General features: G+C 60.4%; 65 protein-coding genes (2 of these 65 running past the window's edge). 50 read left to right on the top strand and 15 right to left on the bottom strand.

From position 1 onward, the window contains the following. Both metB and AB5Y48_RS18250 read left to right on the top strand, forming a co-directional pair. A protein-coding gene (metB, locus tag AB5Y48_RS18255; protein ID WP_368165390.1) for a cystathionine gamma-synthase crosses the window boundary here: on the top strand, positions 1-996 show its 3' portion. 168 nt of this gene lie to the left of the window's left edge; 996 of the gene's 1,164 nt are visible here — the last part of the coding sequence; its start codon lies off the left edge, out of view; it ends in the stop codon at positions 994-996. After that, entirely contained in the window at positions 997-3,450 is a 2,454-nt protein-coding gene (locus AB5Y48_RS18250; RefSeq protein WP_060583344.1) for a bifunctional aspartate kinase/homoserine dehydrogenase II, read from the top strand. It begins immediately after the preceding gene. A 31-nt stretch (positions 3,451-3,481) separates the two neighbouring features. Here the strand turns inward: AB5Y48_RS18250 and AB5Y48_RS18245 are convergent, their stop codons facing one another. The 3 genes from AB5Y48_RS18245 to ybaK all read right to left on the bottom strand — a co-directional run bounded on the left by AB5Y48_RS18245 (position 3,482) and on the right by ybaK (position 7,027). Continuing rightward, positions 3,482-4,432 carry a hypothetical protein gene (locus tag AB5Y48_RS18245; protein WP_368165388.1) on the bottom strand — a complete coding sequence of 317 codons (951 nt, stop codon included), beginning with the start codon at positions 4,430-4,432 and terminating at the stop codon, positions 3,482-3,484. Further along, positions 4,429-6,486, bottom strand: coding sequence for a cache domain-containing protein (locus AB5Y48_RS18240; protein ID WP_368165386.1), 2,058 nt, complete (start codon positions 6,484-6,486; stop codon positions 4,429-4,431). Before AB5Y48_RS18240 ends, AB5Y48_RS18245 begins: the two co-directional genes overlap by 4 nt. 79 nt (positions 6,487-6,565) lie before the next feature. After that, positions 6,566-7,027, bottom strand: coding sequence for a Cys-tRNA(Pro) deacylase (gene ybaK, locus AB5Y48_RS18235; RefSeq protein WP_368165385.1), 462 nt, complete (start codon positions 7,025-7,027; stop codon positions 6,566-6,568). 122 nt (positions 7,028-7,149) lie between these two features. Between ybaK and AB5Y48_RS18230 the strand changes: the two genes are divergently transcribed. After that, complete coding sequence (locus AB5Y48_RS18230; protein ID WP_050666329.1) at positions 7,150-7,872, top strand: substrate-binding domain-containing protein; 723 nt, start codon at positions 7,150-7,152, stop codon at positions 7,870-7,872. 78 nt (positions 7,873-7,950) lie between these two features. Here the strand turns inward: AB5Y48_RS18230 and ppc are convergent, their stop codons facing one another. Together ppc and argE are read right to left on the bottom strand one after the other, a co-directional pair. Then, positions 7,951-10,584, bottom strand: a complete 2,634-nt coding sequence (gene ppc, locus AB5Y48_RS18225) for a phosphoenolpyruvate carboxylase (RefSeq protein ID WP_050666330.1) — start codon at positions 10,582-10,584, stop codon at positions 7,951-7,953. 197 nt (positions 10,585-10,781) lie between these two features. Continuing rightward, positions 10,782-11,927, bottom strand: coding sequence for an acetylornithine deacetylase (gene argE, locus AB5Y48_RS18220; RefSeq protein ID WP_368165382.1), 1,146 nt, complete (start codon positions 11,925-11,927; stop codon positions 10,782-10,784). A 248-nt stretch (positions 11,928-12,175) separates the two neighbouring features. On the opposite strand from argE, the gene argC reads away from it, so the two are divergent. The 6 genes from argC to argH are packed head-to-tail and all read left to right on the top strand — an operon-like array spanning position 12,176 to position 17,950. Continuing rightward, positions 12,176-13,198, top strand: a complete 1,023-nt coding sequence (gene argC, locus AB5Y48_RS18215; protein WP_368165380.1) for an N-acetyl-gamma-glutamyl-phosphate reductase — start codon at positions 12,176-12,178, stop codon at positions 13,196-13,198. A gap of 5 nt (positions 13,199-13,203) precedes the next feature. Then, positions 13,204-13,983: an acetylglutamate kinase gene (argB, locus tag AB5Y48_RS18210; RefSeq protein WP_136614512.1), complete on the top strand. Its 780-nt coding sequence runs from the start codon at positions 13,204-13,206 to the stop codon at positions 13,981-13,983. A 13-nt stretch (positions 13,984-13,996) separates the two neighbouring features. Further along, positions 13,997-14,911 carry an ornithine carbamoyltransferase gene (locus tag AB5Y48_RS18205; RefSeq protein ID WP_368165378.1) on the top strand — a complete coding sequence of 305 codons (915 nt, stop codon included), beginning with the start codon at positions 13,997-13,999 and terminating at the stop codon, positions 14,909-14,911. A gap of 24 nt (positions 14,912-14,935) precedes the next feature. Beyond that, positions 14,936-16,171 carry an argininosuccinate synthase gene (locus tag AB5Y48_RS18200; protein ID WP_368165376.1) on the top strand — a complete coding sequence of 412 codons (1,236 nt, stop codon included), beginning with the start codon at positions 14,936-14,938 and terminating at the stop codon, positions 16,169-16,171. A 55-nt stretch (positions 16,172-16,226) separates the two neighbouring features. Beyond that, complete coding sequence (locus AB5Y48_RS18195; RefSeq protein WP_153006777.1) at positions 16,227-16,514, top strand: hypothetical protein; 288 nt, start codon at positions 16,227-16,229, stop codon at positions 16,512-16,514. Between the two features lie 50 nt (positions 16,515-16,564). Beyond that, complete coding sequence (gene argH, locus AB5Y48_RS18190; RefSeq protein ID WP_060583359.1) at positions 16,565-17,950, top strand: argininosuccinate lyase; 1,386 nt, start codon at positions 16,565-16,567, stop codon at positions 17,948-17,950. Between the two features lie 79 nt (positions 17,951-18,029). On the opposite strand, the gene AB5Y48_RS18185 is transcribed toward argH, so the two are convergent. From AB5Y48_RS18185 to AB5Y48_RS18175, 3 genes are all read right to left on the bottom strand, one after another. After that, the gene (locus AB5Y48_RS18185; protein WP_050666337.1) at positions 18,030-18,485 is read right to left on the bottom strand and encodes a hypothetical protein; all 456 of its coding nucleotides are present in this window, start codon (positions 18,483-18,485) and stop codon (positions 18,030-18,032) included. Positions 18,486-18,591: 106 nt separating this feature from the next. Next, a complete protein-coding gene (locus AB5Y48_RS18180) occupies positions 18,592-20,193 on the bottom strand; it encodes a VRR-NUC domain-containing protein (protein ID WP_368165373.1) in 1,602 nt (533 codons plus the stop codon). Continuing rightward, positions 20,177-21,103: a DMT family transporter gene (locus AB5Y48_RS18175; RefSeq protein ID WP_050666339.1), complete on the bottom strand. Its 927-nt coding sequence runs from the start codon at positions 21,101-21,103 to the stop codon at positions 20,177-20,179. Before AB5Y48_RS18175 ends, AB5Y48_RS18180 begins: the two co-directional genes overlap by 17 nt. A 296-nt stretch (positions 21,104-21,399) precedes the next feature. Between AB5Y48_RS18175 and rpsJ the strand changes: the two genes are divergently transcribed. From rpsJ to rplQ, 28 genes are all read left to right on the top strand, one after another. Beyond that, positions 21,400-21,711, top strand: coding sequence for a 30S ribosomal protein S10 (gene rpsJ, locus AB5Y48_RS18170; RefSeq protein ID WP_005307944.1), 312 nt, complete (start codon positions 21,400-21,402; stop codon positions 21,709-21,711). A 22-nt stretch (positions 21,712-21,733) separates the two neighbouring features. Continuing rightward, positions 21,734-22,366 (top strand): 50S ribosomal protein L3, encoded by a 633-nt coding sequence (gene rplC / locus AB5Y48_RS18165; RefSeq protein ID WP_060583369.1) that lies wholly within the window; start codon positions 21,734-21,736, stop codon positions 22,364-22,366. Between the two features lie 17 nt (positions 22,367-22,383). Then, a complete protein-coding gene (gene rplD, locus AB5Y48_RS18160; protein ID WP_005350167.1) occupies positions 22,384-22,989 on the top strand; it encodes a 50S ribosomal protein L4 in 606 nt (201 codons plus the stop codon). Further along, positions 22,989-23,288 carry a 50S ribosomal protein L23 gene (rplW, locus tag AB5Y48_RS18155; protein WP_367317260.1) on the top strand — a complete coding sequence of 100 codons (300 nt, stop codon included), beginning with the start codon at positions 22,989-22,991 and terminating at the stop codon, positions 23,286-23,288. The genes rplD and rplW overlap by 1 nt, the downstream gene beginning before the upstream one ends. A gap of 15 nt (positions 23,289-23,303) precedes the next feature. Further along, a complete protein-coding gene (gene rplB, locus AB5Y48_RS18150) occupies positions 23,304-24,125 on the top strand; it encodes a 50S ribosomal protein L2 (protein WP_050666341.1) in 822 nt (273 codons plus the stop codon). 22 nt (positions 24,126-24,147) lie between these two features. Beyond that, positions 24,148-24,426 carry a 30S ribosomal protein S19 gene (rpsS, locus tag AB5Y48_RS18145; protein WP_005307960.1) on the top strand — a complete coding sequence of 93 codons (279 nt, stop codon included), beginning with the start codon at positions 24,148-24,150 and terminating at the stop codon, positions 24,424-24,426. A 10-nt stretch (positions 24,427-24,436) separates the two neighbouring features. Then, positions 24,437-24,781 (top strand): 50S ribosomal protein L22, encoded by a 345-nt coding sequence (rplV, locus tag AB5Y48_RS18140; RefSeq protein ID WP_005350163.1) that lies wholly within the window; start codon positions 24,437-24,439, stop codon positions 24,779-24,781. A 3-nt stretch (positions 24,782-24,784) separates the two neighbouring features. After that, positions 24,785-25,495, top strand: coding sequence for a 30S ribosomal protein S3 (rpsC, locus tag AB5Y48_RS18135; RefSeq protein WP_050666342.1), 711 nt, complete (start codon positions 24,785-24,787; stop codon positions 25,493-25,495). A gap of 13 nt (positions 25,496-25,508) precedes the next feature. Beyond that, positions 25,509-25,922, top strand: a complete 414-nt coding sequence (gene rplP, locus AB5Y48_RS18130; RefSeq protein WP_005350161.1) for a 50S ribosomal protein L16 — start codon at positions 25,509-25,511, stop codon at positions 25,920-25,922. Further along, on the top strand, positions 25,922-26,113 hold the full coding sequence (rpmC, locus tag AB5Y48_RS18125; protein ID WP_005350160.1) for a 50S ribosomal protein L29: 192 nt from the start codon (positions 25,922-25,924) through the stop codon (positions 26,111-26,113). The genes rplP and rpmC overlap by 1 nt, the downstream gene beginning before the upstream one ends. Beyond that, positions 26,113-26,361 carry a 30S ribosomal protein S17 gene (gene rpsQ / locus AB5Y48_RS18120; protein WP_042046225.1) on the top strand — a complete coding sequence of 83 codons (249 nt, stop codon included), beginning with the start codon at positions 26,113-26,115 and terminating at the stop codon, positions 26,359-26,361. Before rpmC ends, rpsQ begins: the two co-directional genes overlap by 1 nt. Before the next feature lie 148 nt (positions 26,362-26,509). Then, complete coding sequence (gene rplN, locus AB5Y48_RS18115) at positions 26,510-26,878, top strand: 50S ribosomal protein L14 (protein WP_005350158.1); 369 nt, start codon at positions 26,510-26,512, stop codon at positions 26,876-26,878. An 11-nt stretch (positions 26,879-26,889) separates the two neighbouring features. Next, entirely contained in the window at positions 26,890-27,207 is a 318-nt protein-coding gene (rplX, locus tag AB5Y48_RS18110) for a 50S ribosomal protein L24 (RefSeq protein WP_005350157.1), read from the top strand. 13 nt (positions 27,208-27,220) lie between these two features. Then, positions 27,221-27,760: a 50S ribosomal protein L5 gene (rplE, locus tag AB5Y48_RS18105; protein ID WP_005350156.1), complete on the top strand. Its 540-nt coding sequence runs from the start codon at positions 27,221-27,223 to the stop codon at positions 27,758-27,760. 11 nt (positions 27,761-27,771) lie between these two features. Beyond that, the gene (rpsN, locus tag AB5Y48_RS18100) at positions 27,772-28,077 is read left to right on the top strand and encodes a 30S ribosomal protein S14 (protein ID WP_050666343.1); all 306 of its coding nucleotides are present in this window, start codon (positions 27,772-27,774) and stop codon (positions 28,075-28,077) included. A gap of 19 nt (positions 28,078-28,096) precedes the next feature. After that, a complete protein-coding gene (rpsH, locus tag AB5Y48_RS18095; protein WP_050666344.1) occupies positions 28,097-28,489 on the top strand; it encodes a 30S ribosomal protein S8 in 393 nt (130 codons plus the stop codon). Positions 28,490-28,500: 11 nt separating this feature from the next. Beyond that, positions 28,501-29,034 (top strand): 50S ribosomal protein L6, encoded by a 534-nt coding sequence (gene rplF / locus AB5Y48_RS18090; protein WP_050666345.1) that lies wholly within the window; start codon positions 28,501-28,503, stop codon positions 29,032-29,034. Positions 29,035-29,043: 9 nt separating this feature from the next. Next, on the top strand, positions 29,044-29,397 hold the full coding sequence (rplR, locus tag AB5Y48_RS18085; protein WP_005350139.1) for a 50S ribosomal protein L18: 354 nt from the start codon (positions 29,044-29,046) through the stop codon (positions 29,395-29,397). 14 nt (positions 29,398-29,411) lie between these two features. Next, positions 29,412-29,912, top strand: coding sequence for a 30S ribosomal protein S5 (gene rpsE, locus AB5Y48_RS18080; RefSeq protein WP_050666346.1), 501 nt, complete (start codon positions 29,412-29,414; stop codon positions 29,910-29,912). Positions 29,913-29,918: 6 nt separating this feature from the next. Further along, positions 29,919-30,101 (top strand): 50S ribosomal protein L30, encoded by a 183-nt coding sequence (gene rpmD, locus AB5Y48_RS18075; protein WP_005350132.1) that lies wholly within the window; start codon positions 29,919-29,921, stop codon positions 30,099-30,101. Between the two features lie 2 nt (positions 30,102-30,103). Beyond that, positions 30,104-30,541: a 50S ribosomal protein L15 gene (gene rplO / locus AB5Y48_RS18070; protein WP_005350129.1), complete on the top strand. Its 438-nt coding sequence runs from the start codon at positions 30,104-30,106 to the stop codon at positions 30,539-30,541. Positions 30,542-30,549: 8 nt separating this feature from the next. Further along, positions 30,550-31,878: a preprotein translocase subunit SecY gene (secY, locus tag AB5Y48_RS18065; RefSeq protein ID WP_050666347.1), complete on the top strand. Its 1,329-nt coding sequence runs from the start codon at positions 30,550-30,552 to the stop codon at positions 31,876-31,878. 26 nt (positions 31,879-31,904) lie between these two features. Next, the gene (gene rpmJ, locus AB5Y48_RS18060) at positions 31,905-32,018 is read left to right on the top strand and encodes a 50S ribosomal protein L36 (protein WP_005319705.1); all 114 of its coding nucleotides are present in this window, start codon (positions 31,905-31,907) and stop codon (positions 32,016-32,018) included. A gap of 140 nt (positions 32,019-32,158) precedes the next feature. Continuing rightward, on the top strand, positions 32,159-32,515 hold the full coding sequence (gene rpsM / locus AB5Y48_RS18055; RefSeq protein WP_005350121.1) for a 30S ribosomal protein S13: 357 nt from the start codon (positions 32,159-32,161) through the stop codon (positions 32,513-32,515). Positions 32,516-32,529: 14 nt separating this feature from the next. Beyond that, positions 32,530-32,919: a 30S ribosomal protein S11 gene (rpsK, locus tag AB5Y48_RS18050; protein WP_005350118.1), complete on the top strand. Its 390-nt coding sequence runs from the start codon at positions 32,530-32,532 to the stop codon at positions 32,917-32,919. 40 nt (positions 32,920-32,959) lie between these two features. Next, positions 32,960-33,580 (top strand): 30S ribosomal protein S4, encoded by a 621-nt coding sequence (gene rpsD, locus AB5Y48_RS18045; RefSeq protein WP_050666348.1) that lies wholly within the window; start codon positions 32,960-32,962, stop codon positions 33,578-33,580. Positions 33,581-33,605: 25 nt separating this feature from the next. Then, on the top strand, positions 33,606-34,595 hold the full coding sequence (gene rpoA, locus AB5Y48_RS18040) for a DNA-directed RNA polymerase subunit alpha (protein ID WP_005350114.1): 990 nt from the start codon (positions 33,606-33,608) through the stop codon (positions 34,593-34,595). Positions 34,596-34,638: 43 nt separating this feature from the next. Beyond that, positions 34,639-35,022 carry a 50S ribosomal protein L17 gene (gene rplQ / locus AB5Y48_RS18035; RefSeq protein ID WP_005350112.1) on the top strand — a complete coding sequence of 128 codons (384 nt, stop codon included), beginning with the start codon at positions 34,639-34,641 and terminating at the stop codon, positions 35,020-35,022. 797 nt (positions 35,023-35,819) lie between these two features. On the opposite strand, the gene AB5Y48_RS18030 is transcribed toward rplQ, so the two are convergent. Both AB5Y48_RS18030 and AB5Y48_RS18025 read right to left on the bottom strand, forming a co-directional pair. Beyond that, positions 35,820-37,382, bottom strand: coding sequence for a DHA2 family efflux MFS transporter permease subunit (locus tag AB5Y48_RS18030; protein WP_368165364.1), 1,563 nt, complete (start codon positions 37,380-37,382; stop codon positions 35,820-35,822). After that, complete coding sequence (locus AB5Y48_RS18025; RefSeq protein ID WP_060583375.1) at positions 37,379-38,443, bottom strand: HlyD family secretion protein; 1,065 nt, start codon at positions 38,441-38,443, stop codon at positions 37,379-37,381. Before AB5Y48_RS18025 ends, AB5Y48_RS18030 begins: the two co-directional genes overlap by 4 nt. 92 nt (positions 38,444-38,535) lie before the next feature. On the opposite strand from AB5Y48_RS18025, the gene AB5Y48_RS18020 reads away from it, so the two are divergent. Further along, positions 38,536-39,438, top strand: a complete 903-nt coding sequence (locus AB5Y48_RS18020; RefSeq protein ID WP_224160489.1) for a LysR family transcriptional regulator — start codon at positions 38,536-38,538, stop codon at positions 39,436-39,438. Between the two features lie 9 nt (positions 39,439-39,447). Beyond that, on the top strand, positions 39,448-39,762 hold the full coding sequence (locus AB5Y48_RS18015) for a DUF2007 domain-containing protein (protein ID WP_050666352.1): 315 nt from the start codon (positions 39,448-39,450) through the stop codon (positions 39,760-39,762). Positions 39,763-39,784: 22 nt separating this feature from the next. Here AB5Y48_RS18015 and AB5Y48_RS18010 read toward each other — a convergent pair whose 3' ends face one another. Continuing rightward, entirely contained in the window at positions 39,785-41,068 is a 1,284-nt protein-coding gene (locus tag AB5Y48_RS18010) for a dicarboxylate/amino acid:cation symporter (protein WP_368165362.1), read from the bottom strand. A 207-nt stretch (positions 41,069-41,275) separates the two neighbouring features. Here AB5Y48_RS18010 and AB5Y48_RS18005 point away from each other — a divergent pair, with 207 nt between their 5' ends. After that, positions 41,276-41,518 carry a YecH family metal-binding protein gene (locus tag AB5Y48_RS18005; RefSeq protein ID WP_368165360.1) on the top strand — a complete coding sequence of 81 codons (243 nt, stop codon included), beginning with the start codon at positions 41,276-41,278 and terminating at the stop codon, positions 41,516-41,518. 85 nt (positions 41,519-41,603) lie between these two features. Continuing rightward, on the top strand, positions 41,604-42,197 hold the full coding sequence (locus AB5Y48_RS18000; RefSeq protein ID WP_050666355.1) for a YhgN family NAAT transporter: 594 nt from the start codon (positions 41,604-41,606) through the stop codon (positions 42,195-42,197). Here the strand turns inward: AB5Y48_RS18000 and AB5Y48_RS17995 are convergent, their stop codons facing one another. After that, positions 42,198-43,163 carry a LysR substrate-binding domain-containing protein gene (locus tag AB5Y48_RS17995; protein WP_050666356.1) on the bottom strand — a complete coding sequence of 322 codons (966 nt, stop codon included), beginning with the start codon at positions 43,161-43,163 and terminating at the stop codon, positions 42,198-42,200. A gap of 189 nt (positions 43,164-43,352) precedes the next feature. Between AB5Y48_RS17995 and tatA the strand changes: the two genes are divergently transcribed. The 4 genes from tatA (at position 43,353) to AB5Y48_RS17975 (ending at position 46,643) form a co-directional block, all read left to right on the top strand. Beyond that, positions 43,353-43,511 carry a twin-arginine translocase TatA/TatE family subunit gene (tatA, locus tag AB5Y48_RS17990; protein ID WP_050666357.1) on the top strand — a complete coding sequence of 53 codons (159 nt, stop codon included), beginning with the start codon at positions 43,353-43,355 and terminating at the stop codon, positions 43,509-43,511. Between the two features lie 13 nt (positions 43,512-43,524). Further along, positions 43,525-43,824, top strand: coding sequence for a YfcZ/YiiS family protein (locus AB5Y48_RS17985; RefSeq protein ID WP_050666358.1), 300 nt, complete (start codon positions 43,525-43,527; stop codon positions 43,822-43,824). Positions 43,825-43,941: 117 nt separating this feature from the next. Beyond that, on the top strand, positions 43,942-45,363 hold the full coding sequence (locus tag AB5Y48_RS17980; RefSeq protein ID WP_050666359.1) for a lytic transglycosylase F: 1,422 nt from the start codon (positions 43,942-43,944) through the stop codon (positions 45,361-45,363). Then, positions 45,360-46,643 (top strand): phospholipase D family protein, encoded by a 1,284-nt coding sequence (locus AB5Y48_RS17975; protein WP_368165357.1) that lies wholly within the window; start codon positions 45,360-45,362, stop codon positions 46,641-46,643. Before AB5Y48_RS17980 ends, AB5Y48_RS17975 begins: the two co-directional genes overlap by 4 nt. Before the next feature lie 194 nt (positions 46,644-46,837). Here AB5Y48_RS17975 and AB5Y48_RS17970 read toward each other — a convergent pair whose 3' ends face one another. Beyond that, entirely contained in the window at positions 46,838-47,017 is a 180-nt protein-coding gene (locus tag AB5Y48_RS17970) for a hypothetical protein (protein ID WP_136614498.1), read from the bottom strand. A gap of 131 nt (positions 47,018-47,148) precedes the next feature. Between AB5Y48_RS17970 and fabR the strand changes: the two genes are divergently transcribed. Both fabR and AB5Y48_RS17960 read left to right on the top strand, forming a co-directional pair. Beyond that, entirely contained in the window at positions 47,149-47,784 is a 636-nt protein-coding gene (fabR, locus tag AB5Y48_RS17965) for an HTH-type transcriptional repressor FabR (protein ID WP_050666361.1), read from the top strand. Next, on the top strand, positions 47,777-48,136 hold the full coding sequence (locus AB5Y48_RS17960) for a YijD family membrane protein (RefSeq protein ID WP_060583397.1): 360 nt from the start codon (positions 47,777-47,779) through the stop codon (positions 48,134-48,136). Before fabR ends, AB5Y48_RS17960 begins: the two co-directional genes overlap by 8 nt. Before the next feature lie 248 nt (positions 48,137-48,384). Here AB5Y48_RS17960 and AB5Y48_RS17955 read toward each other — a convergent pair whose 3' ends face one another. Both AB5Y48_RS17955 and rsmD read right to left on the bottom strand, forming a co-directional pair. After that, positions 48,385-48,672, bottom strand: a complete 288-nt coding sequence (locus AB5Y48_RS17955) for a DUF1145 domain-containing protein (protein ID WP_050666363.1) — start codon at positions 48,670-48,672, stop codon at positions 48,385-48,387. Further along, positions 48,656-49,270 (bottom strand): 16S rRNA (guanine(966)-N(2))-methyltransferase RsmD, encoded by a 615-nt coding sequence (rsmD, locus tag AB5Y48_RS17950; RefSeq protein ID WP_050666364.1) that lies wholly within the window; start codon positions 49,268-49,270, stop codon positions 48,656-48,658. Before rsmD ends, AB5Y48_RS17955 begins: the two co-directional genes overlap by 17 nt. A gap of 112 nt (positions 49,271-49,382) precedes the next feature. Here rsmD and ftsY point away from each other — a divergent pair, with 112 nt between their 5' ends. The 3 genes in view from ftsY to ftsX are tightly spaced (at most 48 nt apart) and all read left to right on the top strand, a layout consistent with a single transcriptional unit that may run on beyond the window. Then, entirely contained in the window at positions 49,383-51,260 is a 1,878-nt protein-coding gene (gene ftsY, locus AB5Y48_RS17945) for a signal recognition particle-docking protein FtsY (protein ID WP_368165354.1), read from the top strand. Between the two features lie 48 nt (positions 51,261-51,308). Beyond that, a complete protein-coding gene (gene ftsE, locus AB5Y48_RS17940) occupies positions 51,309-51,977 on the top strand; it encodes a cell division ATP-binding protein FtsE (protein WP_050666366.1) in 669 nt (222 codons plus the stop codon). Continuing rightward, positions 51,977-52,515: the 5' portion of a permease-like cell division protein FtsX gene (gene ftsX, locus AB5Y48_RS17935; protein ID WP_050666367.1), read on the top strand. The gene runs 415 nt beyond the window's last position; the window shows 539 of its 954 coding nt (coding positions 1-539); its start codon is at positions 51,977-51,979; its stop codon lies beyond the right edge, outside the window. The genes ftsE and ftsX overlap by 1 nt, the downstream gene beginning before the upstream one ends.

Genomic DNA, 52,515 nt, shown 5'->3' with positions numbered 1-52,515 from the left:
GCCGAGGCCCTGGCCGCCCTGGAAGGGGGAAGTGGCGCCATCGTTACCTCAACCGGTATGGGGGCAGTCCACCTGGTGAGCACCACCTTGCTGGCGGCCGGGGATCTGCTGATCGCCCCCCACGACTGTTATGGCGGCACCTGGCGCCTGTTTGAGCATCTGGCGGCCAAGGGGTGTTATCGGGTCAAGTTTGTCGATCAGGGTGACCCGGAGGCCCTGGCCACCGCCCTGGCCGAGGGGCCCAAGCTGGTGTGGGTCGAGACCCCCTCCAACCCGCTGCTGCGGGTCGTGGATGTGGCCGCCATCTGCGACGCAGCCCATGAGGCCGGAGCCCTGGTGGCGGTGGACAACACCTTCCTCACTCCCTTCTGGCAGCAGCCGCTGGCGCTGGGGGCCGATCTGGTGGTGCACTCCACCACCAAGTACATCAACGGCCACTCGGATGTGGTCGGCGGTGCCGTGGTGGCCGCCGATGGTGAGCTGGCCGAGCGCCTCACCTGGTGGGCCAACTGCCTGGGGGTCACCGGCGGTGCGTTTGACTCCTACCTCACCCTGCGTGGCTTGCGTACCCTGGGGGCCCGCCTGCGCGCCCACGAGGAGAATGCCCGCCAGATCCTTGACTTCTTGCTGTCGCAATCCGTGGTCAAGCGGATCTATCATCCCTCCCTGCCGAGCCATCCCGGGCACGAGATTGCGCGCCGTCAACAAGCGGGATTCGGGGCCATGGTAAGTTTCGAGCTCAGTCTCGACGAGGCGGGGATCCGTGCCTTCCTGGGGGCGCTGCGTTGTTTCTCGGTGGCCGAGTCCCTGGGCGGGGTGGAGAGCCTTATCGCCCATCCGGCCAGCATGACCCACAGGGCCATGACACCGGAGGCCCAACTCAGGGCCGGCATCAGCGGACAGCTCCTGCGGCTGTCGGTGGGGATCGAGCACGGTCCGGACCTGGTGGCCGATCTGGCTCAGGCGCTGGCGATCGCAACAAGGGTAGAAGCATAAATGACAGTATTAAATGGAGAGAGTGCGGTGGCAGCAGAGGCGGGTGTGAAGCGTCGTCATGTTCACAAGTTTGGCGGCAGCAGCCTGGCCGATCCGGTCTGTTACCGTCGGGTCGCCGCCATCGTTGAGCAGCAGTGCGGCGGCAATGAACTGGTGGTGGTCTCCGCCGCCGGCAAGACCACCAACCGCCTGATCCAGCTGGTGGAGCTGGCCGAGGCGGGGGACGAGGCGGCCGGTGAGGCGCACACCGCCCTGCACGCCTATCAGCAGAGCCTGATCGATGGTCTGTTGGAGGGGGAGTTGCAGGTGGAGCTCGGCGCCCAGCTGGCCGAGGACTTTCGCGCCATCGCCCGCACTCTGGAGCGCCAGTTCGATCGCTTCGATCGCAACGGCCTGCTGGCGTTTGGTGAGGTGTGGTCGGCCCGCCTGCTGGCCGCCCTGCTGACCCAGCGCGGCAACAAGACGCGCTGGCTCGATGCACGCAGCTTCCTGCGGGCCGAAGATGGCCCCCTTATCCGGGTCGATCACGCCCTCTCCAGCGAGTTGCTCAAGGCTCGCCTGGCCGAGCACGATGGCCGCATCGTGGTGACCGGCTTCATCGCCGCCGACCTGGAGGGGCGCTCCCTGCTGCTCGGCCGTAACGGCTCCGACTACAGCGCCAGCCTGCTGGCAGCCCTGGCGGATGGCGAGTCCACCACCATCTGGAGCGATGTGGCCGGTGTCTACAGCGCCGATCCGCGCCGGGTGAAGGAGGCTCGCCTGCTGGAGCGTCTCAGTCTGGCAGAGGCCAACGAGCTGGCGCGTCTGGGCTCCTCCGTACTCCATTCGCGCACCCTGCAGCCGGTGGCCGAGAGCCGTCAGCGCCTCACCCTGCGCTGCAGCTACAACCCCGACGAGGGGTGCACCCATATCTTGCGTCGGGCACCGCGCTCCGGTGGCGCCCGCATCGTCTCCTCGGTCGACCAGATCGCCCTGATCGAACTCAAGGTGTTGCCTGAAGGGGAATTTGAGCGCGCTGCCGCCGCCATCGAGGCCTACCTGGCCCGTCACCGCATTCAGCCACTGACGGCCCAACGCCAGCCGGATCGCCGCATGCTGCGCCTGGCCTACACCCTGGAGGTGGCCACCGGCGCCTATGATCTGCTGCGTGACTACCAGCTGGAGGGCGGCTTCACCGGGCTCATCCAGAAGGAGGGGTATAGTCTGGTCGCCCTGGTGGGCGCCGGCGTGACCGATAATGCCGAGCAGTGCCACCGCTTCTATCAGCTCACCGCGGATCAGCCGGTCGAGTTTGTGCAGGCGGCGAAAGATGGCCTGAGCCTGGTGGCCGTATTGCGCCAGGTGGTGCTGGAGCCGCTGCTTATCGCCCTGCACGGTGCCCTGTTCAGCCGTCCGACCCGGGTCGGGTTGGTGGTGTTTGGCAAGGGCAACATCGGCGGCCAGTGGCTGAGCCTCTATGCCCGCGAGCGTCAACGCCTGGAGCAGGAGCTCAACCTGGCACTGACCCTGTACGGGGTCTACGGCTCGGAAGGGGGCTGGCTGGACGAGGAGGGGATCGATCCCCTGCGGGTACAGGAAGCCAGTCACCCGTCGCCGCTGATCTGGCCCGAGCTGCTCGGCCAGCTCGAGCAGCACAGCTTCGACGCCCTGATCGCCCTCGATCTCACCGCCAGCGAGACGGTGAGCCGCTATTACCCGGAGCTGGCCCAGCTCGGCATTCACCTCATCGCCGCCAACAAGTTTGCCGGTGCCGCCGAGAGCGAGTTCTACCTGCGGGTCAAGCAGAGCTGCCGTGATCATCAGGTGCAGTGGCGCTACAACGCCACCGTGGGGGCCGGCCTGCCGGTACAGTCGAGCATCCAGATGCTGCGTCAGAGCGGCGACCGCATCCACGGCGTCGCCGGCATCTTCTCGGGCACCCTCTCCTGGCTGTTCCAGCAGTATGACGGTAGCCGTCCCTTCTCCGAGTTGGTGGAGGAGGCGTGGCAGCATGGCCTGACCGAGCCGGACCCGCGTGAGGATCTCTCCGGTCAGGATGTGCGTCGCAAGCTGCTGATCCTGGCCCGGGAGGCGGGTTATGAGCTCGATTCCAACGACATCGAGCTGGAAAACCTGGTCCCCGTTCCCCTGCGCAAGGTCAGTCCGGAGCAGTTTATGGATCGTCTGCAGGAGCTCGACGGCCCCATTCTCTCCGCCTTCGAGAGCGCCAGGCGCCTCGGCAAGGTGCTGCGTTATGTGGCTCGCTGGGAGCGTAGCGGCAAGGCGAGGGTGGGTCTAGAGAGCCTTGAGCCCCATCACCCCTTTGCCAACCTGTTGCCCTGTGACAACGTGTTTGCCATCGAGAGCGACAGTTACCGAACCAACCCCCTGGTCATTCAGGGCCCCGGCTCGGGACGGGAGGTGACGGCGGCGGCCATCCAGTACGATCTCTGGCAGATCTGTGCCGCCCTGTAAGGGCAAGAGGGGCGCCGTCAGGCGCCCTTTCTCATGGTGGGGTGTGATGGGATCGGGCGTTGCCGACCCTGTCGGTGGCCGGATTGTAGAAGTAGCGCCGGTAATCGAAGCCGATCCCCTTGAGATAGGGATTGTCGAGGGGAATCAGCAGCCGCTGTTCCAGCCGGGCCGCCTTGATGGAGGGGCCAAATGCCTGGCGCCAGAGCGCCTCCAGGGAGCCGTCGCGCCAGGCGCGCTCCAGCCCAAGCCGAATACGGCCAAGTCCCTCTCTGTTACTGACATGGGTAAAGAAGACCCGGGGCAGGGGATAGTAGAAGAGCAGGTGTGAGTCTACTGTCAGCCCGGGGAGGTTGGCGTGGCTCTTCCACTCCTGCTGCAGTTCGCCCACCCCGCGGCAGAAGAGATCGATACGCCCCCGTGCCACCATCAGAAAGAGTTTCTCGTACTCGGAACGCTCGAGCACCTTGAAGCCGGCCTGCCTCAGTATCTCCACATCGAGCCACCCCTTGCCCTGACCGTGAAGGAAGAGCCTGGCCTCCTCCCGGTTGCGTATTTGTGCCACTGCCTTTGCCCGCTCGGGGTTGACGAAGCAGATGCGATAACCGGTCAACCCAAGATGGATGGGGAAGGGGACATAGTGCATCTGTTCGAAGTCGAGGCGGTTGCTCCAGCTGTCCATGGCAAAGAGGTTGGGGTAGCGATTCTGGCGAATGCTGAGACGGATGCGATCCCGGTTCATGGGAGGGGCAGCGACCAATTCATAGGGGCCGTATTCGGGGCGACTCTTCTCCAGGGCCAGTTGCAGCAGATCTCTGTCATAGGTCTGGCGGGGATCCTTGTCACTCTCGGGGCTGATATAGGTAAAGGTGGTCCCGGCCAAGGCCGCCCGGGCAAAGAGCAGCAGAATGAGGAGCAGGAGCGGCCAGGGGCTCCCTCTGCTGACCCGGGGATGGTCGACGTTCAGGGAGAAGCTGGCGCTCATACAGGGGACTCCTCGAAGGGCAGGGTCAGCCAGAATCGGCCCTCTGACGGTTCATAACGGATCTCGCCCCCCATCTTCTGGGTCACTATGTTGTAGATCTGGTGCAGTCCCAGGCCTGCATTGCCGCGAAAGCGGGCGTCGGTGACGAAGGGTTCGAAGAGATGGGGGATCAGGCGTTCATCGATTCCCTTTCCATCGTCCCCATAGCCGATACGAAGCTGGCCGGCGGTGGCCGTGATGGTGATATGCACCTGGCCCAGCCCCTCCCCACCATGCTGCAGGGAGTTGAGCATCAGCTCGGAGAAGGAGAGCATGAACCACTTCTTCACCCCCTTGACGAGGGTCTCGCCATTCCCCTCTATCTTCAGTTCAACCCCTTGGCGGTCGAGGTGGCTGAACTGGGCCGCTTCCTCCAGCAATTCGCCGAGTGTGAAAAGGGCCGGGCCATCCCCCTCATCCTGCAGGTCGAGCATCTTGAAGCGTTGGATGAGTTGCACCAGCCGCTGCAGATTCTGCTCCATCATGGCATGCAGCTCTCCCGTTCCCTGTTCATAGTCGGTGAGGTGAGTGCGTGAGAGGCGCCCCTCGGCCAGCTGTCGACTGTGTTCTTGCATCAGTTCGAACAGGTAGGAGGTACTGGTGACCAGGTTGCCGAGTGGGGTGTTGATTTCGTGGGCCACCCCGGCGATGAGGCGACTGAGGGCGGCGTTTTTCTCAGCCTCTACCAGATGGGTGCGGGTCTCTTCCAGCTGGCGGATCGTCTCGTTCAGTGCCGCCGTGCGTTCACACACCCTGACCTCCAGGCTCTGGTTGATGGCGGCCAGCTCCCGGTTGAGTGCTTCGGTCTTCTCCTGCAGATCCACCCGCTGGCGATGGTTCTCCTCCAGCAGGGTATGGGAGACCGAGAGCCGCTGAATGAACTTGTCGAAGAAGCGGGACATGAACATCACCTCGTCCCGGGCCCGCTCCGTGCTGGCGATAAGCCCTCCCTCGCCGCCCCGGCCTATGCGGTTAACCCGACCGATACACTCGCGAATGGGACGGACGATGGACTCGCTGAGGCTCATGGCGGTCAGCACTATGACTCCCAGCAGGATCAGCAGAAAGAGGGCGCTCATCTTCAGTAACTGGTGCAGGGGCTGATCGAATTCGTCCACATAGTAGGTGCTGACGATGAGCCAGTCATAAGAAGGGATGAAGATAAAGCGGGCTACCTTCTCCCGTGGTGTGGGCTCATCAGGGTTTTGCCAGTCGTAGCTCAGCGCGCCGTTACGCTGCTCGAGCATCTGGCGCACGAAGGGGGTGTTTTTCAAATAGTCGGCTTCCGGCGAGTAGCGCTTGATAAAGGGGTGGAGAATCACCTCTCCCTGCCCGTCGAGCACATAGGCATAGCCGCTCTGGCCAAAACGCATCTCGAGGATGCGGTGGCGGAAGTCATCGATATTGATGAGCTGGTTGAACTCATCCCGGTAGGAGGAGGCCGAGATGATCCAGTCCCAGGGGGCGAAGTAGGTCATGTAGAGAGCCTTCTTGCGCGGGGCACTCTCGCCGGGGTTTTGCCAGTCGTACTCCAGATAGCCTTGTTTGGTCTTCATCTGCTGACGGATAAAATCGTAGCGGGCCAAACTCTTTCCGATCAGCTCCGGCTTGATATGGGTACGAATGATGCCCTTGCTGTCGATCACGTAGAGATAGCCGCTGCTACCTATGGTGATGTGGCGAAGATGCTGACTCGCGGCCTCCTTGGCCGCCTGCTCGCTCATCTCGCCACGGCGATAGGCCTCGTAGAAGGAGCGGACGGCGGTGAGCTCAGCGTCGGTGATCCCCTTGAGGTGACTACGGACGGCCGTCTCGGCGCTGGTGGAGATCTCCCCTATGATGGCATGGGTGCCCTGGCTTATCTGGGCATCCAGGCTCTGCTTGAGCTGCTGGTAGTAGAAGGGGATGAAGAGCAGGCTGCTCAGCAGCAGGGTGATGAGAAAGAGGAAGACAAAGGCACCCAGCAGCCTGACATGAATGCGATAGAGTCTGAGCCATTGATACCAGGCTGACATGGGCCTCTCCTGTGGTCACTCCACAGGAAAAGCCTAGCCTGCCTTGTCATCCTTGGCCCTTTGACAGAAGGAAGAGGGCCTATTCGGCGATGGATGCGATGATCCAGCCCATTTTTTCCTGCATCTCCCGTGCCGAGATACCCACAGAGAGGCCGCGCTTGCCGCCACTCACCAGCACGCTATCGAACTGCAGGGCCGAGGCGTCGAGCACAGTGGGCAGGCGCTTCTTCTGGGCCAGCGGGCTGATACCGCCCACCTTGTAGCCCGTCAGCTTCTCGGCCTCGGCGGGGGGGAGCATCTCGACCTTCTTGAGCCCGGTGGCCTTGGCCAGCTGCTTCAGGCTGCACATGCCCGAGGAGGGGACTATGGCCACCACGGCTTGCTTGTCGTGGTGGGCGATCAGGGTCTTGAATACCCGAGCTTCGGGTAGCCCGAGCTGGGTCGCCGCATGCTTGCCAAAGTCATCGTGAGCCTCACATTCATAAGGATGCAGGCTGAAGGGGATCTTGAGCTTCTCGAGCAGCTTGATGGCAGGGGTCATGGTGGTCACCTTGGGGCAAGACAAGGCCACACAGTCTGCGCCTGTGACCCCGGTGAGGCAAGCACCAGTGCCGATAACGGGACGCCACTTATAATGGAGTTAAGATTCGAAGGAGGTGGCGGATGAAGGGTCTCTGGTTGGCTCTTACCCTGTGGGGGGGCATGTTGGCATGGGCGGACGAGATTGAACTCATCGGTTCCGATACGGTGGCCAGCCTCATCGAGCCCTATCAGGCCGGCTTCACCGAACAAACCGGCCATGGTCTGAAGTTGCGGATCACGGGCAGTCTGCCAGCCTTGGTGCGCATGAAGCAGTGGCCCGGTGGCATCATGCTCTCCGAGCCCTTTCCCGCTCATCCGGTTCCCTATCTCTATCGCATCGGCAGCGATGCCGTGGTGTTTTTGGTCAACCGGCACAACCCGTTGCGGGCCTTGACCCTCAAGGAGCTCGAAGCCCTGCTGCAACCGCAGGCGCGCTGGCCGGATGGCCGCCCTGTGGTGCTCTACAGCATGGGCGTCAATCATGCGACCATGCACTATGTGCGTCAGATCTTCGGGGCGGCCGGCACTCCCCAGAGTCTGCATCCCCAGCGCACTCCCGAGCTGGTGATCGCCAATGTGGTGGATGATGAGCAGGGGCTGGGGTGGCTCTCTCTGGGGCGGATGCGTGACGAGGCGCTGTCCGGGGCACGGCCGCTCTCTCTCGAGGGGGAGCCGCCGCTGTTGCCTGATCAACGTCTTAACCCGGCCTATCCCCTGCATCGTGATCTCTACCTTGGTTTTAGCCGCCAGCCCAACCGGGCCGAGCAGGCTCTGGTCGACTACCTCATCGGGCAGCAGGAGTAGCGGGGTTCGCCAGCTGTCGGCAAGCAGAAAACACAAAGGGCGCCGAGGCGCCCTTTGTCATGGCGGAGTCTCCCGCTATTAACCTGTATTGCGCATCCCGGCTGCGATACCGGCGATGGTGACCATCAGGGCTTGATCCAGCTCCGGATGGAGGGAGTCCGGATCCCGGCGGGAGCGACCGAGCAGCTCCGCCTGCAGCACGTTGAGGGGATCCGTGTAGGGGTTGCGCAGACGAATCGACTCCTGAATCCAGGGTTGGTCATCGAGCAGGCCGCCCTGGGGACGCAGCTTGAGCACCAGCGCGATGGAGTCTGCGAGCTCCCGACGCAGCTGCTGGCCGAGGGGCCACAGGGCCTCGGGCACCAGGCGGGTGTCGTAGTACTCGGCGAGCCAGGCATCCGCCTTCAGGAACACCATCTCCAGCATCTCGAGGCGGGTGCGGAAGAAGGGCCACTGGCGGCTCATCTCTTCGAGTACCTCGAGCTTGCCCTCGTCGATGGCCTGTTGCAGACCCTTGTGGGCGCCGAGCCAGGCCGGCAGCATCAGGCGGTTTTGGGTCCAGGCGAAGATCCAGGGGATGGCGCGCAGGCTCTCGACACCCCCGTTGGGCTTGCGCTTGGCGGGGCGGGAGCCGAGTGGCAGTTTGCCCAGTTCCAGCTCGGGGGTGGCGGCGCGGAAGTAGGGGACGAAGTCCGGATGGCCACGCACGATACTGCGGTAGTGCTCGCAGGAGACGGTGCTCAGCAGCTCCATCACCTGGCGCCACTCCTCACGGGGTTTGGGCGGGGGCAGCAGGTTCCCCTCCAGCACGGCGCTGGTGTAGAGGAGCAGGCTGTTGATGGCCACCTTGGGCAGGCCGAACTTGAAGCGAATCATCTCCCCCTGCTCTGTGGTGCGCAGGCCACCACGCAGTGAGCCGGGGGGCTGGGAGAGGATCGCCTGGTGGGCCGGGGCGCCACCGCGTCCCACAGTGCCGCCACGACCGTGGAACAGGGTGAGGCGGATCTGGTTGATTTCGGCCAGGGCGACCAAAGACTCCATGGCGGCGTACTGGGCCCAGCCGGCGGCCATCATGCCCGCATCCTTGGCCGAATCCGAGTAGCCGATCATCACGTATTGGCGACCCTGGATATAGCCGCGATACCAGTCCACCGACAGCAGGCGCTCCATCACCCGGGTGCCCGCCATCAGGTCTTCCTGAGTCTCGAACAGGGGAGCCACCGGCATGCGGAACTTGCAACCTGCCTCTTTGAGCAGCAGTTGCACCGCCAGCACGTCGGAGGGGGCGCCGGCCATGGAGATGATGTAGATGCCGAAGGCATCGGGATCGTTGGCGGCGATGACGCGGCAGGTCTCTATGGTCTCGCGGGTCTCGTCGCTCGGGGTCCAGTCGGCGGGGACGAGGGGGCGGCGGGAGTTGAGCTCGGCCAGCAGGAAGGCCTGTTTGTTCTCCTCACTCCACTCGGCGTAGTCACCGATCCCCAGGTAGCGGGTCAGCTCGGCCAGGGCCAGGGCGTGACGCTCTCCGTCCTGACGAATGTCGAGCTTGACCAGATGGATGCCGAAGCAGGCCACCTTGCGCAGCACATCGAGCAGCATGCCGTCGGCGATGTTGCCCATGCCGCTGGCGTGCAGTGAGTGATAGCAGAGCTCGAGGGGCTCGCGCAGCTGGGCCGTGGTGCGCACCAGGTCGCGGTTCTCGCTCTGCTGTCCCTGCACCTTGGCGGTCAGGTACTCCTTGGTCTCGCGCAGGGCCTCGCGCAGCTCGCGCATCACCACCCGATAGGGCTCGTTGTGGTTGCCGACCCGGGCGCGCAGCTCGTCGTTGCAGTCGCTCATGGAGAGCTCGGAGGTGAGCTCCTTGATCTCCTTGTAGAAGAGGCTGACCGCCATCCAGCGACCCAGCTCCAGCACCTTGGCGGTCACCTCGGCGGTGACGAAGGGGTTACCGTCCCGGTCGCCCCCCATCCAGGAGGTGAAGCGCACCGGCGCGGCGTCCAGGGGCAGGCGCACCCCCAGGTGCTGCTGCAACTGCTCGTCGAGATGGCGCATGAATTCCGGGATGGCCGGCCACAGGCTGTTCTCGATGACGGCAAAGCCCCACTTGGCCTCGTCCACCGGGGTGGGGCGCTGCTCGCGGATCTCGTTGGTGTGCCAGGCCTGGTTGATGAGCTGCTCGACCCGGTTGATCAGGCGATCGCGCTCCTGGGGGAGCAGGTCGGAGAGCTCGAGGGCCTCGAGGCAGTCGTTGAGCTGCACATGCTTGTGGATCAGGGTGCGGCGGGTCACCTCGGTGGGGTGAGCGGTCAGCACCAGATCGATGTCGAGCTCGCGCACCGCCTGGACGATGGCCTCCTGAGAGAGGTTGGAGGCTTTCAGCTTGGTAAAGAGCTGCTCCAGGGGATCAGAGGCGCCGGTTTGATCGGCAAAGCTGCGCGAGATGGTGTGGAACTGTTCCGCCACGTTGGCCAGATTGAGGAACTGGCTGAAGGCGCGGGCCACCGGCAACAGCTCTTCATCGCTCAGGGTCTGCAGGGTATCGATCAGCGACTGGCGATCCTGCTCGTTTCCCTTGCGGGAGGACTTGGCCAGTTGGCGAATGGTCTCGATCTTGTCGAGAAAGGCCTGACCCTTGTGATCCTTGATGGACTTGCCGAGCAGTTGGCCCAGCAGACCCACATTGGCGCGTAGCGCGGCGTACTTTTCGTTCATTCCACATCCTTATTGCCGATCAATCCCGCCGGTTCATGGCGGGAACTGCTCATCATCGATGTTGTGTGATTACAACATTCGTTCCCTCATCTTATGGGGACAATCTACCCGTGTCTCCTGCGCAAGGTCAAATAACGCCGCGATAGAAAACATGTATTTCGGTTCTCTCTACGGCGGCATCAGGTTGTGTAACTTTCCTACAGGCAGAAACGGCGGATCAGATGCTGCAACACCTGCTTGGTCGGCTCCACGAAGGAGAGATCCAGATACTCGTCCGGCTGGTGGGCCTGAGTGATATGGCCCGGCCCCAGCACTATGGTTTCGCAACCGAGTTGCTGAATAAAAGGGGCCTCGGTGCAGTAGTTGACGCTCTCGGCGGCCCGTCCGCTGGCCCGTTCTGCCTCGCGCACCAGCACAGCGTCATCACCGCAGGCGTAGGCGGGGATGGGCTCGTGCAAGTGGCGGATATGCAGGCAGCCCGGCTGGTGGATCTCGATGGGGGAGAGGGCCTCTTCGAGCAGCCCCATCAGCTCGTCGGGTCCCACTTGCGGGGTGGGGCGCAGATCGATGTGCAGCTCGCAGCAGCCGCAGATACGGTTCGGGCTGTCGCCGCCCTGGATGTAGCCGAGGTTCAGGGTCGGTTGAGGTACCGCGAAGCGGTGGTCGGCATACTTCTCCTTGAGGGAGCGCTGCAGGCCGAGAAGCTGCCCCATGGCCTGATGCATGATCTCCATGGCATTGACCCCGTTGGCCGGGTCCGAGCTGTGGCCACTGCGTCCCGTGATGCGAATAGCCTCGGACATGTGCCCCTTGTGAGCCACCACGGGGACCAGGCCGGTCGGCTCGCCGATGACGGCATAGTCGGGCTTGAGCTCGGCCGCAGCGGCAATAGCGCGTGCGCCGGCCATGGTGGTCTCTTCGTCGGCAGTGGCGAGGATGCGCAGAGGTTTGCTGAGTCGGGTGAGGTCCATCTCCCTGAGCGCCTCCACGATAAAGGCGAAGAAGCCCTTCATATCGATGGTTCCCAGCCCGTACAAGCGGTTGCCCTCCTCGGTTACCTTGAACGGATCCTTGCTCCAGCGTCCCTCGTCAAACGGCACTGTGTCGGTATGGCCCGCCAGCAGTAGCCCGCCTTCTCCCTCGCCCAGCGTCGCCACCAGATTGAACTTGCCCGGCAACTCCGGCAGAGGGGTGACCTCGACCCTAAACCCCAGGGTGGTGAACCAGTCGGCCAGCAGCCGGATCACCTGCTCGTTACTCTGATCCCACTTGGGGTCTGTGCTGCTGATGGAGGGAATCGCAATAATATTCTTATAAAGTGAAAAAAAATCCATGTTGGCCATAAAAGCTCCTTGCACCCCCTCCGGGATTTTGATAGAACATCTTCATGCACTGAGAGTGAATGAATATTCCATTTCTCTCCCGTGGATGAGGCTCTAGTTGTAAGGGAAACACCATGTTCTGTCACCTGTTTATCAACCGACGACGCACTATCGCCTGAGCCCCCTTCTCTCGAGGGGCGGTTACAGGCCCCGACATCCTTATGCAGCGTTCCGCTGCGCCCGCAAGTTAACAAAAACCGGATTGAATGATGCTCAACACCGTTATCGTCGGTGCCAGTGGCTACGCAGGTGCCGAACTGGCCGCACTGGTACAGAACCATCCCCAGCTGACCCTGGGCGCCCTCTACGTCTCTGCCGGCAGCCAGGATGCCCACAAACTCTTCTCGGCCCTGCACCCCCAGTGGCTGGGCCGGGTGGATCTTCCCCTGTTGCCTCTGGATGAAGACGGGATGAGCCGCATCCTGACCCAGGCCGATCTGGTGCTGCTGGCCACCGCTCATGAGGTGAGCGCCGATCTGGCCCCCAAGCTGCTGGCCAAGGGGGTGACAGTGTTCGATCTCTCCGGCGCCTTCCGGGTCAAGCAGGATGGCTTCTACGAGCAGTTTTACGGCTTCTCCCACACCGCGCCCGAGTGGCTCGATCAGGCGGTCTACGGTCTGGCCGAGTGGAATGCTGACGCCATCAAGCAGGCGACGCTTGTCGCCGTGCCGGGTTGCTACCCGACGGCGTCGCTGTGCGCCCTCAAACCCCTGATGGCCAAGGGCCTCATCGCGGCCGACAGCCTGCCCATTATCAATGCCGTCTCCGGCGTCTCCGGAGCCGGGCGCAAGGCCTCCCTCACCACCAGCTTCTGCGAGGTGAGCCTCAACCCCTACGGCACCTTCAATCACAGGCACCAGCCAGAGATCAGCCACCACCTGGGGTGTGAGGTGCTGTTTCAGCCTCATCTGGGCAACTATCTGCGCGGCATCCTGGCCACTATTTATGTGCAGCTGGCCGATGACGTGACCCCAGAGCAGGTCGAGGCTGCCTATCGGGAGGCCTACGCCGGCAAGCCGCTGGTGCGCCTGACCGGTGCCGCACCCTCAGTCCGCGGCGTCGCAGGCACTCCCTATTGCGATCTGGCCTGGCAGCAGCAGGGCAAGGCGCTGGTGGTGTTCAGCGCCATCGACAACCTGCTCAAGGGGGCCGCCTCCCAGGCGATTCAATGTATCAACCTCAAATTCGGTTTCGACGCGGGCTGTGGCCTGGTCACTCAAGCACAAGGATGAAAGTGATGAACAAGCAGACTCTGGTGATCAAGCTGGGCGGCGCGTTGCTCGAGAGCGACGAGGCGTTGACTGCCCTGTTCGGAACCCTGAAGGGCTTCCTCGACGAGCAGCACAGACCCCTGGTGCTGGTGCACGGCGGCGGCTGCCTGGTGGATGACCTGCTCAAGGGGCTGGGTCTCACCTCCACCAAGAAGCATGGCCTGCGGGTGACCCCGTTCGATCAGATCCCCTACATCGCCGGCGCCCTGGCGGGTACCGCCAACAAGCAGATGATGGCCAAGGCCATCGCTACCGGTATCCCGGCCGTGGGGCTGTGCCTGGCTGATGGCGGCCTGTGCCAGGTGACCCAGCTCGATCCGGAGCTCGGTGCCGTGGGGGCATGCCAGCCGGGCAACCCGGCTCTGCTGAACGGGATCCTGGCTCAGGACTTCTTGCCGGTGGTGAGCTCCATCGGCATCACGGCAAATGGCCAGTTGATGAACGTGAACGCCGACCAGGCGGCGACCGCCATCGCCGAGGCCCTCGGCGCCGATCTGGTGATGTTGTCGGACGTGAGCGGCATCCTGGATGGCAAGGGCAAGCTGGTGCCCGAACTCGACAAGATGACCGCGCTGGATCTGATGGAGAAGGGGGTCATCGCCGACGGCATGGCGGTCAAGGTAAAGGCGGCACTGCATGCGGCCGAGACCCTCGGCAAGCCGGTGGCGGTGGCCAGCTGGCGCTATCCGGATCTGCTGCACAAGCTGCTCTCGGGCGGCGCCGTCGGCACCAAGGTCACCCTGTAAAAGGAGCACGCCCATGCAGCATCTTCTGACCGGCACCGAATTCGATCAGGCCCAACTGCTGGCCCTCATCGCCCTGGGCAAGGCCATCAAGGCCAATCCCAGGAAGTACAGCCAGGCCCTGGCGGGCAAGAGCATCGTCACCCTGTTCGAGAAGCCCTCCCTGCGCACCCGGGTCACCTTCGACATCGGCATCGCCAAACTGGGTGGCCACAGTGTCTATCTGGATCAGCAAAACGGGGCGCTCGGCAAGCGTGAGTCGGTGAAGGACTTCGCCGCCAACCTGTCGCGCTGGTGCGACGCCATCGTCGCCCGGGTGTTCGACCACCAGACCCTGGTCGGTCTGGCCGAGCACGGCAGCGTGCCTGTGGTGAACAGCCTGTGCGACCTCTATCACCCGTGCCAGGCCTTCGCCGACTTTATGACCATCTCGGAAAATTATTCAGATCCGGGCAAGGTGAAGCTGGCCTATCTGGGGGATGGCAACAACGTCAGCCACTCCCTGCTGCTGACCGGCGCCATCCTCGGCACCGATGTCACTCTGGTCTGCCCCAAGGGGCACGGCCCGGATGTGCAGATCTTCCAGCAGGCTCAGGCCCTGGCGGCCCGGAGCGGCGCTACCCTGGCGGTGAGCGACGATATCGCGGCCATCGAAGGATTCGATGTGGCCTACACCGATACCTGGGTATCGATGGGTGACACCACCCCCATGGAGCAGGTCACCGACCTCTTCATGCCCTACCAGATCAACCAGGCGCTGCTGGATCGCACCGGCATTCGCCACGTATTGCACTGCCAGCCGGCCCATCGGGATCTCGAGATCACCTCCGAGGTCATGGACGGTCCCGCCTCCCTCATCATGGATGAGGCGGAGAACCGCATGCACATCCAGAACGCCATTCTGCTGACCCTGCTGGGCGGCCAACACTGATTTCACTTTCAAGGAGAAGAGATTATGAGCGGCATTAACAAGATAGTACTGGCCTACTCCGGCGGACTGGACACCTCGGCCATCATCCCCTGGCTGAAAGAGCATTACGACGCCGAGATAGTGGCGTTTGTGGCCGATGTGGGCCAGGAGCGCGACGACCTGGAAGGGATCGAGCAGAAGGCCATCGCCTCCGGCGCCACCAAGTGCATCATCAAGGATCTGCGCGAAGAGTTTGTCAAAGAGTACGTCTACCCGACCCTGAAGACCGGCGCCGTCTACGAAGGCACCTACCTGCTGGGCACCTCCATGGCCCGTCCGGTGATCGCCAAGGCCATGGTCGAGGCAGCCCTGGCCGAGGGGGCCGATGCCATCTCCCACGGCTGCACCGGCAAGGGCAACGACCAGGTGCGTTTCGAAGGGGCCGTGGCCGCCCTGGCGCCGCAACTGAAGGTGATCGCCCCGTGGCGGATCTGGGACATGCGCTCCCGGGAAGATCTGCTGGCCTATCTGGAGGCCCGCCAGATCCCCTGCAAGGCGACCCTGAAGAAGATCTACAGCCGTGACGCCAACGCCTGGCATATCTCCACCGAGGGTGGCGAGCTGGAGAGCACCTGGAACGAGCCGTCTGAAGCCGTGTGGCAGTGGACCGTGCCGGCCGAGCAGGCGCCGGATCAGCCGGAATACGTCAAGCTGACCATCGCCAAGGGCGAAGTGGTGGCGGTGGACGACCAGAAGCTGACCCCGCACCAGATCCTGATGACCCTGAACGAGCGGGCCGGCAAGCACGGCGTGGGTCGCATCGACATCACCGAGAACCGGATGGTGGGCATGAAGTCCCGTGGCTGCTACGAGACCCCGGGCGGTACCGTCATGGTTGCGGCCCTGCGCGCCATCGAAGAGCTGGTGCTGGACAGACCGACCCGTGCCTGGCGCGAGAAGTTGGGTGCCGAGTTCTCTCATCTGGTCTATGACGGCCGCTGGTTTACCCCCCTGTGCAAGGCGATCCTCGCCTCCGCCAACGCCATCGCCGAGGATCTCGACGGGGAAGTGGTGCTGAAGATGTACAAGGGCCAGGTCACCGCGACCCAGAAGAAGTCCCCCAACAGCCTCTACTCCGAGGACTTCGCCACCTTCGGTGCCGACGAGGTGTACGACCAGAGCCACGCCGAAGGTTTCATCCGCCTCTACACCCTGGCCAGCCGGATCCGCGCCATGAAGGAGCAGCATATGGCCATCGGGGGTGATCACACTCACGGTTAATACTAAGAAAGAGGGGGGGGGGCAGTCCCCTCCACTTTTGAAACGGGAGACCGAGATGAGTGAAGAGAAAATCTTAACTGTAATTCAGTATCTACATGGGAAATTCCCTTTTGCCGAGCATATTGAATGTCAGGCGTGTATCAAAACAGATGCTTATCTATTTAAGATCACTTCAGGTGACGTCTCGTTTTCATTGCGGTTAACGGGGTGCCTCATGGATAACTCCGTGTCGTACATAGTGAGTTTATTAGACCAACTTAATGTGGCTGATATGTCATGTGAGGATTCAAAGGTGGCCGCAACCGTCGGAGAAAATGGTCTTATCAGTAAGCATCCAAGCTGAGAGATGAAAATCTTCGCATGAGTATCGGCTGGAATAAGAAGGAGAGCAGTATGGCACTTTGGGGTGGGCGCTTCAGTCAGGGCGCAGACGCAAGATTCAAGCAGTTCAACGACTCACTGCGCTTCGACTACCGCCTGGCGGAGCAGGACATTCAGGGCTCCATGGCCTGGGCACGCGCCCTGGTCAAGGTGGGGGTGCTGACCGCCGCCGAGCAGGAGACGCTGCAACAGGCCCTCGACGCTCTGCTGGTGAGCGTGCGTCTCGACCCCGAGCAGATCCTGGTCTCCGATGCCGAGGACATCCACTCCTGGGTTGAGGGCAAGTTGATTGACGCGGTCGGCGATCTCGGCAAGAAGCTGCACACCGGGCGCTCCCGTAACGATCAGGTGGCGACCGATCTCAAGCTCTGGTGCAAGGCGCAAGGCGAACTGCTGGCCGCCTCCATCACCGCCCTGCAACAGGGGCTGGTGGCCTCCGCCCGGGCCAACCAGGCCGCGGTGCTGCCCGGTTACACCCATCTGCAGCGGGCCCAGCCGGTCACCTTCGCCCACTGGGCCCTGGCCTATGTGGAGATGCTGGAGCGGGACCACTCCCGGCTGCAGGATGCGCTGAAGCGCCTCGACACCAGCCCGCTCGGTTGCGGCGCCCTGGCCGGCACCGCCTACGCCATCGACCGCGAAGCCTTGGCCCTGGACATGGGCTTTGGTGGTGCCACTCGCAACAGCCTGGATTCGGTCTCGGACCGGGATCACGTGGTGGAGTTGATGCACGTGGCGTCGCTGTCCATGACCCACCTGTCGCGCCTGGCCGAGGACCTTATCTTCTACAACACGGGTGAGGCGGGCTTTGTCGAGCTCTCTGACGCGGTCACCTCGGGCTCGTCCCTGATGCCCCAGAAGAAGAACCCGGATGCCCTGGAGCTGATCCGCGGCAAGGCCGGTCGGGTGGTGGGGGCCCAGGTGGCCATGCTGATGACCCTCAAGGCACTGCCCCTGGCCTACAACAAGGACATGCAGGAGGACAAGGAGGGGCTGTTCGACGCGCTGGATACCTGGCACGACTGCCTCGACATGGCAGCCCTGGTACTGGTCGATCTCAAGGTCAACGGTGAGCGCACCAAGGCGGCCGCCCAGGGTGGCTACGCCAACGCCACCGAGCTGGCCGATTACCTGGTGGCCAAGGGCATTCCATTCCGCGAGGCGCACCACATCGTCGGTGAGGCCGTCGTCTATGCCATCGGGGTGAAGAAGCCGCTGGAAGAGCTGTCGCTGGCCGAATTCCAGCGCTTCAGCCCGCTTATTGGTGAGGACGTCTATCCCAACCTGGAGCTGGAGGCGACCCTGGCCAAGCGGGTTGCCAAGGGCGGGGTGGCCCGCGAGCAGGTAGAGACAGCCCTGATTGCCGCAGAAACCTGGTTGGCCGGGCGGGTCGGCTAATCGCTCTTCTCGTTTAAACAAGACGGCAACCCCAGGGTTGCCGTCTCTTATTCCGGTACCAGGATGTGGGGGATTAGCTTCAGGCTTGAGTGGCCAGCAGCCTTCCTACTCCTTCACCACGACCACGGGGCAGGCTTTGACTCATCTCATCGAGAAAGCCGTTGAGATCCCCCTTTATCCCCAGCTGCTGGCGCAGGCTGTCAAAGGATTGCAGCAGGGTATCTCCACCGGCCCCGGCACTGCCACGGGTCAGATCTTGCTGCAGCCTGGCGATCGCCTCATCCAGTGAGACCCCGGGGGAGCGCTCTCGCAAGGTATTCATCACCTCGCCCATGAAGTGATCGATGGCCGGGCGCTGGGTTTCGCCATTGGGATCGCTCGCACCCAGGCGGCGAAACATGCCCTGCAGGGTCGGAGGCAGAGGCTCACGGCGTGGCTCGGACTGTGCCTGCGGGGTTGCCGGTTTCTCCTTAAGCAGGGCGCCACCTATCTTGACGGCCAGGGAGACAAGGGGGAGCAGAGCTGTGATGGACATGGCCTCGATCCTCTGGGGGGTAACACACCACATCACTACTGCATGTGTCAGGCCATCTTTTAATCAAAAAGAGAGTTGGCGGTTAATGGATTGAGGCAGAAGCGATTTATTCCTTTCGCTCGATACGCGCCACGGCGTGGGGTATGTCACAGGCGGCAAGGTGTTGCAGCCAGCGTATCTGATGGGGCTGCAGATCATCGCCGGGTCCCTTGACCTCTACCAGACAGTACGCTTCTTCGCGAAACAGGGCGAGGTCCGGTTGGCCGCTGCGATTGCCGCGCAGATCGAAACAGAGGCGATCCAGCATGGCGAGCCGGTGGGCCAGGGGGATGTGGCGCAGGGCCAGCTCCAGCAACACTCGTGGCAGGCGTTCCCACTCGACCCAGGCGTTGAGTGTGCCTACCTTCTCATCATAGCGATCCAGTAGCGCCTCCCAGCCGGCCGGAGCGGCCAATGATTGCCGCCGGGTGTCGATGAGGGCCTGGCGCCGCTCGCCGAAGCGACGGGAGAACATGTCGGCCGGAGCGCGCTGGTAGCGGTTGAAGAAGACGCCGGGCTGGGGGCTGAAGATGATGTCCCAGAAGGCAAGGCCAAACAGACCGTTGATAAGGGCATTCTCGCACCAGAAGCCTTGCCAGCCGTCGGCGTGCAGGGCGGTCAGGGTGGCCTCCTCGACCCGGCCCGGCCAGGAGGGCAGGGCCAGTGACCAGGTCGGGGGGGTCGGCCGGCGATGGCGCGTCACCTTGTCACCCCGAAGCCGGCAGAGCTTGTCTCTGAGCGGCCGGGTGACGGCGCGCTCCTCCTCGTTGTGCGGCGCCGCTTCCATCTCGGCAAGCAGTCGCTCGGCCTCGGCGAGCTCCCCTGCGACCAGCAGCAGGCGCACCTGCCGCTCGCGGGAGGGAGATCGTTGGCAGGTGCGGTAGAGGGCGAGAGCCTGGGCGTTCTCACCGGCGCGCTCCAGATCCCGGGCCAGGGCCAGGCGCAGGCGCTCGTGGCGGGCGGCCAGCGGCGGCCAGTCGCTGGACGGGGGAAGCTGTGCCAACCACGCACTGGCGACGGCCGGACCGCCCTGCTCGCGGGCCTGTTGCCAGCTGTCGTGCCAGGCATCGAGGGAGAGCCACTCCTCAAGACGTGTCCGGCTGTCGAACAGACGATCGGCGGGGGAGAGGGGATAGGGCTCGTAGCGGTAGTGGCCGAGATCCAGCAGTACGAACTCGGTGAGATCCTGCTCCCGGTTGCCGAAAAAGAGCAGCAGAAAGCGCCCCAGCAGGGGCTTATCCTCGACCTTCAGGGTCTGGAAGGGAAGTGTGGGCAGGGGCGTGTCGGCCAGTCGGGCCAGCCACTGCTCTTTTCGTTGCTCCTTGGGCAGCGATGGCGCCAGGGCGAGCAGCTCGGGACGGGTCAGCAGGGGGCCAAGTTCGCTCCAGCGTGGTGTGGCCAACCGGATCAGGCCCGCCTCGGCCAGTTCTGCCAGCGGCAGCTGGCCGATCTCGGGGTAGTGGAGCCTGTCGGCGCGAAACCACTCCCCTTTGCGCGACAGCAGGCGCACCAGCAGACAGGCAGCCGGGTGGGAGAGGGCGGCGAAGTGATGCAGCCAGCGCAACTCTTCGGGGAGCAAGAGATCCCCGTAGCGCTCCTCCACCCATGCCAGCAGCAGGCGGAAGTTGGTCAGATAGTAGTCCGGGGCGAGCTTAACCGATGTGGCCATCATCGGCCACCTTGCGATAGCGCTTGCCGTATTTAAGCTGCTGAATGAGTAGCGCCGCTATGATGAGGCCCAGCCCTACCGGCGTTGCAGGGTGGATCTCCTCGCCGACCAACAGGCGCAGCAGCACCAGGGAGGCAAACGGTGAGATGAAGATGAGGTTGCTGATAGGGGCCGTATTGGTGGCGTGGCGCAGGGCCAGCAGCCAGAGCACGAAGGCAAACCCCATCTCGAACAACCCCACATAGATGGCGCCGGCCCACCCTTGCCAGGCGGTCAGCCTGAAGTCGGCCAGCACGGCCGTGGCCACCACGATCCAGGGGATGCTGATGAGAAAGCCCAGCAGCAGGCTCACCACGGGATCGCCCTGGTTGCGGGTGTTGAGGATCCAGTAACCGGCCCAGATCAGGGTGGAGCAGAGTGCCAGGGCAACGCCGAGCGGATTATCGAACTGCAGGCCAAATACATCCCCCTTGGTGGCGATCACCAGGGCACCGAAGTAGCCCAGCACGATGGCTACGCCGTCGCGTCGACGCAGCGTTTGGCCGAGGAAGGGGACGGCCAGCAGGGAGAGGGTGATGGCCCAGGTGTAATTGAGGGTCTGGGCCTGCTGGGCCGGCAGCAGGTCATAGGCCTTGAACAGCAGCAGGTAATAGAGGAAGGGGTTGAGGGTGCCGAGGGCCAGATAATAGAAGGGGCGGGCCTTCATATACTCCCCGAGCAGTGCCAGTTTGCCCTGGCGGGCGACTATGCCAAACAGGGTCAGCGCCGAGGTGCAGGCGGCAACCAGTAGCAGCTGTACCGGCTGGAAGTATTGCAGGGAGAGCTTGAAGGCAGTGGCCACGGTCGACCACATGGCGACGGTACACAGGGCGTAGAGGTAGGCCTTCTTCTGGTCTTTCATGAGATCCATTCTTCGGCTGGGCGACGGGGAGGGTCGAGTCTAACAGACTTGCCAGGCCAGCTGGAGATGAGTGCCAAATTGAGCAATAACTGCGCTTTCCAGGTTGCGTCAGGTGTGAAAATCGGTATAATGCCCTCCGCTCTCCCTTGAGGTGAGCCTGACCTCTGGGTCAGTTTGCCGCAACAAGCGGCCATACAATCCCCCCGATCTGTGGGGGAACCGTTAAAAATCACACCTCTGGCGGGAGTACTCTCGGTCGGGCGGTGTTGATTTATGTTCTTTACATCCTTTTGGAGCTCTGGTCCATGCAGAACCAAAGAATCCGTATCCGCCTGAAGGCTTTTGATCATCGTCTGATCGATCAGTCCACTGCGGAAATCGTAGAAACTGCCAAGCGCACTGGTGCACAGGTTCGCGGTCCGATCCCGCTGCCGACTCGCAAAGAGCGCTTCACCGTACTGATCTCCCCGCACGTCAACAAGGACGCGCGTGACCAGTACGAGATCCGCACTCACAAGCGTCTGGTAGACATCGTTGAGCCGACTGACAAGACCGTAGACGCCCTGATGCGTCTGGATCTGGCAGCTGGTGTAGACGTCCAGATCAGCCTGGGTTAATTACGGAAAGAGGTTGATAACAATGACAATCGGTCTTGTAGGTCGCAAAGTGGGTATGACTCGCATCTTCACCGAAGATGGCGTTTCTATCCCCGTGACCGTTATCGAAGTTGAAGCTAACCGTGTAACTCAGGTCAAGTCTGTTGAAACCGACGGCTACAACGCTATCCAGGTTACCACTGGCGCCAAGAAAGCCAGCCGTGTGACCAAGCCGGAAGCTGGCCACTTTGCCAAAGCTGGTGTTGAAGCCGGCCGCGGTCTGTGGGAATTCCGTCTGAACAACGGTGAGACCTTCACTGTTGGTAGCGAGCTGAAAGTTGATCTTCTCGCTGACGTTAAGCTGGTAGATGTTACCGGTACTTCCAAGGGTAAGGGCTTCGCCGGTACTGTTAAGCGCTGGAACTTCCGCACCCAGGACATGACCCACGGTAACTCCCTGTCCCACCGTGTACCTGGCTCCATCGGTCAAAACCAGACCCCGGGCCGCGTATTCAAGGGCAAAAAGATGGCTGGCCATCTGGGCAATGAGCGTGTAACCACTCAGAACCTGGAACTGGTCCGCGTTGACGTTGAGCGCAACCTGCTGCTGATCAAAGGCGCAGTACCGGGCGCTACCAACGGTGACGTGATCGTTAAACCCGCCGTCAAAGCGTAACGTCTGAGGAGATAGTAATGGAATTGGTAATGAAAGACGCCCAGAGCGCTCTTCAAGTTTCCGAAACTACCTTCGGGCGTGAATTCAACGAAGCCCTGGTTCACCAGGTCGTCGTTGCCTACGCTGCTGGTGCTCGTCAGGGTACCCGCGCGCAGCTGACTCGCTCCGAAGTATCTGGTGGCGGCAAGAAGCCGTGGCGTCAGAAGGGTACCGGTCGTGCCCGTGCTGGCTCTATCCGCTCCCCGATTTGGCGTTCCGGTGGTGTGACCTTCGCAGCCAAGCCGCAAGATCACAGCCAGAAAGTCAACAAGAAGATGTACCGCGGTGCCATCCGCAGCATCCTGTCCGAGCTGGTTCGTCAAGAGCGCCTGATCGTTGTCGAGAAATTCGGCATCGAAGCTCCGAAGACCAAGGCTCTGACTGCCAAGCTGAAAGAGATGGAGCTGTCCGACGTTCTGATCGTGACTGCTGAAGTCGATGAGAACCTGTTCCTGGCTGCTCGCAACCTGTACAAGGTCGACGTGCGTGACGTTGCCGGTATCGATCCGGTCAGCCTGATCGCTTTCGACAAGGTTCTGATGACTGCTGATGCAGTTAAGCAAATCGAGGAGATGCTGGCATGATCCGTGAAGAGCGTCTGCTGAAAGTTCTGAAGGCTCCGCACATCTCTGAAAAGAGCACCATGGTCGCCGAGCACCAGAACACTATCGTGTTCAAGGTTGCTACCGACGCTACCAAGGCGGAAATCAAAGCCGCAGTTGCGAAACTGTTCGAGGTCGAAGTTGAGACCGTCCGTACCCTGAACATGAAGGGTAAGACCAAGCGCACTGGTGCGCGCGTAGGCCGTCGTTCCGATTGGAAAAAGGCTTATGTGACCCTGAAAGCTGGTCAGGACATCGACTTCATGGGCGCAGCCGAGTAAGAGGAGTTCTGAAAAATGGCAATCGTTAAGTGCAAGCCTACTTCTCCGGGCCGCCGCCACGTCGTCAAGGTCGTCAACCAGGACCTGTACAAGGGTAAGCCCTTCGCAGCCCTGCTGGACAAGAAAGAAAAGACCGGTGGTCGTAACAACAACGGCCGCATCACCACTCGTCACATCGGTGGTGGTCACAAGCAGCATTACCGTATCGTTGACTTCAAGCGCAACAAAGACGGTATTCCTGCCAAGGTTGAGCGTCTGGAATACGATCCGAACCGTACCGCTAACATCGCCCTGGTGCTGTATGCAGACGGTGAGCGTCGTTACATCCTGGCCCCGAAAGGCCTGAAGGCTGGTGACGCTATCGCCTCCGGTTCTGACGCCGCCATCAAGGTAGGTAACACCCTGCCGATGCGCAACATCCCGGTTGGTACCACTGTACACGCCGTTGAGATGAAGCCGGGCAAAGGTGCCCAGATGGCTCGTTCTGCTGGTGCTTTCGTTCAGATCCTGGCTCGTGAAGGCAACTACGTTACCCTGCGTCTGCGCTCCGGCGAAGTTCGCAAGGTGCTGGCTGACTGCCGCGCCACCATCGGCGAAGTCGGCAATGCCGAGCACATGCTGCGTCAGCTGGGTAAAGCTGGTGCTAGCCGCTGGCGTGGTATCCGCCCGACCGTTCGCGGTATGGCGATGAACCCGGTCGACCACCCGCACGGTGGTGGTGAAGGTCGCAACAAGGGTATCCAGCCGGTATCCCCGTGGGGCCAGAAGGCTAAGGGCTTCAAGACCCGTAAGAACAAGCGTACCGACAAGTACATCGTACGTCGTCGTAACAAGTAATTGTTAATTTAGAGGAATCACCATGCCACGTTCTCTCAAGAAGGGTCCATTTATCGACCTGCACTTGCTGAAGAAGGTAGAGAAAGCGGTGGAAAGCGGGGATAAAAAACCGGTTAAGACCTGGTCCCGTCGTTCAATGATCATCCCGAACATGATCGGTTTGACCATCGCTGTCCATAATGGTCGTCAGCACGTACCTGTGTTTGTTACCGAAGAAATGATCGGTCACAAGCTGGGTGAATTCGCACCGACTCGTACTTATCGCGGTCATGCCGCTGATAAGAAGGCCAAGAAGCGCTAAGGGGTAAATGATGGAAGCTATCGCTAAACACCGTTTCGCCCGTACTTCTGCACAGAAGGCTCGCCTGGTCGCTGATCAAGTACGTGGTCTGCCGGTAGACAAGGCTCTGAACATCCTGGCATTCAGCCCGAAAAAGGCTGCTGTGCTGGTGAAGAAGGTGCTGGAATCTGCCATTGCTAACGCCGAGCACAACGAAGGTGCCGACATCGACGCACTGCGTGTTGCTACTATCATGGTTGACGAAGGTCCGACCATGAAGCGCATCCGTCCTCGTGCTAAAGGTCGCGCGGATCGTATCCTGAAGCGTACCGCTCACATCACTGTAGTGGTATCCGACGCTAAGGCTGGGAGATAAGCAATGGGTCAGAAAGTTCATCCTAATGGCATTCGCCTGGGTATTACCAAGCCTTGGAATTCTACCTGGTACGCGAACTCCAAAGACTTCGCTGACAACCTGTACAGCGATTTCCAAGTACGCCAGTTCCTGACCAAGGAACTGAAAAACGCTTCTCTGTCCAAGATCACCATCGAGCGTCCGGCCAAGAGCATCCGTGTGACCATTCACACCGCTCGTCCGGGCATCGTGATCGGCAAGAAAGGCGAAGACGTTGAGAAACTGCGCAAGGCTGTTGCCCAGATCGCTGGCGTGCCTGCTCAGATCAACATTTCCGAAGTCCGCAAGCCGGAGCTGGACGGTCAACTCGTTGCCGACAGCATCACTTCCCAGCTGGAACGTCGCGTTATGTTCCGTCGCGCCATGAAGCGCGCCGTACAGAACGCCATGCGTCTGGGTGCCAAGGGCATCAAGGTTGAAGTTTCCGGTCGTCTGGGCGGCGCTGAAATCGCTCGTACCGAATGGTACCGCGAAGGTCGTGTGCCCCTGCACACCCTGCGTGCCGACATCGACTATGCAACTTCTGAAGCCCACACCACCTACGGTGTGATCGGCGTTAAGGTTTGGATCTTCAAGGGTGAAGTTCTGGGTGGTCTGGCTGCCGTTAACGCTGCCGCTGCTCAAGAGCAAGCTCCTGCAAAGCCCAAGCGCGAAAACAAACGCCGCGGTAAGTAAGGAGATTCGGTAAATGTTGCAACCTAAGCGTACTAAATTCCGCAAGATCCATAAGGGTCGTAACCGCGGTATGGCCACTTCCGGTAACGAAGTCTCCTTCGGTTCCTTTGGCCTGAAAGCGACCACTCGTGGCCGCCTGACTGCTCGTCAGATCGAAGCAGCTCGTCGTGCTATGACTCGTCACGTTAAGCGTCAAGGCAAGATCTGGATCCGTGTGTTCCCGGACAAGCCCATCACCGAAAAGCCCCTCGAAGTTCGTATGGGTAAAGGTAAGGGTAACGTGGAATACTGGGTCGCTCAGATCCAGCCGGGCAAAGTCCTGTACGAGATGGACGGTGTTCCTGAGGCTCTGGCACGCGAAGCGTTCGCCCTGGCCGCAGCCAAACTGTCTGTTCAGACCACTTTCGTAACTCGGACGGTGATGTGATGAAAGCACAAGATCTGCGCCAAAAGAGCGTTGAAGAACTGAACCAGGAACTGCTGGCCAAGCTGCGTGAGCAATTCAACATGCGCATGCAAGCTTCCACCGGTCAACTGGCTCAGACTCACACTCTGAAACAAGTGCGTCGCGACATCGCGCGCATCAAGACTGTACTGACTGAGAAGGCAGGTGCGTAATGACTGACAAGATCCGTACTCTGCAGGGTCGTGTAATCAGCGACAAGATGGACAAGTCCATCACTGTTGCCATCGAGCGCAAGGTAAAGCACCCGATCTACGGTAAGATCATCAAGCGTACTACCAAGCTGCACGTGCACGACGAGAACAACGAGTGCAAGGCTGGCGATCTCGTGGAAATCCGCGAGTGCCGCCCGCTGTCCAAGACCAAGTCCTGGACCCTGGTTGGTATCGTAGAAAAGGCCTAAGTCAGGTTCTTTCTAGCTCAAACGGCCCCTGCTGGGGCCGTTTGTTTTTTAGGCTACCTTTTCGAAAATACCTGTGTTATAGTTTCGCGCCTTTTGAAGGCAGCCAGATCCCGAGAGGGATAAGAAGTAAACAAAGCGGAGCACTAAGATGATCCAGATGCAAAGTATGCTGGATGTTGCCGATAACTCCGGCGCACGCAGCGTAATGTGTATTAAGGTTCTGGGTGGTTCGCACCGCCGTTACGCCGGCATCGGCGACATCATCAAGGTTTCCATCAAGGAAGCCATTCCTCGCGGTAAAGTGAAGAAAGGTGATGTGTATAACGCGGTGGTCGTACGCACCCGTAAAGGCGTTCGTCGTCAGGACGGCTCTGTCATCCGTTTCGACAACAACGCAGCTGTGTTGCTGAACAACAACCAGCAGCCGATCGGTACTCGTATTTTTGGGCCGGTGACCCGTGAACTGCGTAATGAGAAGTTCATGAAGATCGTGTCCCTGGCACCCGAAGTACTGTAAGGAGTCGAACGATGGCAGCTAAAATCCGTCGCGAAGACGAAGTAATCGTCCTCACCGGCAAAGACAAGGGCAAGCGTGGCAAAGTCACTCAAGTCCTGATCGCTGAAGGTAAGGTCGTTGTGGAAGGCATCAACCTGGTTAAGAAGCACCAGAAGCCGGTACCCGCTCTGGGTCAGGCCGGTGGCATCGTAACCAAAGAAGCCCCGATCCACGTATCTAACGTAGCGCTGTTCAACTCTGCCTCTGGCAAAGCTGACCGCGTAGGTTTCCGGATTGAAGACGGCAAGAAAGTCCGTGTCTTCAAATCCACCGGCGAACTTGTGAAGTAATTGGAGTTTAACGATGGCGAAACTGCATGATTACTACAAAGCAAATGTAGTAAATGAACTGACCAAGCAGTTCGGTTACAAGACTATCATGCAAGTCCCTCGGATCGAGAAAATCACCCTGAACATGGGTGTAGGTGAAGCGATTGCTGATAAAAAACTGCTGGAAAATGCTGCTGCCGACCTGGCTGCCATTTCCGGTCAGAAGCCGCTGATCACCAAGGCTCGTAAATCCGTTGCGGGCTTCAAGATTCGTGAAGGCTACCCGATAGGTTGCAAAGTAACCCTGCGTGGCGAGCGTATGTGGGAGTTCCTGGAGCGCCTGATCTCTATCGCAGTACCCCGTGTCCGTGACTTCCGCGGCCTGAACGCCAAGTCGTTCGACGGTCGTGGTAACTACTCCATGGGTGTACGCGAGCAGATCATCTTCCCGGAAATCGACTATGACAAGGTCGATCGCGTTCGTGGTCTGGATATCACCATCACCACCTCCGCGCAAACCGATGATGAAGGCCGTGCTCTGCTGGCTGCCTTTAACTTCCCGTTCCGCAAGTAAGGTGTAGGGTTATGGCAAAACTTTCCATGAAAGCACGTGAAGTCAAGCGTGCCAAGCTGGCAGCCAAGTACGCTACCAAGCGTGCCGAGCTGAAAGCTCTGATCGTTGACATGAACGCTTCTGAAGAAGCGCGTTGGGAAGCTGTTCTGAAGCTGCAACAGCTGCCCCGTGATTCCAGCCCGATCCGCCAGCGTAACCGTTGTGCCATTACTGGCCGTCCGCACGGTGTGCTGCGTAAATTTGGCCTGTGCCGCATCAAGGTGCGTGAGCATGCCATGAAGGGTGAAATTCCGGGCCTGAAAAAGGCCTCTTGGTAAGAATCTCGGGAGTTAGACTATGAGCATGCAAGATCCGATCGCGGATATGCTGACCCGCATCCGTAACGGTCAGGCGGCTAGCAAGGTTGCGGTTTCCATGCCCTCCTCCAAGCTGAAAGTGGCGATTGCCAAAGTGCTGAAGGACGAAGGCTACATCGCTGGCTACAACGTAGCTGGTGACGTGAAACCGGAACTGGAAATCGAACTGAAGTATTTCCAAGGCAAGCCGGTTGTAGAACTGATCCAACGCGTGAGCCGTCCCGGCCTGCGTATTTACAAGCGTACCAATGATCTGCCGAAGGTAATGGGCGGTCTGGGTATTGCCGTTGTGTCCACTTCTAAAGGTGTGATGACTGACCGTGCTGCCCGTAAGGCTGGCATGGGCGGTGAGATCATCTGCTACGTCGCTTAAGGAGGTAGGAAATGTCTCGTGTTGCTAAGGCACCCGTCGCGATTCCTGCTGGCGTAGAGGTGACTCTGAATGGCCAAGAGCTGACCGTAAAAGGTACCAAGGGCTCTCTGGTTCGTTCCATCAACGCGGCTGTTGAAGTGACCAAGGAAGAGGGCGTACTGAAGTTTGCTCCGCGCGCTGGCTTTGCCGGTGCCGATGCTCAAGCTGGTACCGCTCGCGCCCTGGTTAACAACATGGTCATCGGTGTTACCCAAGGCTTCGAGCGCAAGCTGCAGCTGGTTGGTGTAGGTTATCGTGCCTCCATCAAGGGCAACGCTGTCGCTCTGGCCCTGGGCTTCTCCCACCCGGTCGAGCATGAACTGCCGGCTGGCATCACTGCCGAGTGCCCCACCCAGACCGAAATCGTTCTGCGTGGTATCGACAAGCAAGTGATTGGCCAAGTTGCCGCGGATATCCGTGCTTACCGCGCTCCGGAGCCCTATAAGGGCAAGGGTGTACGCTATGCCAATGAGCAAGTGCGTACTAAAGAAGCTAAGAAGAAGTAAGGTAACACTATGGACAAGAAAGCAGCTCGTCTCCGTCGTGCTACTCGTGCACGTAAGAAGATGCAGGAACTGGGTGCGACTCGTCTGGTTGTTCACCGTACTCCGCGTCATATCTACGCGCAGATCATTGCAGCCAACGGTTCCGAAGTCCTGGCCTCTGCTTCCACAGTAGAGAAGGCTATCAGCGAAAGCATCAAATACACCGGTAACGCCGACGCGGCTGCCGCTGTAGGTAAGGCTATCGCCGAGCGCGCCATCGCCAAGGGTGTACAGAACGTGTCGTTTGACCGTTCCGGTTTCAAGTATCACGGTCGTGTAGCCGCTCTGGCTACTGCTGCTCGTGACGCTGGTCTGCAGTTCTAAGCTAGGAGTCGAAGATGGCTAAAATCGAATCTCAAGCCGGTGAACTGCACGAGAAGCTCATTGCGGTAAACCGTGTTTCGAAAACTGTTAAGGGTGGTCGTATCATGTCCTTCACCGCACTGACTGTGGTGGGTGATGGCAACGGCCGTGTAGGTTACGGTTACGGTAAGGCCCGTGAAGTTCCGGCTGCCATTCAAAAGGCAATGGAACAGGCCAAGCGCAACCTGAAGAAGGTAGAACTGAACAACGGTACTCTGCACCACCCGGTGAAGGGCATCCACTCCGGTTCCACCGTATTCATGAAGCCGGCCTCCCAAGGTACCGGTATCATCGCCGGTGGTGCTATGCGTGCCGTTCTGGAAGTGGCTGGTGTTCACAACATCCTGGCTAAGACCTACGGTTCCACCAACCCGATCAACGTGGTTCGCGCCACTGTAGACGCTCTGGTTAACGGTCAGTCTCCGGAACAGATCGCTGCTAAGCGTGGTCTGCGCGTTGAAGAAATTCTGGGGTAATGCGACATGGCTAACAAGACTGTAAAAGTAACTCAAACCCGCAGCTCTATCGGCCGCCTGCCCAAGCACAAGGCGACTCTGCGTGGCCTGGGTCTGCGTCGCATTGGTCACACCGTTGAGCTGGAGGATACTCCTTGCGTTCGCGGTATGATCAACCAGGTGTATTACATGGTTAAGGTGGAGGGCTAAGCATGCGTCTGAACACTCTGTCTCCGGCCGCTGGCTCCAAGCCTGTAAAGGCTCGTCGCGGTCGTGGTATCGGCTCCGGTCTGGGTAAGACTGGTGGTCGTGGTGTTAAGGGCCAGACCTCTCGTTCCGGTGGCGGTAAAGTCCGTCGCGGTTACGAAGGTGGTCAGATGCCGCTGAAAATCCGTCTGCCGAAGTTCGGTTTCACTTCTCGCAAGTCTCTGGTATCTGCCGAGGTTCGCCTGAACGAAATCGCGATGGTAGAAGGTGATGTGGTGGATCTGAGCACCCTGAAGCAAGCCGGTGTTGTTAACAAGAACATCGAGTTTGTGAAGGTTGTTCTGTCCGGTAACATCGACCGCGCTGTGACCGTTCGTGGTCTGCCCGTCACCAAGGGTGCACGTGCAGCCATCGAGGCCGCTGGCGGTAAAATCGAGGAATAATCAGTACAATGGCTAAGAAACCAGGATTGGATGTAAAAGCACAGGGTGGTCTGAGTGAACTGAAGAGCCGTCTGCTCTTCGTTCTCGGAGCGATTATCGTCTTCCGTGCAGGCTCTTATGTGCCTATTCCTGGTATTGACGCCGCCGTACTGGCCGAATTGTTCCAGCAACAGAAGGGCACCATCATTGAGATGTTTAACATGTTCAGTGGTGGTGCACTTGCCCGTGCTTCAATTCTTGCACTGGGGATCATGCCGTACATCTCGGCATCGATCATCATCCAGCTGCTGACCGTGGTTCACCCCGCTCTTGCTGAACTCAAGAAAGAGGGTGAAGCCGGTCGTCGCAAGATCAGCCAGTATACTCGCTGGGGCACGTTGGTATTGGGAACTTTCCAGGCCATTGGTATCGCAACCGGCCTGCCGAATATGATGCAGGGGCTCGTGACTAATCCGGGCTTTGGCTTCTATTTCACGGCGGTTGTGAGTCTGGTCACCGGCACCATGTTTTTGATGTGGCTGGGTGAGCAGATTACCGAGCGTGGGATTGGTAATGGTATCTCGCTGATAATCTTCACGGGTATCGTTGCCGGTCTGCCTCATGCCATTGGCGCTACGGCCGAACAGGCACGTCAAGGGGAATTGCACATCCTGCTGTTGCTGTTGCTGGGCTTGATTGTTTTCGCAGTGACTTACTTTGTGGTGTTCGTGGAGCGTGGTCAGCGTCGTATCGTCGTTAACTATGCCAAGCGTCAACAAGGCCGCCAGGTATTCGCAGCGCAAAGCACGCACCTGCCGTTGAAGGTCAACATGGCTGGTGTGATTCCTGCGATTTTCGCATCCAGTATCATCCTCTTCCCGGGCACCATTACCTCCTGGTTTGGTCAGGGTGAGGGTACTGTGGCTGATGTTCTGCAGCAGATCTCTATGGTTCTGCAGCCGGGCCAGCCCCTGTACGAAATGCTGTATGCAGCAGCCATTATCTTCTTCTGCTTCTTCTACACCGCGTTGGTGTTCAACCCGCGCGAGACAGCAGATAACCTGAAGAAGAGTGGAGCCTTTATCCCGGGGATTCGTCCGGGCGAGCAGACAGCACGTTATATCGATAAGGTTATGACCCGCCTGACTCTGGCTGGCGCGCTCTATATAACCTTTATCTGTCTGGTACCACAGTTCTTGATGACTGCCTGGAACGTTCAGTTCTATTTCGGTGGCACCTCGCTGCTGATTATCGTGGTAGTGATCATGGACTTCATGGCTCAGGTTCAGACCCATATGATGTCTCATCAGTATGGTGATGTCCTGAGGAAGGCCAACCTGAAGGGCTACGGCCGCTAAGGTCGGCGTAGTTACGGAGTTAAGCAATGAAAGTTCGTGCTTCCGTTAAGGCAATCTGCCGTAACTGCAAAATCATCAAGCGTCACGGTGTGGTGCGTGTGATTTGCAGCGAGCCTAAGCATAAACAGCGTCAAGGCTAATTTAGTTACGGTTAGTACTTGCAACAAATAGTTGTGCTGGCTAAGATAGCCAGCCAACTTTTGTTGTGTATTGGTTGACCGCCACGTATCCGCTCACGGGCTTTGTGGTGGTCGTAATCTACTATATGTAGGAGTGAATAGTGGCCCGTATCGCTGGCATTAACATTCCTGACCATAAGCATGCAGTCATTGCTCTGACTGCTATTTATGGCGTCGGTCGTACCCGCTCCAAGGCCATCTGTGCCGCAGCCGGTATCGCTGAGAATGTAAAAATTAAAGACCTGGATGAAGCTCAGGTAGAAAGTCTGCGTGAACAAGTAGGTAAGTACACCGTAGAAGGTGACCTGCGCCGTCAGATTTCTATGAACATCAAGCGTTTGATGGACCTGGGTTGCTACCGTGGTTTGCGTCACCGTCGTAGCCTGCCTGTCCGTGGTCAACGTACCAAGACCAATGCTCGTACCCGTAAGGGTCCGCGCAAGGCTATCAAGAAGTAACGGGAAGGTAGAAAATGGCTAAAACTCCGACTCGTGCTCGCAAGCGCGTTAAAAAGCAAGTGAGCGACGGTATCGCACACGTACATGCCTCTTTCAACAACACAATCGTGACTATCACTGACCGTCAGGGCAACGCTCTGTCTTGGGCCACCGCTGGTGGTTCCGGTTTCCGTGGTTCTCGTAAGTCCACCCCGTTCGCTGCCCAGGTTGCAGCCGAGCGTGCCGGTGAGATGGCCAAAGAATATGGCGTCAAGAACCTGGAAGTCATGGTCAAGGGTCCGGGTCCCGGTCGTGAGTCTTCCATCCGCGCTCTGAACGCGGCTGGTTTCCGCATCACGAACATCACTGATGTGACTCCGATCCCGCACAACGGTTGTCGTCCTCCCAAGAAGCGCCGCGTGTAACGCGTTTAGCTACTTGGTCTAGGATTGTTGGAGAAAGAAGATGGCAAGATATATCGGTCCTAAGCTTAAGCTTAGCCGTCGTGAGGGCACCGACCTCTTCCTGAAGTCTGGTGTTCGTGCGATTGATTCTAAGTGCAAGATTGACACCGCCCCGGGTCAGCACGGCGCTCGTAAGCCGCGTCTGTCCGACTACGGTGTTCAGCTGCGCGAGAAGCAAAAAGTTCGCCGTATCTACGGCGTATTGGAAAAACAGTTCCGCAACTACTACCGCAGTGCTGCCCGTCAGAAGGGTAACACCGGCGAAAACCTGTTGCAGCTGCTGGAAGGTCGTCTGGACAACGTCGTATACCGTATGGGCTTCGGCGCCACTCGTGCTGAAGCACGTCAGCTGGTCAGCCACAAGGCCATCATGGTTAACGGCCGCGTTGTGAACATTCCTTCTTTCCAGGTTTCCCCTGAGGATGTGGTCTCTGTTCGCGAGAAGGCTAAGAAGCAAGCACGTATCAAGGCTGCCCTTGAGGTTGCTGGTCAGCGTGAGAAGCCGACTTGGGTAGAGGTTGACGCTGCCAAGATGGAAGGTGCCTTCAAGCGCCTGCCGGAGCGTTCTGACCTGTCTGCCGACATTAACGAACAGCTGATCGTCGAGCTTTACTCCAAGTAAAGCTAGCTTCTAAAGAGAGGACACAATGCTGGGTTCTGTAACAGATTTTCTTAAGCCGCGGCTAGTTGACATCGAGCAAGTTAGCCCGACTCACGCAAAAGTGACTCTTGAGCCGCTTGAGCGTGGTTTTGGTCACACGCTGGGCAACGCCCTGCGTCGTATTTTGCTTTCTTCTATGCCCGGTTGTGCAGTCACTGAAGTCGAAATCGATGGCGTACTGCACGAGTACAGCAGCAAGGAAGGTGTTCAGGAAGACGTTCTCGAAATCCTGCTGAACCTGAAAGGCATCGCTGTGAAGCTGGAAGGCAAGGACGAGGTAACTCTGTCCCTGACCAAGTCTGGAACAGGCCCCGTTACCGCTGGTGATATCACTCACGGTGATGAAGTTGAGATCGTAAACCCGGAGCACGTAATCTGCCACCTGACCAGCGCCAACGCTGAGATCAGCATGCGCCTGAAGATTCAGCGCGGTCGTGGTTACGTGCCCGCTTCCGCTCGCGTCCACAATGACGATGAGGAGCGCCCGATTGGTCGCCTGCTGCTGGACGCTGCGTTCAGCCCCATCGTTCGCATCGCCTACAATGTAGAAGCGGCGCGTGTGGAACAGCGTACCGACTTGGACAAGCTGGTCATCGAAATGGAGACCAACGGCACCCTGGATCCGGAAGAGGCTATCCGTCGTTCCGCCACTATCCTGGCAGAGCAACTGGAAGCCTTCGTCGACCTGCGTGACGTAAGCGTGCCCGAGAAGAAGGAAGAGAAGCCCGAGTTCGATCCGATTCTGCTGCGTCCTGTCGATGATTTGGAGCTGACAGTTCGTTCCGCGAACTGTCTGAAGGCAGAAGCTATCCACTATATTGGTGATCTGGTACAGCGTACCGAAGTCGAGTTGCTTAAGACTCCGAACCTCGGTAAGAAGTCCCTGACTGAGATCAAGGACGTGTTGGCCTCCCGTGGTCTGTCTCTGGGCATGCGCCTGGAGAACTGGCCGCCCGCCAGCATCGCTGACGAGTAAATCCAGATTACGGGTTCACAGATTTAGTTAGAAGGATAAGGTCATGCGCCATCGTTTGAGTGGTCGTCAACTGAACCGGAACAGCAGCCATCGTCAGGCTATGTTCCGCAACATGGCCAGCTCCCTGGTTCGTCATGAGATCATCAAGACGACTCTGCCGAAGGCAAAAGAGCTGCGTCGTGTAGTTGAACCGCTGATCACCCTTGCCAAGACTGATAGCGTTGCTAACCGTCGTCTGGCATTCGCCCGCACTCGTGATAACGAAGTTGTGGCAAAGCTGTTCAACGAACTGGGCAAGCGCTACCAAGAGCGCGCCGGTGGTTATACTCGCATTCTGAAGTGCGGGTTCCGTGCCGGTGACAATGCTCCGATGGCTTACATCGAGCTGGTAGACCGCCCGGCCGCTGCTGAAGCAGCTGCCGAGTAAGATAGAAAAAGCCGGGCTTGCCCGGCTTTTCTTTTTCCTGCATTTTTCTTACCGCTTACCGCTTACCGCTTACCGCTTACCGCTTACCGCTTACCGCTTACCGCTTACCGCTTACCGCTTACCGCTTACCGCTTACCGCTTACCGCTTACCGCTTACCGCTTACCGCTTACCGCTTACCGCTTACCGCTTACCGCTTACCGCTTACCGCTTACCGCTTACCGCTTACCGCTTACCGCTTACCGCTTACCGCTTACCGCTTACCGCTTACCGCTTACCGCTTACCGCTTACCGCTTACCGCTTACCGCTTACCGCTTACCGCTTACCGCTTACCGCTTACCGCTTACCGCTTACCGCTTACCGCTTACCGCTTACCGCTTACCGCTTACCGCTTACCGCTTACCGCTTACCGCTTACCGCTTACCGCTTACCGCTTACCGCTTACCGCTTACCGCTTACCGCTTACCGCTTACCGCTTACCGCTTACCGCTTACCGCTTACCGCTTACCGCTTACCGCTTACCGCTTACCGCTTACCGCTTACCGCTTACCGCTTACCGCTTACCGCTTACCGCTTACCGCTTACCTCATATCCGCGATCCACCATATCCATGTTGTGCACCGTGCGTGGCAAGGGTCTGTATTGTGTCGGCGCGCTTGATACGAGGGGGGAAGCTGGCGGTTTCGCATCAGTGCCGGCACGCCTGGCTCGCCGGAGGGTCTGAGCAGATAGGGGCATCACATGCTCCAGGGGCGTGGCAGCGCAAAGTAAAAGGGCCACCGCTAAGTGGCCCTTCTCTTATGCCTCGATGGGTTCGGCGTGTTGGCCAGAGGGGGTCGGCTTGGGTGCTTTGAGTAACAACATCATGGCACTCGCCAGTAACAGAAATCCCCCCATCAGGAAGAAGATCTGGTTATAGGCCATGATGGCGGCATCTCGCTGCATCGTCTGGTTGAGCAGGGCTCGCGCCTGCTCGGCGGCCCCCACCGGGTCACCACTCTGGGATGCCAGGGTGCCGGCCGTCTGCTGTAGCCACAGCTGTCCCGCGATGCTGCTGGCGTCCAGAGTACTGGCGATGTAGGTCAGGTGAACCCGGCTCTGGTTATCGAGCATGGTCGCTATGATGGCGATGCCGATGGCTCCTCCGAGGTTGCGCAGTACGTTGAGCAGGGTCGAGGAGCTGGGGATATCGCCCGGGGTCAGGCTGGCGGTGGCGACCATGGAGAGGGGGACCATGATGAAGGGCTGCCCCAGAGCTCGAATGATCAGGGAGTCTGTGAGCTGGGGACCGGCAAAGTCGACGCTCATGCCGGTATTCATAAAGCAGCTGACGGCGAAGACCAGAAAGCCAAAACAGACCAGATAACGGGGGTCCACGCTGCGTGTGAGCCTGGGGACGAGCGGCAGGACCAGCAGTTGGGGGAGTCCCATCCACATCAGCACCTTGCCGATCTCCAGCGCGTTGTAGTTGTGGATCTGGGCCATATAGAGGGGCAAGACATAGATAGAGCCCATCAGGGCCATCCCCAGGATCAGATAGGCAAAGCAGGCCAGGGCGAAGCGCCCGTTACCCAGTAATCGCAGATTGACCAGGGGATGGCGGCGCAGCAACTGGCTGATGATAAAGAAGATCATGGCCACAGCGGAGATCACCGACAGGCGCACGATGAAGGAGGAGCCAAACCACTCCTCGCGATTGCCCTCTTCCAGCACCACTTCCAGCAGGCCCAGCCCGACCGCCATGGTGAATATGCCCACCAGATCGACCCGGCGAATCACCTCCCAATCGACGGGCTCGCGATCGAGGCCATGGGCCAACATGGCCAGCACCAGCAATCCGGGCGGCACGTTGAGGTAGAAGATGTAGTGCCATGAAAGTTGCTCGGTGAGCCACCCACCCAGGGTGGGGCCTATGGCCGGGGCAAAGGTGGTGCAGAGTCCAAACAGGGCCATGCCGGTGGCACGCTTCTCCAGGGGGAGCAGGGTGACGATCAGGGTAAAAGCCATGGGGATAAGCGCCCCACCGGTAAATCCCTGTAGGGCCCGAAACACTATCATGCTGCCCAGGTTCCAGCTGAAGGAGCAGAGGACGGAGGAGAGAATAAAGGCGGCAGTGGTCCAGATGAGGTAGCGGCGCACACTCAATCCCCTGCTGAGCCAGCCGCTCAGGGGAATGGCGATCATTTCGGCGACCAGGTAGGCGGTCGATATCCAGGAGCTCTCGCTCAGGGTCGCCGACAAGGCTCCCTGAATATCCTTGAGGGATGAGTTGGTGATCTGGATATCGAGGATCGCCATGAAGGCACCGAGCAAGCCACCCAGTACGGCGATCCAGTGGCGACGGGATACCGGCTGACTCATTGGCGGGCGGCCAGGTGGGTGGGAGCCTGTTCGGCATTTCGGGTATCGACGGTCACCTCGCTGGAGAGCCCGGGCAGTAGTTTACCGGCCAGCACTCCCGGCTCAGGGATGCGGATCTTCACCGGTACCCGCTGCACTATCTTGGTGAAGTTCCCGGTGGCGTTTTCCGGTGGTAGCAGGGCGAACTTGGCGCCGGTAGCCGGGGATAGGCTGTCGATGACGCCATCGACCGGCTGGTTTGGATAGGCGTCGAGCACAACCTCCACCTTTTGTCCCGGGTGCATATGTGCGAGCTGGGTCTCCTTGAAGTTGGCCTCGACCCATACCTCCTTGAGTGGCACCAGGCTGGCCACCTGCATGCCCGACTGCACATACATTCCCTCTCGCAGGGCACGCCGTCCGATGATGCCGTCGGCCGGGGCCCGGATCTCGGTATAGCTGAGATCGAGGCGAGCCTGATCCAGATTGGCCCGGCTTTCGGCGATGCGGGCCTGGGCCTGCTGCTGTTCGGCATCGAGCACCAGCAGGTTGTCCCTGGCCGCCTGCAGGGCAGCCTCGGCCTCTACCAGCTGGGCCTCGGCCACCTGACGGTTGGCACTGACTTCATCAAGACTGTCCTGAGAGCTGTAGTTGCGAGCCTTGAGCTGAGCGGTACGACTCTGTTGCTGGCTGGCACGGCGCAGTTCTGCCTTGCCAGAGAGCACTCGGGCCTGTGCCTGATGGATCAGGCTCAGCTGCCGGGTGCGGGTGGCAGTCAGGTTCTCGGCACTGGCCTGGTTCAGGGCCAACTCGGCCTCTGCCATGGCGAGCCGGTGACGATACTCCCTGTCATCGAGGCGGGCGATGATCTGATGGGAGCGAACCTGCTGGTTGTCGTCGACCAACACCTCATGAATGTAACCCGGCAGGCGCGAGGCGATGGCGGTGACGTTGCTCTGCAGATAGGCGTTGTCGGTGCGCTCGAAGTAGCGCCCATAACCGTACCAGTAGAGGGCGAAGGCGAGGCCGAGCAGGGCCAGTATGATGGCCGCCATCAGCGGGATCTTCTTCTCTTTGCTCATTTCATTCTCCGTTGTGGAACGGACAGGCTAGCATTGTCTTATTTTTAAGATTAGTGTGCAGAAATGAGAAAAATCGTTGCATAGAGGAAACAATGGATCTGAATGCCGCCCAGATCTTTGCCACCATAGTGGACCGGGGTTCCTTCACCGCCGCCGCCGCCGCGCTCGGCATGACCAAGGCCACGGTCAGTCGGCGTATGGCCGATCTGGAGCGACATCTGGGGGTGAGGTTACTCTATCGCTCGACGCGTCAGCTGACCCTGAGCGAGGAGGGGGAGCAGTACTACCAGCGTTGCCGAACCGCCCTGGAGGTGATGGCCGAGGCCGAGTTACAGCTCAGTGCCTCCCAGCATCAACTGACCGGTACCCTCAAGATGGCGGTCCCTATCGAGACGGGGCAACTGGTGCTGGCCCGGGTGGTCGCGGATTATTTACAGTCACATCCGGACCTCAAGGTCGACATGGAGTTGACCAACCGGGTGGTTGATCCCATCACCGAGGGGCTTGACTGCATCATTCGCATAGGGGAGAGCGACGATACCAGTCTGGTTAGCCGTCGGCTCTGGCTGACGGAGCGGCTGCTATGTGCTTCCCCCTCATATCTCGAGCGGGTTGGAGTGCCTTCCCATCCGGTTCAACTGGAAGAGCACGAGCGTATCTTCGTGCGCTCCTCACTGCTTTCGCCCCGCTGGGTCTTCGAGCGTGAGGGGGAGCGGGTGCTGATCGAGCCAAAATCCCGTTTTAGGGTCAATAATATTACCTGCGCCCGCGAGGCGGCAAAGGCCGGGTTGGCGCTTGCCTCTCTGCCTGCCATGCTCTGTCGGGAGGAGTTGGCCAGCGGAGCCCTGGTACCCCTGCTCTCCGAATGGCGACAGCCCCCGGTACCTATTTATCTGCTTTGTCCGGAACGACGTTTCATGCCGCGCAAGTTGCGGATGTTTATCGATTATCTGATCGAGCGCAGAGACGAATATGCCATCGATCGCCTGATCTAAGGAGTCGTTATGGAACAATGGATCAATCTCTATCGCGCCTCCCATGTACTGGAGGCCCATGCCATCAAGGGGGCCCTGGAGGTGGAGGGTATCCGTGTCCGGCTGAATGGTGAGGGGCTTGGAGGCGCATTGGGAGAGTTACCCGTGGATCTGCTGCAGGTGACCCTGATGGTGCCGGGTGAGCAGCGACAGAAGGCATCCCGGGTCATCGAGCGCTACCAGAAGCGGCAGGGGAATGGCTGGCTCTGCGGGCGTTGTGGCGAGGAGAATGGGGCCAACTTCGAGATCTGCTGGCGTTGCGGCCACGATCCTGAAGAGGAGTGATCGGGCCTGTGGCCCGATGTCGTCACTGGCGGGCGTTTTCGTCCAGCTCTTCGCCGGCTTCCGGATCGTGGAAGGTGGCCAGATCCAGCTCCCCTTCCCGGCGGGCGATCAGCACCGAAACCAGAATATCGCCGGAAACATTGACCGTGGTGCGCGCCATGTCGAGGAATCGGTCGATCCCGGCGATGAGAGCCACCCCCTCCAGCGGCAAGCCTACCGAGGTGAGGACCAGAGTCAGGGTCATCAGGCCGGTGCCCGGGGTTCCCGCCGTTCCTATGCTGGCCAGCACGGCGATGACGACGATGGTCATATAGTCGATGAGATGGAGGTCGACCCCGAAGGCCTGGGCCACGAAGAGGGCCGTCACCCCCTGGTAGAGGGCGGTACCATCCATATTAATGGTGGCGCCTATGGGGAGGACGGTGTTGGTCACCCGCTTGGAGACTCCCAGACGCGCCTCGGCACAGTGGATACTGACAGGTTGGGTGGCGGCGCTGGAACTGCTGGTGAAGGCGATGGCCTGTGCATCCAGTATGCCGCGAAAGTAGTGCCAGGGGTTGAGCCGGGCCAGCAGCACCAGCATGCCGCTGTAGACCCCCAGCACGTGCAACAGACAGCCGAGATAGACGGCACCGATCACCTTGAGCAGGGGAAGCGTCAGGGCCAGCTCATACTGGGCCGCCAGCCAGGCCGTGAGGGCACATACACCGTAGGGTGCCAGGTTCATCAGCACCTGGGTCAGCTTGTTCATCGCTTCCGCCAGGGAGGCAAACAGACGCTGCGCCGGAACCCCCTGTCGCCCGATGGCATTGATGGCGAGTCCGAGAGCAACCGCAAACACCAGCACCTGCAGCACCCGGCCTTCCGCCATGGCCTGGAGCGGATTGGTCGGCACCAGCGCTACCAGGACCTGCTCCAGAGTGGGATGAGGTTGAGGCGATGGAGGCAGTGCATGTTGCAGCGTGATGCCGGTACCGGGCTCGAGCAACCAGCCCATCAGCAGGCCGATGCAGATGGCCAGGGTGGTGGAGGCGAGATAGAGGAAGGTGGCCTTGATACCCGTCTGGTCGAGATGGCGCCGCCCCAGGGTGCAGATACCGGTGATCACCGAGCAGAAGATGAGGGGGAGCATCAACATCTTGATGGTGTTGACGAAGAGGGTGCCGAAGGGTTTGAGCAGTAGCGCCTGATCCGGCAGACCCAGCCCCAGTGCGATGCCGATCAGCATGCCGAGCAGGGTTTTCACCCAGAGGGGACGGCGAGTCCAGAGCCGCCAGGGGGCAAACACCATTCCTTGGAACTGCATGTGAGCCGGGGTCCTCGATCGATGTACGGGAAAAAGGGGCGCCAGTGTAGCGACAGCCCGGTCGGGTTACCACATTATCGACAAAGCGCGTTTCCCTACCAGCGTCAGGTGCAGAAATGCACCTTTTTCTTGGCCTGCATCAAGGTGGCATGAGAGGGGGCAATGTTTAATGTTCATCTCATTTGTTTGTTTCATTGGAGAGAGACCATGTCCGATTCGATTCACGGTCATGAGGTGATGCAGATGATGCTGGCCCAGGGGGGGAGCTTTACCCGCGAGAGCCTGCGTCAGGCCATTCACACCGCTTTCGGGAGTGATGCCCGTTTTCACACCTGCAGCACCGAGGGGATGGATGCAGACCAGCTGATCGCCTTCCTCGAGCGCAAGGGCAAGTTCGTCGCCGAGGGGGAGGGGTTCCAGACCCGCGCCGATCGCATCTGCAACCATTAATGGGGCGGGGCGAGCCTTCGGCTCGCCCAATTCCTCGCCGATCTGCTATATTCCCGGCCTCTCAATCTCAGTTGTTGGCCACGCCATGGATACTTTCTCCGCCGCCGTTATGCTGTTCCTGATCATGGACCCGCTCGGCAATCTTCCCGTCTTTCTCTCCATCCTGCGTCATATCGACCCCAAGCGCCGGCGCAAGGTGATGATCCGCGAGCTGCTCTTCTCGCTCGCCATCATGATGCTCTTCCTCTTCGTGGGACAGCAGATCCTGACTTTCCTCAATCTGCGCCAGGAGGCAGTCAGCATCGCGGGGGGGATCATACTGTTTCTGATCGCCATCAAGATGATCTTCCCGGGACCGGGTGGAGTGACGGGGTTGGCAGCCGGTGAGGAGCCCTTCCTGGTGCCCATGGCGATCCCCATGATCGCCGGCCCCTCCATTCTGGCCTCCCTCTTGCTACTGGCCAATCAGGCGCCGGGACGCATGGCCGACTGGTCCCTGGCCCTCTTCATGGCCTGGGCGGCCAGCGCCGTGATCCTGATGTTTTATGAGGTGTTCAACAAACTGCTCGGCGAGCGGGGACTGACCGCCGTCGAGCGGTTGATGGGGATGCTGCTGGTGATGATCTCGGTGCAGATGCTGCTGGATGGAGTGCACCACTATCTATCGATGGTGCCGTAGTTACCATCCATTTCCATCGGATTTCAGCCCGTCGGTAATCAGGCCGTGCAGGGTCTCGCGCAGCCAGAGGTGACCGGGATCCTGCTGCCTCCCCTGATGCCAGACCAGCAGATGGGAGATGCTGTCGATGCCGATGGGAAGCGGCAGCGGTACCATGGGGTAGACTTGGACCGCATGGCGGGCATAGAGGCTGGAGACGGTGACGATCATGTCCGAGTGCATGCCCATTCGCAGGGCTGCCTCGAAGCTGGGAACCGTGGCGGCGATATGCCGTGATATGCCCATTTCCAGCAGGCGATCGTCCAGCATCCAGCGATCTCGTCCCTCGCAGAAGGTCTGTACATGGGGATAGTGGCTGAAAGCCTCGACTCCCCACGCCTTCCACCCCAACAGGGGGTGATCCTGCCTGACCAGGCAGGTGAAGCCATCTTTTGCCAGCAGTCGTTGCTCGATTGCCGAGGGCAGGGTGTCGATACGCAGATCCGAGGTGAGGCTGTTCTCCCTGACCGTGAAGGCCAGATCGATTCCCCCCTGGGCCATCTTGCCCAGGCTGCCCTCATCCCACTCCACGTAGCGCAGACGCACGCCAGGTGCCTGTCGGGTCAGGGTCTGCAGGTAGAGGGGCACAAACAGGGTGAAGGCGCTGTCCATGCTGGCGATGAGAAACTCCCGCTCGGTCGTGGCGGGGTCGAAGCGGGGAGGGTGCAGCACCCCGTTGAGATGGTGCAGCAGGGGGGTGAGCTCCTGTTCCAGCTGCAGTGCTCTGGGGGTGGGCTCGAGCCCGTGCGAGGTGCGCAGGAAGAGGGGGTCGCCGAGAGCCTCCCGCAGGCGGCTCAAGGCCTTGCTGACGGCGGACTGGCTCAGGTGCAAACGCCTGGCTGCCCGACTGCCATTGCGCTCTTCCAGCAACACATGCAGTACGATCAGGAGGTTGAGGTCGAGGCGGTTGAGGAGTTCGAGTCGCATCTGTTCCGGGTTGTGGCCTGTCACATGCCGGGGTTATAACACGAGTTGTGGCAGCATGCCCCATGATGCGCGCTTACCATTATCAAAGATGTGGATTAATTATATGAAGCCGCTCACAATTTACGCCCGGGTTGATTTTGCCCAACAATAGTTGTCTCGCGATCTGTTACAACCTGTCCGGAGGCAACAATGGGACTTGGCGGCATTCACATCTGGCACACTCTGATCCTGCTGTTCGTCGTTCTGCTGGTATTTGGCAGCAAGCGATTGGCCGGAGCCGGAGAGGATATAGGTACTGCCATCCGCGATTTTCGTAAGGCGATGCGTGACGATGACGCATCCAAATAGATAGGAGTTAACCATGTCGGTTGAAGAGAAAGTTCAGGAAACCTGTGATGCCTGCGGCTGCTATGCAGAGATTGGCACCATCATAGGGGAGGGCGATGACCGCCTGGATCTCGAGGTATCTGCCGCAAACGAAACCGAAGCCCGCGCCCGTCTGGCTGAGTTCATCCAGCTTGCCCATCAGGTCAGCAGCGAGGTTGCGATCAGCGAGCAACTGCAGACGGTGGCCGAAGGGGTGCTTATCAAGGCTCGCATTCAGTTCACCTGTACTGCCGAGAAACTGATTTTCGAGATGCGTGCGCGCGTGCTCGGATAATGTATGCGGTGGCGGGTGATGCCTGCCACCTTGACCCTTAGGCTGTGGGTCCAGACACTTTGGTTGAAGCGGTACCGGGATTGATCTCCGGTGCCACACCCAACATAAGGGGACGACATGCGGCTGTGGTTCGGGTTTTGCCTCCTTCTTCTCTCCCTCTCTCTCCCTGCGGCGCCGCTCAAGCCGCTCGTCCTCACCCAGCCCGGCGATCTCGACCGCATCCTTGAACAGAAAGTCCTGCGGGCCCTGGTGGTCTATGAGCGCGGATTTTTCTTTCTGGACCGGGGACAGCAGAAGGGCATTCTGGTCAATCAGTTACAGGGTTTTGAGCGCTGGCTCAACCGGACCTACCTGGCCCGGGATAAGGTCAAGCTTAAAGTCATCTACATCCCGGTGCGCCAGGATCGCCTGCTCGACTATCTGGAGGAGGGGCGCGGCGATCTGGTGGTGGCCAACCTGACGGTCACCCAGGACAGGCGCGAGCGTGTGACTTTCTCCCGCCCCGTCATCGCACCTATCGAGGAGTGGATCGTCAGTGCCGACTCTTTGCCCGCCTTCACCCGCCTGACCCAGTTATCGGGTCGCCGGGTCTGGGTGCGAGCCAGCTCCAGTTATTACGAGAGTCTGAGGCGTCTCAACCGTCTGTTTCGGGATCTGGGTCTCCCCCCGGTCTATGTGGAGACGGTACCCGAATACCTGCAGGACGGGGATCTGCTGGAGATGGTGGCGGCCGGCCTCATTCCTCTCACGGTAACCGACAGCTTCAAGGGGCGTCCCTGGCTGGATGCACTCTCCGGGCTGAGAGCCCATCGTCTTATTCCGCTGCGGGACGGTGGCCATACCGCCTGGGCCTTGCGCCCCGGCTCTCCCAAGTTGTTGACAGCGGTCAACCGTTACCTGACCGAGGTGCCAAGGCACCAGCTCTATAGCGATCTCACCCTGCGTCAGTATCTGCGCCAGAGCGAGTCGCTCAGCAACATATTGGCTCCCGAGCGGGTGGGGCGCCTCAACCGGATTCGCCTGGTGTTACAGAAGTACGCGGATCGCTACGATCTCGACTGGTTGATGCTGGCGGCCATGGCCTACAAGGAGTCTGGCCTCGATCCTGCCGCCCGCTCCGTCGGTGGTGCTATCGGTCTGTTGCAGCTGCTTCCCGCGACCGGGAGGACGGTCAACATCACGGGGGCAAGGCTCGCCTCGCTGGAAGGGAATGTGGAGGCGGCCTGCCGCTACCTGAGGTTGATCCGCGACACCTATTTCAACGACCCCGGGCTGGATCGTCTCAATCGCCATCTGATGGTGCTGGCAGCCTACAATGCGGGGCCGAACCGTATCCAGCGGTTGCGTAGCAAGGCCAGTGAGGCCGGGCTCGATGCCAATCAGTGGTTTGGTAACCTGGATCAGCTGGTGGCCAACGAGGTGGGACAGATCCCCATCCACTATGTGGGCACCATCTACAAGTACTACATGGCCTATCGTTTCAGCCTGCAGCAGATAGAAGGCAAGCAGGCGGTGCTGCGTCGTCAGGCGGAGCAATGAGCAGGCCCTGGTGGGGACACGGCTCTGAGGTCTCCTCACCCCCCGAGGAGGGGACGTTTTCGCTGCTGGCCTCTCCACAGCAGGCGCTGGCCTGGCGCTGCGAGCTGTTGCGCTCTGCTCGCCATACCATCGATGCCCAGTACTACAGCTGGGAGGAGGATGCCAGTGGCAAACTGCTGCTGGCCGAGCTGCTGGCCGCCGCCCGGCGGGGGGTCAAGGTGCGCCTGCTGATCGATCACCTCTACAGCGATGAGGCTCGGTTTCTGCCTCTGCTGGCCCATCACCACCATATCGAGCTGCGCCGCTTCAACCCCTTCCAATCCCGCCTGTGGCACCCCCTTGCCCTCCTGCTGGAAGTGCTCCTTCGCTTTCGTCATCTCAATCACCGCATGCATAACAAGCTGCTGCTGGTGGATGGCCGTCAGGCCATCATGGGGGGACGCAATATCGGGGACAGTTATTTTGGCCTGAGTGACTCACCGGCCTTCGTCGATCTCGATATTGCCTGTCGCGGGGCACTCTGCCGCCAGTTGGTCAGAGGGTTCGAGCGGTTTTGGCGTAGCCGCTGGAGCCACCCCTGGCATCCGTCGGATCTCGATACGGAGTCAGCGGCTCGCCTGGCCTTTCTCGGCGACTACCTGCAACCCGGTGTTGCCAGCCTCTACGGCATACCCGCTCCTCTGGTCGCCGAGCCCCTGCCGTGGTGGACAGGCAAGGGAAGCGTTCTGTTCGATGTGCCGGGCAAGGGGGTGATCCGTCAGGGCCGCATTGCCCGTTTGATTGGCCACGAGTTGGCGAGGCCCCACGCCAGGTTGACGCTGGTTTCCCCCTATCTGGTGTTGCCACCGCCCTTCATGAGGCGGCTGCTACGGTTGGCCCGCCGCGGGGTCAGCATCACACTGCTTACCAATGCGCTGGAGACGACGGATGTCCCGTTGGTGCACGGCGCCTATGAGCGGCAGCGGGCACGCCTGCGCAGACATGGTATTCGGGTCTGTGAGTTGCGGGAGGGGCAGGGGCGCAGCCTGCACGCCAAGCTGGTCCTGGGGGAGCCGGGTCTGCTGCTGTTGGGGAGCTTCAACCTCGATCCCCGCTCTCTCTATCTCAACACCGAGATTGCCCTGCGGATCGACTGTCCCCCGTTACAGCAGGAGCTGGACAATTGGTGCACCACCTGGCTGGCCGAGAGCGATGATGAGGAGCACTCGTCACCGCCTGGCCGATGGCAAAGGTGCTGGCTCTGGTTGGTGGGGCGTCTTCCTATTCAGCGTTGGCTGTGATGGGCACTTCTCTGAAAACGTTTGTGCGATATGTCGCAAAGCCTTGTGCGCCCTGGATGGCATCAAAAAGGGAGAGTACCGGTAGGCACTTTCATCTACATGTTTTTAAAGGAGTATTTTGGGTTCATCCGAATGGGGTGAACGAATTGCGCATATTCTTTCTCTATTTGTGCTTTTTTATACATCACTAGCCCCTAAGATGGGCAGTGCAAGGACAACACGTCTCCCATGGAGCCGTGTGGTGTGATGTCCGGCCCACTCACGGCGTTGCCGGTGACGATGGCATCAGGGAGTGATGCCGATACCCCGGGGTAGCGGAAACCATGGGGAAAGGTCAGGGAGAGGGGGCAGACAGAGCACCAGAAATGGAACATGCCATTTGCATGGGGGTGATCAGTGATCACCCCCTTTTTTTGTCTCATTACCGGCGGAGTGTGTGACAAGGCTGCGCCATTCCCTTGCTTCGGGTTATGATTCCTTTTCAGATCCGTGAAGTGGAGTGGTCGTGGGAATTCGCGCACAACAGAAAGAAAAGACCCGGCGCAGCCTGATCGAGGCGGCGTTTAACCAGCTGAGCAGCGATCGCAGCTTCTCCAATCTGAGCCTGCGCGAGGTGGCCCGCGAGGCCGGGATTGCTCCCACCTCCTTCTATCGCCACTTCCGCGACATGGAGGAGCTTGGCCTGACGCTGGTGGACGAGGGGGGCTTGACCCTGCGCCAGCTGATGCGTCAGGCGCGTCAGCGTATCGCAGGTGGCGGTAGTGTGATCCGCACCTCGGTGCAGACCTTCATGGAGTTTGTCGAAAACAACCCCAACGTATTCAGACTGTTGCTACGTGAGCGCTCGGGGACATCACCGGCTTTTCGTCAGGCGGTGGCCCGTGAGATCCAGCATTTTATCGCCGAGCTGACCGACTATCTGGAGGCGACCTCGGGACGCAGTCGCGAAGAGGCCTATATTCAGGCTGAGGCGATCGTGACCATCGTCTTCAGTGCCGGGGCCGATGCCCTGGATCTGACGCGGGAGGAGTGTCGGGCATTGAGCGAGCGTGTCATCACGCAACTGCGCATCATAGCGGCCGGCGCCGAAGCCTATCAGCCGCGTCCATTCCCTCGAGAAGAAGGAGAGTCCCATGAGTGAGAATCACCTGCCAGACAAGATGCCCCTGATCCTGGCGCTGCTAATCGGTGTCTGTGGTGACGCTACCCTCTCCATGCTCGTCAACGAGGCGGTTCCCTTCTCCCTCTACCCGCTGATTGCCCTGGTGCTGGCGGCGCGGCAGCTCTATCACTACTACGCGACCGTCCCCATGGAGGGAAATGTGCCCCTCTGCACCCTGCTGAGCTTTTTCATCGGCATCTTTGGCCACACCGCCTGGCTGAGAGTGGTTTACCCCGAGCTGGGCAGCAACTTCTTCTCGCTCATTGCCATGCTGCTGCTATTGGCCTGGCTCTCCATCAAGCTGGGGATCATGGCCGGTCGCGATCAATAAGAAGGCCCGGCGCAAGGCCGCAATGTTGTTCAGATAAGCACGTTTTTGACTGATTATTCATAAGTGCTAGCTGAGTTGGGGGAGAAAGGCTGTTTTAAGTCCATCTTCCTCCAGCCCTTGTACAGCGTGGCGTGCAATAGAAAGAGGGAGGCATCATGCCTCCCTCGTTTTTTAGCCCTGATACTACCTGGGCTGGCACTCAAATTCTCTTAAGTGAACAGCATTGTGGCGCAAGGCCGGGCCATCGATCAGCTGGCGCGCTCGGCAATCTGCCCGAGTTGCTCGCGGATCCTGCCGGTGGCAAAGACCCCGAACAGGACAATTTGCCAATACTCGCCGCGGCTGACGGCAAAGTGGGGAGCGCAGGCGCGCCGGATCATGCCGGCCTGGGCCCAGTGCATCAACAGGACTACCAGGCCACAGGGGGGAAGCAGGGTGTTGAGCCGTTCGGGGAGCAGGTTGGCCAGGGCTGCGCCGACACCGAGCCAGAACAGCAGGACAACGCCTCTGGCCAGCAGATTAAGCAGCATCTTCATGGATTTCCCTCAGATAGAGTTGGTAGCAGACCTGCCCGGCCTGCTTGTCTTTGATCAGGCGCCAGCTTGCCGGCAGTGATGGAGGCTCGGCCTCTCTCTCCCGTTCCAGATAGATGAGGGCCTCGTCGGCCAGCCAGCCGTTCTGCTCCAGCAGGGTGCAGACGGTAGGTAACAGATCCTTGCGAAAGGGAGGATCGAGGAAGACCAGATCGAAGGGGCGGGCCGGTCCTTGCAGCCAGCTCACCGCATCGGTCTCGATCACCTCGGCTGCCGATGAGCCGAGCAGGGCGATATTCTTGCGCAATTGGTCGGCGGCGCCGCGATCCCGTTCGACCAGGGTGACTCGACTGGCATAGCGGGAGAGGGCTTCGAAGCCGAGTCCGCCACTGCCGGCGAAGAGATCCAGACAGCGGGTCTCGCGCACATGGGGGGCCAGCCAGTTGAAGATGGTCTCCTTGACCCGATCCGTGGTGGGCCTGAGCCCCTCTACGTCACGAACCGGCAGCTTACGCCCGCGCCACTGGCCGCTGATGATTCTTACAAACCCCGATTTTCCCTGTGGGGACGGGCTGTTGCGGCTATTTTTCGCTCTGGGCATCGCGTTTCGTCGTCAGAAAAGAAAGTGATAGTATAAGGCGGTTCATTTTTCGTGCCGAACCTCCGCGGAGCGGCCATTTTAGCAGTCCGCCGATCAAGTGAGTATTTATTAGATGGCAAAAGGTTTGTTTTCCTGGCTGGGCTTCGGCCGCAAGAAAGAAGAGGCTGAAACCAAGACGGCTCCCGAGCCCGTCATCACCGCGACCCCGGAGCCGGTCGTTCACCCCGAGCCCACCACCCCTCCCGAGCCTGCCGTCGATCCGCTTCCCGCTCCGCAAGGGAGCGCTGTGCCGGCGGCCCGGGTTGGTGATGGCATCGTTGTGGATGATGCCTGCTGTGCCCCGATGGTGGAGCAGAGCGATGCCCCCATGGTGCTGGAGGAGTGTGCCTCCGAACTGGACCCGGTGATCGTCAACGAGCTGGTTGAGGATGAGGCCACTCGCCTGGCCGAAGCCGCTCGCGCCGCCGAGGAAGCTCGCCTGGCCGAAGCCGCCCGCGTCGCCGAGGAAGTTCGTCTGGCCGAAGCCGCTCGCGCCGCCGAGGAAGCTCGCCTGGCCGAAGCCGCCCGCGTCGCCGAGGAAGTTCGTCTGGCCGAAGCCGCCCGCGCCGCCGAGGCCGCCCGTCTGGCCGAAGCCGCCCGCGCCGCCGAGGAAGCTCGTCTGGCCGAAGCCGCCCGCGCCGCCGAGGCCGCCCGTCTGGCCGAAGCCGCCCGCGCCGCCGAGGCCGCTCGTCTGGCCGAAGCCGCCCGCGCCGCCGAGGCCGCTCGTCTGGCCGAAGCCGCCCGCGCCGCCGAGGAGGCTCGTCTGGCCGAAGAGGCCCGCGCCGCCGAGGTCGCTCGTCTGGCCGAAGAGGCTCGCGCCGCCGAGGCTGCCCGTCTGGCCGAAGCCGCTCGCGTTGCCGAGGAAGCTCGTCTGGCCGAAGCCGCCCGCGCCGCCGAGGAAGCTCGTCTGGCCGAAGCCGCCCGCGCCGCCGAGGAAGTTCGTCTGGCCGAAGAGGCCCGCGCCGCCGAGGCCGCCAGTATGGCTACCGCTGCCATCGTGGACGATAACACTCAGGAGAAACCCCAGCGAGAGGGGTTGTTCGCCCGTCTCAAGCGCAGCCTGGTGCGCACCCGTGAGAATATCGGATCCGGCTTCTTCGGCCTGTTCCGTGGCAAGAAGATCGACGATGAGCTGTTCGAGGAGCTGGAGACCCAGCTGCTGAGCGCGGATCTCGGTGTCGACACCACCACCCGTATCATCGATGGCCTGACCCAGCACGCCAGCCGCAAGCAGCTCAAGGATGCCGAGGCGCTCTATGGCCTGCTCAAGCAGGACATGGGCGAGATGCTGGCCAAGGTTGAACAGCCCCTGGTGATCGACACCGGCAAGAAGCCCTACGTCATCCTGATGGTGGGTGTGAACGGGGTGGGCAAGACCACCACCATCGGCAAGTTGGCCAAGCAGTTCCAGGCCGAGGGCAAGAGTGTGATGCTGGCCGCAGGTGATACCTTCCGTGCCGCTGCGGTCGAGCAGTTGCAGGTATGGGGGCAGCGCAACAATATCCCGGTGATCGCCCAGCATACCGGCGCCGATTCGGCTTCCGTCATCTATGATGCCATCGAGGCGGCCCGCTCACGGGGTGCCGACGTGCTGATCGCCGACACTGCCGGCCGCCTGCAGAACAAAAACAACCTGATGGAAGAGCTCAAGAAGATAGTGCGGGTGATGAAGAAGCTCGATGAGGCGGCGCCCCACGAGATCATGCTCACCGTCGACGCCGGCACCGGCCAGAATGCCCTGAGCCAGGCCAAGCTGTTTAGCGAGGCAGTGGGACTGACTGGCATCACCCTCACCAAGCTCGATGGTACCGCCAAGGGGGGCGTTATCTTCGCGGTGGCGGACAAGTTCCAGATCCCCATCCGCTACATAGGGGTGGGTGAGGGGATCGACGATCTGCGCCCCTTTGTGGCCAATGACTTCATCGAGGCCCTGTTCAGCCGGGATGAGTAATCACAGGCGGGCTCCTTCGGGGGCCCGTACAGCTAGCGGGATGGCTACATGATTCGTTTTGAACAGGTCAGCAAGGTCTACAGCGGTGGTCATCAGGCCTTGCAGAAGGTGAGCTTTCACCTGCGCAAGGGAGAGATGGCCTTCCTCACCGGTCACTCGGGAGCGGGCAAGAGTACCCTGCTCAAACTCATCAGCGTGATGGAACGCCCCAGCGACGGGCGTATCTTCTTCCACGGAGACGAGGTGACCCGCCTCGACCGTCGCTATATCCCCTATGTGCGGCGCCAGATCGGCATGATCTTCCAGGATCACCGCCTGCTGATGGACAGAACCGTGTTTGACAACGTTGCCCTGCCGCTGGTGATCGATGGCTATGGTCATGGGGATATAGTCCGGCGGGTGGCGGCGGCCCTCGACAAGGTGGGCCTGCTCGGCAAGGAGCGCTACCAGCCGCGTATGCTCTCCGGTGGTGAGCAGCAGCGGGTGGGGATTGCCCGTGCCATCGTCAACAAGCCGCCCCTGCTGCTGGCGGATGAGCCGACCGGTAATCTGGATCCCCAGCTCTCCATGGACATCATGCGTCTGTTTGAGGAGTTCAACCGGGTCGGGGTGTCGGTACTGATTGCCACCCATGATCTGGGTCTCATCGCCCGTATGCGTTACCGGACTCTGACGCTCAAGGCCGGTCGCATGTATTCGCAGGAGAGGGAGGCATAATGGGGGTCGTCCGTCACAAGCAGCCGCCGCTGCGCCGCTTTGCCATGTATTGGGTGGATCACCTGCGTCAGGCCTTCTCCAGCCTGGGGGAGCTGTGGCGCTATCCCCTCGCGACCATGATGACGCTGGCCGTGCTCGGTGTGAGTCTGGCACTTCCCTCCTGCTTCCACGTATTGCTCAAGAATGCCGAGAAGGTGGAGAGCGGCTGGCAAGACAGCTCCCAGATCACCCTCTACCTGCGCAAGGACCTACCCGAAGAGAACATCTTGGCGCTGCGCAAGCGCATCCTGATGTATCCCGAGGTGGACAGTGTGGACTATATGAGCCGGGACAAGTCGCTGGCCGAGTTTCGCGAACTCTCCGGTTTTGGTGATGCCCTCGACTATCTCGACGGCAATCCGCTCCCGCCCGTGCTGATCGTGGTGCCGGATCCGCGCTGGCGCAGCCCCGGCGGAGCCAGCGAGCTGCTGGCCAAGCTCAACGGAGAGAGTGGTGTCGAGCAGGGTAAGCTGGATTTGCAGTGGCTCGAGCGGCTGCA

It is taken from the genome of Aeromonas sp. R6-2, from assembly GCF_040908155.1.
GTDB classification, from domain to species: Bacteria; Pseudomonadota; Gammaproteobacteria; order Enterobacterales; family Aeromonadaceae; genus Aeromonas; species Aeromonas schubertii.
The sequence above is the reverse complement of the archived record's forward strand: the minus strand, read 5'-3'. Positions and strand labels throughout refer to the sequence as shown.

Excerpts from the sequence above, each read along its gene's own strand:
- AB5Y48_RS18250 (WP_060583344.1), top strand. The coding sequence starts at position 997 with ATGACAGTATTAAATGGAGAGAGTGCGGTGGCAGCAGAGGCGGGTGTG.
- AB5Y48_RS18245 (WP_368165388.1), bottom strand. The coding sequence starts at position 4,432 with ATGAGCGCCAGCTTCTCCCTGAACGTCGACCATCCCCGGGTCAGCAGA.
- AB5Y48_RS18240 (WP_368165386.1), bottom strand. The coding sequence starts at position 6,486 with ATGTCAGCCTGGTATCAATGGCTCAGACTCTATCGCATTCATGTCAGG.
- ybaK (WP_368165385.1), bottom strand. The coding sequence starts at position 7,027 with ATGACCCCTGCCATCAAGCTGCTCGAGAAGCTCAAGATCCCCTTCAGC.
- AB5Y48_RS18230 (WP_050666329.1), top strand. The coding sequence starts at position 7,150 with ATGAAGGGTCTCTGGTTGGCTCTTACCCTGTGGGGGGGCATGTTGGCA.
- ppc (WP_050666330.1), bottom strand. The coding sequence starts at position 10,584 with ATGAACGAAAAGTACGCCGCGCTACGCGCCAATGTGGGTCTGCTGGGC.
- argE (WP_368165382.1), bottom strand. The coding sequence starts at position 11,927 with ATGGCCAACATGGATTTTTTTTCACTTTATAAGAATATTATTGCGATT.
- argC (WP_368165380.1), top strand. The coding sequence starts at position 12,176 with ATGCTCAACACCGTTATCGTCGGTGCCAGTGGCTACGCAGGTGCCGAA.
- argB (WP_136614512.1), top strand. The coding sequence starts at position 13,204 with ATGAACAAGCAGACTCTGGTGATCAAGCTGGGCGGCGCGTTGCTCGAG.
- AB5Y48_RS18205 (WP_368165378.1), top strand. The coding sequence starts at position 13,997 with ATGCAGCATCTTCTGACCGGCACCGAATTCGATCAGGCCCAACTGCTG.
- AB5Y48_RS18200 (WP_368165376.1), top strand. The coding sequence starts at position 14,936 with ATGAGCGGCATTAACAAGATAGTACTGGCCTACTCCGGCGGACTGGAC.
- AB5Y48_RS18195 (WP_153006777.1), top strand. The coding sequence starts at position 16,227 with ATGAGTGAAGAGAAAATCTTAACTGTAATTCAGTATCTACATGGGAAA.
- argH (WP_060583359.1), top strand. The coding sequence starts at position 16,565 with ATGGCACTTTGGGGTGGGCGCTTCAGTCAGGGCGCAGACGCAAGATTC.
- AB5Y48_RS18185 (WP_050666337.1), bottom strand. The coding sequence starts at position 18,485 with ATGTCCATCACAGCTCTGCTCCCCCTTGTCTCCCTGGCCGTCAAGATA.
- AB5Y48_RS18180 (WP_368165373.1), bottom strand. The coding sequence starts at position 20,193 with ATGGCCACATCGGTTAAGCTCGCCCCGGACTACTATCTGACCAACTTC.
- AB5Y48_RS18175 (WP_050666339.1), bottom strand. The coding sequence starts at position 21,103 with ATGGATCTCATGAAAGACCAGAAGAAGGCCTACCTCTACGCCCTGTGT.
- rpsJ (WP_005307944.1), top strand. The coding sequence starts at position 21,400 with ATGCAGAACCAAAGAATCCGTATCCGCCTGAAGGCTTTTGATCATCGT.
- rplC (WP_060583369.1), top strand. The coding sequence starts at position 21,734 with ATGACAATCGGTCTTGTAGGTCGCAAAGTGGGTATGACTCGCATCTTC.
- rplD (WP_005350167.1), top strand. The coding sequence starts at position 22,384 with ATGGAATTGGTAATGAAAGACGCCCAGAGCGCTCTTCAAGTTTCCGAA.
- rplB (WP_050666341.1), top strand. The coding sequence starts at position 23,304 with ATGGCAATCGTTAAGTGCAAGCCTACTTCTCCGGGCCGCCGCCACGTC.
- rpsS (WP_005307960.1), top strand. The coding sequence starts at position 24,148 with ATGCCACGTTCTCTCAAGAAGGGTCCATTTATCGACCTGCACTTGCTG.
- rplV (WP_005350163.1), top strand. The coding sequence starts at position 24,437 with ATGGAAGCTATCGCTAAACACCGTTTCGCCCGTACTTCTGCACAGAAG.
- rpsC (WP_050666342.1), top strand. The coding sequence starts at position 24,785 with ATGGGTCAGAAAGTTCATCCTAATGGCATTCGCCTGGGTATTACCAAG.
- rplP (WP_005350161.1), top strand. The coding sequence starts at position 25,509 with ATGTTGCAACCTAAGCGTACTAAATTCCGCAAGATCCATAAGGGTCGT.
- rpmC (WP_005350160.1), top strand. The coding sequence starts at position 25,922 with ATGAAAGCACAAGATCTGCGCCAAAAGAGCGTTGAAGAACTGAACCAG.
- rpsQ (WP_042046225.1), top strand. The coding sequence starts at position 26,113 with ATGACTGACAAGATCCGTACTCTGCAGGGTCGTGTAATCAGCGACAAG.
- rplN (WP_005350158.1), top strand. The coding sequence starts at position 26,510 with ATGATCCAGATGCAAAGTATGCTGGATGTTGCCGATAACTCCGGCGCA.
- rplX (WP_005350157.1), top strand. The coding sequence starts at position 26,890 with ATGGCAGCTAAAATCCGTCGCGAAGACGAAGTAATCGTCCTCACCGGC.
- rplE (WP_005350156.1), top strand. The coding sequence starts at position 27,221 with ATGGCGAAACTGCATGATTACTACAAAGCAAATGTAGTAAATGAACTG.
- rpsN (WP_050666343.1), top strand. The coding sequence starts at position 27,772 with ATGGCAAAACTTTCCATGAAAGCACGTGAAGTCAAGCGTGCCAAGCTG.
- rpsH (WP_050666344.1), top strand. The coding sequence starts at position 28,097 with ATGAGCATGCAAGATCCGATCGCGGATATGCTGACCCGCATCCGTAAC.
- rplF (WP_050666345.1), top strand. The coding sequence starts at position 28,501 with ATGTCTCGTGTTGCTAAGGCACCCGTCGCGATTCCTGCTGGCGTAGAG.
- rplR (WP_005350139.1), top strand. The coding sequence starts at position 29,044 with ATGGACAAGAAAGCAGCTCGTCTCCGTCGTGCTACTCGTGCACGTAAG.
- rpsE (WP_050666346.1), top strand. The coding sequence starts at position 29,412 with ATGGCTAAAATCGAATCTCAAGCCGGTGAACTGCACGAGAAGCTCATT.
- rpmD (WP_005350132.1), top strand. The coding sequence starts at position 29,919 with ATGGCTAACAAGACTGTAAAAGTAACTCAAACCCGCAGCTCTATCGGC.
- rplO (WP_005350129.1), top strand. The coding sequence starts at position 30,104 with ATGCGTCTGAACACTCTGTCTCCGGCCGCTGGCTCCAAGCCTGTAAAG.
- secY (WP_050666347.1), top strand. The coding sequence starts at position 30,550 with ATGGCTAAGAAACCAGGATTGGATGTAAAAGCACAGGGTGGTCTGAGT.
- rpmJ (WP_005319705.1), top strand. The coding sequence starts at position 31,905 with ATGAAAGTTCGTGCTTCCGTTAAGGCAATCTGCCGTAACTGCAAAATC.
- rpsK (WP_005350118.1), top strand. The coding sequence starts at position 32,530 with ATGGCTAAAACTCCGACTCGTGCTCGCAAGCGCGTTAAAAAGCAAGTG.
- rpsD (WP_050666348.1), top strand. The coding sequence starts at position 32,960 with ATGGCAAGATATATCGGTCCTAAGCTTAAGCTTAGCCGTCGTGAGGGC.
- rpoA (WP_005350114.1), top strand. The coding sequence starts at position 33,606 with ATGCTGGGTTCTGTAACAGATTTTCTTAAGCCGCGGCTAGTTGACATC.
- rplQ (WP_005350112.1), top strand. The coding sequence starts at position 34,639 with ATGCGCCATCGTTTGAGTGGTCGTCAACTGAACCGGAACAGCAGCCAT.
- AB5Y48_RS18030 (WP_368165364.1), bottom strand. The coding sequence starts at position 37,382 with ATGAGTCAGCCGGTATCCCGTCGCCACTGGATCGCCGTACTGGGTGGC.
- AB5Y48_RS18025 (WP_060583375.1), bottom strand. The coding sequence starts at position 38,443 with ATGAGCAAAGAGAAGAAGATCCCGCTGATGGCGGCCATCATACTGGCC.
- AB5Y48_RS18020 (WP_224160489.1), top strand. The coding sequence starts at position 38,536 with ATGGATCTGAATGCCGCCCAGATCTTTGCCACCATAGTGGACCGGGGT.
- AB5Y48_RS18015 (WP_050666352.1), top strand. The coding sequence starts at position 39,448 with ATGGAACAATGGATCAATCTCTATCGCGCCTCCCATGTACTGGAGGCC.
- AB5Y48_RS18010 (WP_368165362.1), bottom strand. The coding sequence starts at position 41,068 with ATGCAGTTCCAAGGAATGGTGTTTGCCCCCTGGCGGCTCTGGACTCGC.
- AB5Y48_RS18005 (WP_368165360.1), top strand. The coding sequence starts at position 41,276 with ATGTCCGATTCGATTCACGGTCATGAGGTGATGCAGATGATGCTGGCC.
- AB5Y48_RS18000 (WP_050666355.1), top strand. The coding sequence starts at position 41,604 with ATGGATACTTTCTCCGCCGCCGTTATGCTGTTCCTGATCATGGACCCG.
- AB5Y48_RS17995 (WP_050666356.1), bottom strand. The coding sequence starts at position 43,163 with ATGCGACTCGAACTCCTCAACCGCCTCGACCTCAACCTCCTGATCGTA.
- tatA (WP_050666357.1), top strand. The coding sequence starts at position 43,353 with ATGGGACTTGGCGGCATTCACATCTGGCACACTCTGATCCTGCTGTTC.
- AB5Y48_RS17985 (WP_050666358.1), top strand. The coding sequence starts at position 43,525 with ATGTCGGTTGAAGAGAAAGTTCAGGAAACCTGTGATGCCTGCGGCTGC.
- AB5Y48_RS17980 (WP_050666359.1), top strand. The coding sequence starts at position 43,942 with ATGCGGCTGTGGTTCGGGTTTTGCCTCCTTCTTCTCTCCCTCTCTCTC.
- AB5Y48_RS17975 (WP_368165357.1), top strand. The coding sequence starts at position 45,360 with ATGAGCAGGCCCTGGTGGGGACACGGCTCTGAGGTCTCCTCACCCCCC.
- AB5Y48_RS17970 (WP_136614498.1), bottom strand. The coding sequence starts at position 47,017 with ATGTTCCATTTCTGGTGCTCTGTCTGCCCCCTCTCCCTGACCTTTCCC.
- AB5Y48_RS17960 (WP_060583397.1), top strand. The coding sequence starts at position 47,777 with ATGAGTGAGAATCACCTGCCAGACAAGATGCCCCTGATCCTGGCGCTG.
- AB5Y48_RS17955 (WP_050666363.1), bottom strand. The coding sequence starts at position 48,672 with ATGAAGATGCTGCTTAATCTGCTGGCCAGAGGCGTTGTCCTGCTGTTC.
- rsmD (WP_050666364.1), bottom strand. The coding sequence starts at position 49,270 with ATGCCCAGAGCGAAAAATAGCCGCAACAGCCCGTCCCCACAGGGAAAA.
- ftsY (WP_368165354.1), top strand. The coding sequence starts at position 49,383 with ATGGCAAAAGGTTTGTTTTCCTGGCTGGGCTTCGGCCGCAAGAAAGAA.
- ftsE (WP_050666366.1), top strand. The coding sequence starts at position 51,309 with ATGATTCGTTTTGAACAGGTCAGCAAGGTCTACAGCGGTGGTCATCAG.